Source organism: Phyllobacterium calauticae (genome assembly GCF_019991125.1).
In the GTDB taxonomy this organism is placed as follows: domain Bacteria; phylum Pseudomonadota; class Alphaproteobacteria; order Rhizobiales; family Rhizobiaceae; genus Phyllobacterium; species Phyllobacterium calauticae.
In genome coordinates this window covers 108,344-161,894 of sequence record NZ_JAGENB010000001.1, presented here as the reverse complement: position 1 = coordinate 161,894, position 53,551 = coordinate 108,344, and the positions used below count along the sequence as shown (strand labels likewise).

General features: G+C 60.2%; 62 protein-coding genes, 1 tRNA gene and 2 pseudogenes. 37 read left to right on the top strand and 28 right to left on the bottom strand.

Translation table 11 applies throughout. The features are described 5' to 3' along the window. The first annotated feature begins 280 nt into the window (after positions 1-280). Together J1W56_RS01000 and J1W56_RS26120 are read left to right on the top strand one after the other, a co-directional pair. Positions 281-664 (top strand): VOC family protein, encoded by a 384-nt coding sequence (locus J1W56_RS01000; protein WP_223611323.1) that lies wholly within the window; start codon positions 281-283, stop codon positions 662-664. A 304-nt stretch (positions 665-968) separates the two neighbouring features. Then, a pseudogene (locus tag J1W56_RS26120) lies at positions 969-1,097 on the top strand (BA14K family protein); the annotation flags it as partial. Positions 1,098-1,160: 63 nt separating this feature from the next. Here J1W56_RS26120 and J1W56_RS00990 read toward each other — a convergent pair. Beyond that, on the bottom strand, positions 1,161-1,604 hold the full coding sequence (locus tag J1W56_RS00990) for a MarR family winged helix-turn-helix transcriptional regulator (protein WP_223611321.1): 444 nt from the start codon (positions 1,602-1,604) through the stop codon (positions 1,161-1,163). 86 nt (positions 1,605-1,690) lie between these two features. Here J1W56_RS00990 and J1W56_RS00985 point away from each other — a divergent pair, with 86 nt between their 5' ends. Further along, the gene (locus J1W56_RS00985) at positions 1,691-2,086 is read left to right on the top strand and encodes an ester cyclase (RefSeq protein WP_223611320.1); all 396 of its coding nucleotides are present in this window, start codon (positions 1,691-1,693) and stop codon (positions 2,084-2,086) included. A 101-nt stretch (positions 2,087-2,187) separates the two neighbouring features. Here the strand turns inward: J1W56_RS00985 and J1W56_RS00980 are convergent. Continuing rightward, positions 2,188-2,279: transfer RNA gene (locus J1W56_RS00980), tRNA-Ser, on the bottom strand. A 107-nt stretch (positions 2,280-2,386) separates the two neighbouring features. Here J1W56_RS00980 and J1W56_RS00975 point away from each other — a divergent pair. After that, positions 2,387-2,968 (top strand): hypothetical protein, encoded by a 582-nt coding sequence (locus J1W56_RS00975; RefSeq protein WP_223611319.1) that lies wholly within the window; start codon positions 2,387-2,389, stop codon positions 2,966-2,968. Positions 2,969-3,173: 205 nt separating this feature from the next. On the opposite strand, the gene J1W56_RS00970 is transcribed toward J1W56_RS00975, so the two are convergent. Both J1W56_RS00970 and J1W56_RS00965 read right to left on the bottom strand, forming a co-directional pair. Beyond that, entirely contained in the window at positions 3,174-3,443 is a 270-nt protein-coding gene (locus J1W56_RS00970; RefSeq protein ID WP_223611318.1) for a hypothetical protein, read from the bottom strand. Between the two features lie 74 nt (positions 3,444-3,517). Then, positions 3,518-4,189 (bottom strand): class I SAM-dependent methyltransferase, encoded by a 672-nt coding sequence (locus J1W56_RS00965; protein WP_223611317.1) that lies wholly within the window; start codon positions 4,187-4,189, stop codon positions 3,518-3,520. A gap of 802 nt (positions 4,190-4,991) precedes the next feature. Between J1W56_RS00965 and J1W56_RS00960 the strand changes: the two genes are divergently transcribed. Further along, complete coding sequence (locus tag J1W56_RS00960; protein ID WP_223611316.1) at positions 4,992-5,660, top strand: hypothetical protein; 669 nt, start codon at positions 4,992-4,994, stop codon at positions 5,658-5,660. Between the two features lie 95 nt (positions 5,661-5,755). Here J1W56_RS00960 and J1W56_RS00955 read toward each other — a convergent pair. The 3 genes and pseudogenes from J1W56_RS00955 to J1W56_RS00945 all read right to left on the bottom strand — a co-directional run bounded on the left by J1W56_RS00955 (position 5,756) and on the right by J1W56_RS00945 (position 8,492). Beyond that, positions 5,756-6,681, bottom strand: a pseudogene (locus J1W56_RS00955) (tyrosine-type recombinase/integrase). Positions 6,682-7,010: 329 nt separating this feature from the next. Continuing rightward, positions 7,011-8,093, bottom strand: coding sequence for a porin (locus J1W56_RS00950; protein ID WP_223611315.1), 1,083 nt, complete (start codon positions 8,091-8,093; stop codon positions 7,011-7,013). Between the two features lie 69 nt (positions 8,094-8,162). Beyond that, a complete protein-coding gene (locus J1W56_RS00945; RefSeq protein WP_223611314.1) occupies positions 8,163-8,492 on the bottom strand; it encodes a DMT family transporter in 330 nt (109 codons plus the stop codon). Positions 8,493-8,897: 405 nt separating this feature from the next. On the opposite strand from J1W56_RS00945, the gene J1W56_RS00940 reads away from it, so the two are divergent. From J1W56_RS00940 to J1W56_RS00930, 3 genes are all read left to right on the top strand, one after another. Beyond that, positions 8,898-10,016 carry a porin gene (locus J1W56_RS00940; protein ID WP_223611313.1) on the top strand — a complete coding sequence of 373 codons (1,119 nt, stop codon included), beginning with the start codon at positions 8,898-8,900 and terminating at the stop codon, positions 10,014-10,016. A gap of 178 nt (positions 10,017-10,194) precedes the next feature. Further along, on the top strand, positions 10,195-10,860 hold the full coding sequence (locus tag J1W56_RS00935) for a BON domain-containing protein (protein WP_223611312.1): 666 nt from the start codon (positions 10,195-10,197) through the stop codon (positions 10,858-10,860). 174 nt (positions 10,861-11,034) lie between these two features. Then, positions 11,035-11,700, top strand: coding sequence for a hypothetical protein (locus J1W56_RS00930; RefSeq protein WP_223611311.1), 666 nt, complete (start codon positions 11,035-11,037; stop codon positions 11,698-11,700). Here J1W56_RS00930 and J1W56_RS00925 read toward each other — a convergent pair. Both J1W56_RS00925 and J1W56_RS00920 read right to left on the bottom strand, forming a co-directional pair. Next, positions 11,697-12,530: an alpha/beta fold hydrolase gene (locus J1W56_RS00925; RefSeq protein ID WP_404928002.1), complete on the bottom strand. Its 834-nt coding sequence runs from the start codon at positions 12,528-12,530 to the stop codon at positions 11,697-11,699. The genes J1W56_RS00930 and J1W56_RS00925 overlap by 4 nt on opposite strands. Before the next feature lie 89 nt (positions 12,531-12,619). Then, the gene (locus J1W56_RS00920) at positions 12,620-14,716 is read right to left on the bottom strand and encodes a lytic transglycosylase domain-containing protein (protein ID WP_223611309.1); all 2,097 of its coding nucleotides are present in this window, start codon (positions 14,714-14,716) and stop codon (positions 12,620-12,622) included. Between the two features lie 265 nt (positions 14,717-14,981). Between J1W56_RS00920 and dapA the strand changes: the two genes are divergently transcribed. Both dapA and smpB read left to right on the top strand, forming a co-directional pair. Further along, entirely contained in the window at positions 14,982-15,863 is an 882-nt protein-coding gene (gene dapA, locus J1W56_RS00915) for a 4-hydroxy-tetrahydrodipicolinate synthase (RefSeq protein ID WP_223611308.1), read from the top strand. A gap of 31 nt (positions 15,864-15,894) precedes the next feature. Continuing rightward, positions 15,895-16,383, top strand: a complete 489-nt coding sequence (smpB, locus tag J1W56_RS00910; protein ID WP_105735936.1) for an SsrA-binding protein SmpB — start codon at positions 15,895-15,897, stop codon at positions 16,381-16,383. A gap of 22 nt (positions 16,384-16,405) precedes the next feature. On the opposite strand, the gene J1W56_RS00905 is transcribed toward smpB, so the two are convergent. Then, positions 16,406-17,056 (bottom strand): uracil-DNA glycosylase, encoded by a 651-nt coding sequence (locus tag J1W56_RS00905; RefSeq protein ID WP_223611307.1) that lies wholly within the window; start codon positions 17,054-17,056, stop codon positions 16,406-16,408. A gap of 63 nt (positions 17,057-17,119) precedes the next feature. After that, positions 17,120-17,692, bottom strand: a complete 573-nt coding sequence (locus J1W56_RS00900) for a LabA-like NYN domain-containing protein (protein ID WP_223611306.1) — start codon at positions 17,690-17,692, stop codon at positions 17,120-17,122. A gap of 297 nt (positions 17,693-17,989) precedes the next feature. On the opposite strand from J1W56_RS00900, the gene rpoZ reads away from it, so the two are divergent. The 10 genes from rpoZ (at position 17,990) to J1W56_RS00850 (ending at position 26,269) form a co-directional block, all read left to right on the top strand. Then, complete coding sequence (rpoZ, locus tag J1W56_RS00895; RefSeq protein WP_223611305.1) at positions 17,990-18,394, top strand: DNA-directed RNA polymerase subunit omega; 405 nt, start codon at positions 17,990-17,992, stop codon at positions 18,392-18,394. A 152-nt stretch (positions 18,395-18,546) separates the two neighbouring features. Further along, positions 18,547-20,769 (top strand): RelA/SpoT family protein, encoded by a 2,223-nt coding sequence (locus J1W56_RS00890; protein ID WP_223611304.1) that lies wholly within the window; start codon positions 18,547-18,549, stop codon positions 20,767-20,769. Between the two features lie 10 nt (positions 20,770-20,779). Next, positions 20,780-21,358, top strand: coding sequence for an orotate phosphoribosyltransferase (gene pyrE, locus J1W56_RS00885; protein WP_223611303.1), 579 nt, complete (start codon positions 20,780-20,782; stop codon positions 21,356-21,358). 72 nt (positions 21,359-21,430) lie between these two features. Then, complete coding sequence (locus J1W56_RS00880; protein WP_223611302.1) at positions 21,431-21,991, top strand: DUF2062 domain-containing protein; 561 nt, start codon at positions 21,431-21,433, stop codon at positions 21,989-21,991. Beyond that, on the top strand, positions 21,988-22,392 hold the full coding sequence (acpS, locus tag J1W56_RS00875) for a holo-ACP synthase (RefSeq protein WP_223611301.1): 405 nt from the start codon (positions 21,988-21,990) through the stop codon (positions 22,390-22,392). The genes J1W56_RS00880 and acpS overlap by 4 nt, the downstream gene beginning before the upstream one ends. Positions 22,393-22,481: 89 nt before the next feature. Further along, positions 22,482-23,264 carry a signal peptidase I gene (lepB, locus tag J1W56_RS00870; protein ID WP_223611300.1) on the top strand — a complete coding sequence of 261 codons (783 nt, stop codon included), beginning with the start codon at positions 22,482-22,484 and terminating at the stop codon, positions 23,262-23,264. Between the two features lie 7 nt (positions 23,265-23,271). After that, complete coding sequence (gene rnc / locus J1W56_RS00865) at positions 23,272-23,985, top strand: ribonuclease III (RefSeq protein ID WP_223611299.1); 714 nt, start codon at positions 23,272-23,274, stop codon at positions 23,983-23,985. Further along, entirely contained in the window at positions 23,982-24,920 is a 939-nt protein-coding gene (era, locus tag J1W56_RS00860) for a GTPase Era (RefSeq protein WP_223611298.1), read from the top strand. The genes rnc and era overlap by 4 nt, the downstream gene beginning before the upstream one ends. 57 nt (positions 24,921-24,977) lie before the next feature. Further along, positions 24,978-25,754, top strand: a complete 777-nt coding sequence (recO, locus tag J1W56_RS00855; RefSeq protein WP_223611297.1) for a DNA repair protein RecO — start codon at positions 24,978-24,980, stop codon at positions 25,752-25,754. Further along, entirely contained in the window at positions 25,751-26,269 is a 519-nt protein-coding gene (locus J1W56_RS00850) for a PaaI family thioesterase (RefSeq protein ID WP_223611296.1), read from the top strand. The genes recO and J1W56_RS00850 overlap by 4 nt, the downstream gene beginning before the upstream one ends. A 33-nt stretch (positions 26,270-26,302) precedes the next feature. On the opposite strand, the gene J1W56_RS00845 is transcribed toward J1W56_RS00850, so the two are convergent. Further along, positions 26,303-26,593, bottom strand: coding sequence for a DUF1330 domain-containing protein (locus J1W56_RS00845; protein ID WP_223611295.1), 291 nt, complete (start codon positions 26,591-26,593; stop codon positions 26,303-26,305). Positions 26,594-26,659: 66 nt separating this feature from the next. Here J1W56_RS00845 and J1W56_RS00840 point away from each other — a divergent pair, with 66 nt between their 5' ends. From J1W56_RS00840 to J1W56_RS00820, 5 genes are all read left to right on the top strand, one after another. Beyond that, positions 26,660-27,172, top strand: a complete 513-nt coding sequence (locus J1W56_RS00840) for a MarR family winged helix-turn-helix transcriptional regulator (protein ID WP_223611294.1) — start codon at positions 26,660-26,662, stop codon at positions 27,170-27,172. Between the two features lie 287 nt (positions 27,173-27,459). Next, positions 27,460-28,863: a PTS galactitol transporter subunit IIC gene (locus J1W56_RS00835; RefSeq protein ID WP_223611293.1), complete on the top strand. Its 1,404-nt coding sequence runs from the start codon at positions 27,460-27,462 to the stop codon at positions 28,861-28,863. A gap of 24 nt (positions 28,864-28,887) precedes the next feature. After that, positions 28,888-29,349, top strand: a complete 462-nt coding sequence (locus J1W56_RS00830) for a PTS sugar transporter subunit IIA (RefSeq protein ID WP_223611292.1) — start codon at positions 28,888-28,890, stop codon at positions 29,347-29,349. Between the two features lie 27 nt (positions 29,350-29,376). Beyond that, the gene (locus J1W56_RS00825) at positions 29,377-29,664 is read left to right on the top strand and encodes a PTS sugar transporter subunit IIB (protein ID WP_223611291.1); all 288 of its coding nucleotides are present in this window, start codon (positions 29,377-29,379) and stop codon (positions 29,662-29,664) included. 138 nt (positions 29,665-29,802) lie between these two features. Next, the gene (locus J1W56_RS00820) at positions 29,803-30,981 is read left to right on the top strand and encodes a glycoside hydrolase family 5 protein (RefSeq protein WP_223611290.1); all 1,179 of its coding nucleotides are present in this window, start codon (positions 29,803-29,805) and stop codon (positions 30,979-30,981) included. A gap of 6 nt (positions 30,982-30,987) precedes the next feature. On the opposite strand, the gene J1W56_RS00815 is transcribed toward J1W56_RS00820, so the two are convergent. Further along, positions 30,988-32,220: an MFS transporter gene (locus J1W56_RS00815; protein WP_223611289.1), complete on the bottom strand. Its 1,233-nt coding sequence runs from the start codon at positions 32,218-32,220 to the stop codon at positions 30,988-30,990. Positions 32,221-32,361: 141 nt separating this feature from the next. Here J1W56_RS00815 and J1W56_RS00810 point away from each other — a divergent pair, with 141 nt between their 5' ends. From J1W56_RS00810 to panB, 6 genes are all read left to right on the top strand, one after another. Beyond that, positions 32,362-32,577, top strand: a complete 216-nt coding sequence (locus J1W56_RS00810; RefSeq protein WP_223611288.1) for a hypothetical protein — start codon at positions 32,362-32,364, stop codon at positions 32,575-32,577. Between the two features lie 285 nt (positions 32,578-32,862). After that, positions 32,863-33,936: a quinolinate synthase NadA gene (gene nadA, locus J1W56_RS00805; RefSeq protein ID WP_223611287.1), complete on the top strand. Its 1,074-nt coding sequence runs from the start codon at positions 32,863-32,865 to the stop codon at positions 33,934-33,936. Between the two features lie 43 nt (positions 33,937-33,979). Beyond that, positions 33,980-35,560 carry an L-aspartate oxidase gene (locus tag J1W56_RS00800; protein ID WP_223611286.1) on the top strand — a complete coding sequence of 527 codons (1,581 nt, stop codon included), beginning with the start codon at positions 33,980-33,982 and terminating at the stop codon, positions 35,558-35,560. Between the two features lie 25 nt (positions 35,561-35,585). After that, positions 35,586-36,470 (top strand): carboxylating nicotinate-nucleotide diphosphorylase, encoded by an 885-nt coding sequence (gene nadC / locus J1W56_RS00795; protein ID WP_223611285.1) that lies wholly within the window; start codon positions 35,586-35,588, stop codon positions 36,468-36,470. Then, on the top strand, positions 36,467-37,312 hold the full coding sequence (gene panC, locus J1W56_RS00790) for a pantoate--beta-alanine ligase (RefSeq protein WP_223611284.1): 846 nt from the start codon (positions 36,467-36,469) through the stop codon (positions 37,310-37,312). The genes nadC and panC overlap by 4 nt, the downstream gene beginning before the upstream one ends. Before the next feature lie 26 nt (positions 37,313-37,338). Beyond that, positions 37,339-38,154: a 3-methyl-2-oxobutanoate hydroxymethyltransferase gene (panB, locus tag J1W56_RS00785; protein ID WP_223611283.1), complete on the top strand. Its 816-nt coding sequence runs from the start codon at positions 37,339-37,341 to the stop codon at positions 38,152-38,154. A gap of 2 nt (positions 38,155-38,156) precedes the next feature. On the opposite strand, the gene J1W56_RS00780 is transcribed toward panB, so the two are convergent. The 6 genes from J1W56_RS00780 to ygfZ form a co-directional block, all read right to left on the bottom strand. After that, the gene (locus J1W56_RS00780) at positions 38,157-38,447 is read right to left on the bottom strand and encodes a HigA family addiction module antitoxin (RefSeq protein ID WP_223611282.1); all 291 of its coding nucleotides are present in this window, start codon (positions 38,445-38,447) and stop codon (positions 38,157-38,159) included. A 99-nt stretch (positions 38,448-38,546) separates the two neighbouring features. After that, complete coding sequence (locus J1W56_RS00775; RefSeq protein WP_223611281.1) at positions 38,547-39,053, bottom strand: cupin domain-containing protein; 507 nt, start codon at positions 39,051-39,053, stop codon at positions 38,547-38,549. 9 nt (positions 39,054-39,062) lie between these two features. Beyond that, positions 39,063-40,028 carry an NUDIX hydrolase gene (locus tag J1W56_RS00770; RefSeq protein ID WP_223611280.1) on the bottom strand — a complete coding sequence of 322 codons (966 nt, stop codon included), beginning with the start codon at positions 40,026-40,028 and terminating at the stop codon, positions 39,063-39,065. Next, positions 40,025-40,546, bottom strand: coding sequence for a tyrosine phosphatase family protein (locus tag J1W56_RS00765; protein WP_223611279.1), 522 nt, complete (start codon positions 40,544-40,546; stop codon positions 40,025-40,027). Before J1W56_RS00765 ends, J1W56_RS00770 begins: the two co-directional genes overlap by 4 nt. A gap of 9 nt (positions 40,547-40,555) precedes the next feature. After that, positions 40,556-41,191, bottom strand: coding sequence for an HD domain-containing protein (locus J1W56_RS00760; RefSeq protein ID WP_223611278.1), 636 nt, complete (start codon positions 41,189-41,191; stop codon positions 40,556-40,558). A 12-nt stretch (positions 41,192-41,203) separates the two neighbouring features. Next, positions 41,204-42,055, bottom strand: coding sequence for a CAF17-like 4Fe-4S cluster assembly/insertion protein YgfZ (gene ygfZ, locus J1W56_RS00755; protein WP_223611277.1), 852 nt, complete (start codon positions 42,053-42,055; stop codon positions 41,204-41,206). A 76-nt stretch (positions 42,056-42,131) separates the two neighbouring features. Between ygfZ and J1W56_RS00750 the strand changes: the two genes are divergently transcribed. After that, positions 42,132-43,469, top strand: coding sequence for a dihydroorotase (locus tag J1W56_RS00750; protein ID WP_223611276.1), 1,338 nt, complete (start codon positions 42,132-42,134; stop codon positions 43,467-43,469). Here the strand turns inward: J1W56_RS00750 and J1W56_RS00745 are convergent. Further along, positions 43,457-44,245, bottom strand: coding sequence for a PhzF family phenazine biosynthesis protein (locus tag J1W56_RS00745; RefSeq protein WP_223611275.1), 789 nt, complete (start codon positions 44,243-44,245; stop codon positions 43,457-43,459). The two genes, J1W56_RS00750 and J1W56_RS00745, sit on opposite strands and share 13 nt — an antisense overlap. Positions 44,246-44,417: 172 nt before the next feature. Here J1W56_RS00745 and J1W56_RS00740 point away from each other — a divergent pair, with 172 nt between their 5' ends. Beyond that, complete coding sequence (locus J1W56_RS00740) at positions 44,418-45,077, top strand: DsbA family protein (RefSeq protein WP_223611274.1); 660 nt, start codon at positions 44,418-44,420, stop codon at positions 45,075-45,077. A 32-nt stretch (positions 45,078-45,109) separates the two neighbouring features. Here the strand turns inward: J1W56_RS00740 and J1W56_RS00735 are convergent, their stop codons facing one another. The 3 genes from J1W56_RS00735 to J1W56_RS00725 form a co-directional block, all read right to left on the bottom strand. Continuing rightward, the gene (locus J1W56_RS00735) at positions 45,110-45,907 is read right to left on the bottom strand and encodes a sigma-70 family RNA polymerase sigma factor (RefSeq protein WP_319025518.1); all 798 of its coding nucleotides are present in this window, start codon (positions 45,905-45,907) and stop codon (positions 45,110-45,112) included. A 55-nt stretch (positions 45,908-45,962) separates the two neighbouring features. Continuing rightward, positions 45,963-46,415, bottom strand: coding sequence for a carboxymuconolactone decarboxylase family protein (locus J1W56_RS00730; RefSeq protein ID WP_223611272.1), 453 nt, complete (start codon positions 46,413-46,415; stop codon positions 45,963-45,965). 207 nt (positions 46,416-46,622) lie between these two features. After that, entirely contained in the window at positions 46,623-46,877 is a 255-nt protein-coding gene (locus J1W56_RS00725; protein WP_223611271.1) for a hypothetical protein, read from the bottom strand. 97 nt (positions 46,878-46,974) lie between these two features. Between J1W56_RS00725 and J1W56_RS00720 the strand changes: the two genes are divergently transcribed. After that, on the top strand, positions 46,975-47,754 hold the full coding sequence (locus J1W56_RS00720) for an AraC family transcriptional regulator (RefSeq protein ID WP_223611270.1): 780 nt from the start codon (positions 46,975-46,977) through the stop codon (positions 47,752-47,754). Here J1W56_RS00720 and J1W56_RS00715 read toward each other — a convergent pair. The 4 genes from J1W56_RS00715 to J1W56_RS00700 all read right to left on the bottom strand — a co-directional run bounded on the left by J1W56_RS00715 (position 47,751) and on the right by J1W56_RS00700 (position 49,859). Continuing rightward, on the bottom strand, positions 47,751-48,590 hold the full coding sequence (locus J1W56_RS00715) for a hypothetical protein (protein ID WP_223611269.1): 840 nt from the start codon (positions 48,588-48,590) through the stop codon (positions 47,751-47,753). The genes J1W56_RS00720 and J1W56_RS00715 overlap by 4 nt on opposite strands. Positions 48,591-48,612: 22 nt before the next feature. Continuing rightward, positions 48,613-48,870, bottom strand: a complete 258-nt coding sequence (locus J1W56_RS00710) for a hypothetical protein (protein ID WP_105736147.1) — start codon at positions 48,868-48,870, stop codon at positions 48,613-48,615. A 103-nt stretch (positions 48,871-48,973) separates the two neighbouring features. Further along, positions 48,974-49,396 (bottom strand): TIGR02301 family protein, encoded by a 423-nt coding sequence (locus J1W56_RS00705; protein ID WP_374042756.1) that lies wholly within the window; start codon positions 49,394-49,396, stop codon positions 48,974-48,976. Positions 49,397-49,427: 31 nt separating this feature from the next. Further along, positions 49,428-49,859 carry an NUDIX hydrolase gene (locus J1W56_RS00700; protein ID WP_223611268.1) on the bottom strand — a complete coding sequence of 144 codons (432 nt, stop codon included), beginning with the start codon at positions 49,857-49,859 and terminating at the stop codon, positions 49,428-49,430. A 125-nt stretch (positions 49,860-49,984) separates the two neighbouring features. Here J1W56_RS00700 and J1W56_RS00695 point away from each other — a divergent pair, with 125 nt between their 5' ends. Together J1W56_RS00695 and J1W56_RS00690 are read left to right on the top strand one after the other, a co-directional pair. After that, positions 49,985-50,749 (top strand): SOS response-associated peptidase, encoded by a 765-nt coding sequence (locus J1W56_RS00695; protein WP_223611267.1) that lies wholly within the window; start codon positions 49,985-49,987, stop codon positions 50,747-50,749. 41 nt (positions 50,750-50,790) lie between these two features. Further along, complete coding sequence (locus tag J1W56_RS00690) at positions 50,791-51,405, top strand: LysE/ArgO family amino acid transporter (RefSeq protein ID WP_223611266.1); 615 nt, start codon at positions 50,791-50,793, stop codon at positions 51,403-51,405. Here the strand turns inward: J1W56_RS00690 and J1W56_RS00685 are convergent. Beyond that, complete coding sequence (locus J1W56_RS00685) at positions 51,382-51,546, bottom strand: hypothetical protein (protein ID WP_223611265.1); 165 nt, start codon at positions 51,544-51,546, stop codon at positions 51,382-51,384. The genes J1W56_RS00690 and J1W56_RS00685 overlap by 24 nt on opposite strands. A gap of 385 nt (positions 51,547-51,931) precedes the next feature. Between J1W56_RS00685 and cysS the strand changes: the two genes are divergently transcribed. After that, positions 51,932-53,389, top strand: coding sequence for a cysteine--tRNA ligase (gene cysS / locus J1W56_RS00680; RefSeq protein ID WP_223611264.1), 1,458 nt, complete (start codon positions 51,932-51,934; stop codon positions 53,387-53,389). Positions 53,390-53,551 lie beyond the last annotated feature (162 nt).

Below are 53,551 nucleotides of genomic sequence, written 5' to 3'. Positions count from 1 at the left end.
GGTTTTAAACAGTATGAATTTCAGCATCAGTCTGCCTGGAAATTTTCGAAGCTATGCCCGGAATATAAGGGAACATCGACGCCGCCGATATCGACAATGAGCGGCAGCAATCGGCAATCCAATATGTCTGCGACATCGCCGACGAGCGTCTGGTTGTCATTAAAGCTTTGCTCGACGGGGCGAACACGAACGCTGCTTAAAGTGGAAGCTGGACCGTTGCCACAGCATTCCTCCTCGGATATCCCGATGAAAACCTATCCCGCAGAAGAGACCAGCCCCCATGCACGCGACATCCCACCCCATTGCCGCGGTTCTGGTTCATGTCGGCGATGTTGAAGCGGGGCTCGCATGGTATCAGCGCGCGTTTCCTGAGGCTGTCCGCACGCGGCTCGACGAATTTGATTTCGACTTCCTGCAGCTCGGCTCCGTCTGCCTTGAAATCGTGCCTGCAGACGCGCAGGTGGGGTCAGGGCCTTTCGGCTCCGTCGTCTATTGGGCGGTGGACGATTTTGACGCCGCTCTGGCGCATGTGGAAAAACTGGGCGCCACGCTCTATCGCGGGCCGCTGGCGATACAGGATGGCCTTGTCATGTGCCAGGTTCGTGATCCCTGGGGCAACTGCATCGGTTTGCGGGGTCCCCGGCCTGCGGCGATATCCGGATAAGGCGCGCTGCGGGCGAGGTGAACGCAATACCGTTCATACTCTGTTCATCCTTGAAGGCGCACCTATCCCCGGTATGAATCGATAGGAGTGACGAATGAAAAATCTTGTTTCGCTGTTTACTGCCGGCTTGCTGGCGGTTCTTGTTGGATTGACTTCGGTCGTTTCTTCGAATGCGGCACCGGTATCGGCCCAGAAGGCGCCGGTTGTATCCAATGTCGAGCAGGTGCAGTACGTTGAGCGGCGCCGCCACGACAATCGCCGTTGGGATCGCCGCGATGACCGTCGCTGGGATCGCCGTGATGATCACCGCCGCCCGCACTACAACAATCGCGGCTACCGTCCCGGCTACTGGAAGAATCATCGCGGCTACCGTGAACATCGCCGCGGCTATCGCCGTCACAGCGATGGCTACTGGTATCCGCTGGGTGTCTTCCGTCTCTGATTCCCATCAGAACGCTTGAATGCAGAAAGGGCGGCTCGCGAGAGCCGCCTTTTTCTATGGCCGGCTGCTCTCCAGTGCCGCGCCGAGAGTGGCCAGCAGATCCCTCGACGCGGCGATGTCCTCAAGCCGCATCCCGGCGGACAGCGCATTCACCCATTCGGCCTGGCGCCGCATCAGCGCCTCATAGGACGCAGTCCCCTGAGACGTCGGGCCGAGCAGGCTGGCGCGGCGGTGCCGCGGGTTCGGGCCGTAGGCCGCAAGCCCGTCATGCACCAGCTCATCGGCCAGGCGCTGCACGCTCTGGCGCGTCTGGGCGAGGTGGCGGGCGACATCCGCCACGGTTGCGGCCTCCTGAACGATCGCGCCCATGACCTGCCAGCGCGCGGCGGTCAATCCGAACGGCGCGCTCAGGCGGTTGCCGGCCTCGGTCAGGCGGCCGGCGGTTTGCAGGATGTCCCAGACGAGCCGGCTCAATTCTTCGCCCTGAGGGGTGCGCATGCTGATCTCCCGAATTTCCAGTGACATATTGACAGCATGTTGTCAAAATGCAAAATTGACAACACATTGTCAAATTGAGGTATAGCATGACCCCGTCTGAACTTGTCAAAGGCCTGTATGAGGATTGTCTCAATCCGCGCCTGCTCGAGCGGCTTCCGGAGTATCTGTCGGAGGGTTTCGTCGGCGCCGGCGGCGAGCAGGGGCCGCAAGGCTTCCGGCAGACCGTCGAACGGATGATCACGGCGTTTCCCGGCCTGCGGTTTGAGCTGGAAGACCTGTTTGCGGCGGGAGACAGGGTATGCGTGCGCTGGCGCTTCGAGGCGGCGCATCTGGGGCCGCTGTCGGGTATCGCGCCCACCGGCAAGACCGCGGTTCAGCAGGGAATCGCCATCTATCAGGCGCAGGATGGCAAGCTGACGCGGGCATGGCTGCAGGTCGACCGCCTGGGTGTCCTGCAGCAGATCGGGGCGGTAACGCTCTGACGGAAAGGGGCGTGCCAGACAGACCGGGACATGCACGGCAACCGGCGGTGTCTGAGTGCCTGCACTGGGGGATAACGGTCTTGGAGGGCAAGGGTGGAAAATGGCGGAGAGGAAGGGATTCGAACCCTCGAGACCGTTTAACGGGCCTACTCCCTTAGCAGGGGAGCGCCTTCGACCACTCGGCCACCTCTCCAAGGACGCTGACTAAAGAGGAAACCCTTTGTTGGCAAGGCCTTTGTGTAAGTTTTCTGATTTTTCTATTTTGCAGTTCCGTGCCGTGGAAAACGGAACGAAGCGGTAATGGTTCGACACAAACGGCACAAAATTGGCACAAGCAAATCACCGTTTGTTCTTGCGGGTATTGCCGGAAAATACCCGGTTTACCACCTCCCGGTCGGCATCTCCTTGGACATAGGTGTCGAGAAGCAGCCTCCGGCTTTTGGAGCCGCCCAAATTCGTGGCTGGTCAGTTTTGGCGGCCCGAATCCTTGATGGCTTTGTTATGCGGCTTCGCAATCGAATGCCTGCTGGCATACCCAAACACGAGACGCGGATGTCGATCACTGATGCTGGCAAGATCGGCCATCGAATGCGGCTCAGTGATCTCGTAACCAGACAGGACCGCGACCTACTTGCTGTATTTCTCGCAGATATTCTTCCTATGAGGATCTCCGTATTCCTCACAATTATAGCCGCACTGATAATCGCCACGGCCATTGACTTGGATTTCGTTCATCTTCTCTTTCGCAGAATCCAGGCAGTACGACACAGACGTGAAATGCGGCGTTACGACAAATTTTGTTCGGTCGGTTCGATCCGGGTAAACAATGGCAGACCACCCGGCAGGGCGATCATCACAACCAGCCAGCAAGAGAAGAGCTAGGAATAGTAGAATTCTCAATATAGCGTTTCCAGTTCCTGTTGATCTTCATTGAGAATTTAACCGTCGTTCATTTATGTTCTGGGTCCGGGGAGCCGTCAAAGTTTTTCTCATCCTCTAAAGCATTTCTTCCATGCGGATGGGACCTTGGAAGACACGCCGCGAGCTTTCGCCGGAGCAGGGGGCAACAAGAGGGTCTGGAAGGTTTTTACAGAAAACCAAACTGCCGGCACTTGCTGAGAAAACTTTTCACCGGCTCGGCGTTCATCGCCGGGTCACGTGCAAAATTCTCGCAGACGGTGCGAACCTTCTCGGTTTCTCCCTCTTTTGCTCCGGCGGCGTCATAAAATGCGTTCTCGGCATCCCGCATTGGCTGCGCTTGTTCTTTCTGCTCCCTGTGTGCTGCGTTGTACGTCGCCGCATAAAAAGCACCTCCGGCGACAAGCGCGATACAAGCAGCAATAGTCAGGTACTTCATTCCTCGCCCTTTGTTCTCCCGCATCCCGGTGCAGCCTATCCGATCCGGGAATGGCGCGCCATGCGCGATACGGATCAGGCATGGGCGACCCAGCCCCGAAAGCTGAAAGCCGCATAAAACAGCTCGACGCGCGCAAAACCGGCCTCGATCAGGATCGCTTCGTCCTGCTCGGGCGCAAGAATGTGGGTTTTCGTGTCGACAGCCCGCTGCATGTTCGCAGCCTTTTCAGGATCAAGCCCGGCCGCGACCGCAAAGGCGGCGTAGCGCGATAGCCATGTCGCACGCGCGCCGTCGCCTTGCGGGATGCTGAGATGGGCGGTGACAAAAGGCGCGCCGGGCTTGAGGCGGCGCCTGACTTCGGCTGCCGTACGCCGCCGCTCATCCATATCCATGAAATGCTGGGTCAGCAGGCACGTCGCCGCATCGTAGGGGCCGTCAGGCGCATCGCCGATATAGCCCTGCTGCAGCCGCGCCCGCGCCGCCAGCGGCCCCAGTGTCCGTTCGGCCAGATGAAGCATCTCGGCGGACGGATCGATGCCGTCAAAAATCCAGCCCGGATGGGCCTGCGCGAACATCTTCAATTCCAGCCCGCCGCCAGCGCCAAGAACCAGCACCCGGGCGTCGTCAGGGGCACGTTCGGCCAGCAGAAGCGTGGTCATGCGCTGCATGGCATCAAAGCCGGGCACGAAACGGGTCGGGTCTTCGGCATAGCGCGCCACGGCCTGCGGATCGGAAAATGGGGTCATCGCGCTTGCGCCTCCAGCGGGTATGGCATCGGTTTGTACATCCGCCGGGCAGGGACTGTGCCCGACAACCGGTTTGCAAATTTCATGATACTTTATATGTTACGTGATATGGAGAAATCAAGACCTGGAGCCTTGCTGCCGGCGGTCGGCACCGTCGCTCTGCCGATGCACCGGCGGAAACCGCTTTGTCCGTTGACGGCCAGCCACTGGCTGCGTCAGTGCCTGCGCATCGTTCCGATGCCTGAGGGATAAAGTGCGGCGCAGCACAGCCCATGTATTATCGGACGAGTGGAATAATTTTTTCTTGGCGGTTTTACGGACACAGGCACGCAATTCTTGCCTGTATCTTGTTTTGCCCTCTTGTCTTGTGATTTTTTTTGAGAGACGTAATATATACGCTGATTCACGGTGATTTTGAACATGTCGAGGTTGGGTATACTTGACCGAGGCTGTTGCAAAGCCGGAAATGAGGCCCGGCAGGGGGGGATCATCGGGGGATGAATTGCCGAGCCTCACGTTGCCCGAAGGTGACAACGTGCGCTTGATACCATCAGAAGCTGAGGGGGAGATTATCCCAACCTGAGGCGAAACTGAGGGAATCACAGCGATGAGTCAAAAGGCCTCAACCCGGCGCCATGCGCCGGGTTGAGGCTGTTTCCGGGGCGGCAGACACGGCCAAACCATTCAAGCCCCACGCATTTTCAAGAACAAAATGCCTATGTTTAATTTTGTGTTTCTTCTTCCCGCGTTTTTTGTATCGTGTGCGCCAGACTCGTCTTATTCAGGAACCATGAGGGCAGAGATGAAATCTTGGCGTTCGGTTGGTGTTGGAGCGCTGGTCAGCGCGGCAGTTCTCGGGTTTTCTTCCGGTCAGGCAATGGCCGCCAGAAGGGCCCATCCCTTCATATATTTTGCCACCACGGATCCTTTCCTGCAGCCCGGAGAGGCGCCGACGCGCAATGATGTCACGCTGCTGGGCGGACCGTTCGCACGCGATACCGCGGGCAGCGCCATCCATCTCTTCAATGTGGACTACACCAAGAATTATCTAGTCGGCGTCACCTATGGGCGCGATGTCTACAATCTCGGATCAGGATTTCAGCTTGGCGGCGTTGTCGGCGTCGCGTTGCGGTTCGGTGAGGACGACGACACATCGGGCGAGATCTGGACCGGCGTCCGGCTGCGCCACCAGGGCCTCGTTATCGGCAATGTGGTGATCTCCCCGGCATTCACGGCCGGCTTCAGCGCGGTGACCGGCGAGACCCAGATCGAGAAGGAACGCGAACTGCGCTATAATGGCGATGCTTCCTTCCTTGGCTTTCTCGGGCCGGAACTTTCATTTCGCTGGGGCGGGGCGCCCAACCTTGAAGTGACGTGGCAATTGCATCACCGCTCCGGTGCCGGCGAAACCTTCGGCAATATGGGGGAAGGTTCAAACGCCAATACGATCGGTATCCGTTATCGCTTCTGAGGCCGTTCGCCGATCGGGCGCGGTGCAGGGTGCGAACACTCTAGCTTTCCACCGCATGGGACAGTCGCGAATATCCGGCTTTTCCGCGCCGGTCGTCAATTCTGCTCCAGCACGACAACGCAGGGATCAAGATCATGCGTTGCCAGATGCGCGTACCGCATGGTCATCTGCAACGTCTGGTGGCCGAGCCAGATTTGCACGCGCCTGATATCGATGCCGCCGCGCACCAGCCGCGATGCGCAGGTATGGCGCAAAATATGCGGCACGACCTGATCGTCTGTCCCCAATCCGACCTCGGCCTTGGCTTCATTCCAGATGGCACGGAAGCGCGGCTGATCGTGCATGGCAAACGGACCCTTCAAGCGCCGCGTGGAATCTGGGTGACGTCATGGGCGCGCCGGGTCAAAGGCACCGTCCGGCTGCGCCCGGATTTTGTCAGCCAGAAGGTCGCGCGGCTTCCCTGCAGATCGTTCCAGTTCAACCCGATCGCCTCGCCGAGCCGGCACCCCGTATCGACGAGAAAGATGCTCAAACGATAGCTGTCTTCGCATTTGGCGCGAATGGCCGAGAACAGGCGGGCCTCTTCCTCAAGTTCGAGAAAGCGAATCCGGCCCTGTCTTTCCTTTTGCCGCCGAAACTCGGGCAGGCTGTAAATATCGCCCATCTTGTAAGCTTTCCGAAGCAATTTGCTCAAAGCAGCCATTTTGCGGTTGATGGTTGCATTGCTGTTGCCGCGCTCGCGGAGCGTGCCGATCACCGAATCGAGCATGTCCTGGGTGAAGACACTGAACCGGTTGCCGGCCAGAATCTCGCTGGTCTCGCCCAGGAAGGATTTGACATTGCCCTTGTGCGAACCGTCGTCCCAGAGAATCCCGATATAGCGCGCTGTCAGCTCATCCAGTGAATGGTCCCTGACCACGCGATTGCCGGTACGGTCCGCCGCCGCGTAGGTGACGTTGTACTGAAATCGAACCGGGAAGTCCGTGTCTGCCTGTTTGGCACCCATCGATGAAATTGTCATAGGGATCACGCTCTAAATCAGAAAAATATGCATAAATGAAATATGCAACGAGTTGTAATCGTCTTTCTGAAAAGCACAATCGGGTGGGTAATAGCACTTTAGGATGATACTATCCCGTTCGAGGAAGCCTTGCACAGCACCCTCAACAGTCCGTTCCCAGCGATATTGCCTCGACATTTCCAAATCTCCTCGGTCCGCGACCGCTTTGCTTTCCTTTCCTGCTAAATGTCTGTGCGCCGTGCTGACGGGCGCTGAAAATGGATTGGTGAAAATGAATTTGGGAAAATCCAGCGCCGGTAAATTCCGGCGCTGGGTCGTGAGTCATGGCATCAGAAATTGCGCTGGAAGCGAAGGAACCCGCCAAACGCGTCATCGCTTCCATTGTTGGCCAGGGATTTGGCCTTACGGGCACCATCGAACTTGGTGTAGTTGAGTTCAGGCGTGATGGTGAAGCCGGGAACCAGTTCGTAGGCGACATTGAGTGCGCCTGCGTAGGTGCCTTCGGATTCGTAAGCCAACTGTGCGTTGACGGTGGCCTTGTCCGAAACCTTGGCGGACAGACCGCCCCAGATAGCCCAGTCGCCTTCCCAGTTGCCAAACCAGTTGCGCTGTGCCAGGCGAACATTGCTGTCCCAATTGGACTGATACCCGCCCAAAATGAAGAGAGAGACAGCATCTGTGACTGTTAGATCCAAACGCAGCTTGCCAGCCCATTCCTCGATCTTGGCATCGTAGCCGATAACGCCTGAAATCCCGCCCCAAGCCTGCGCGAATTTTGCGCCGGCAAGAACATGCGGTGTGTAATCCTTGATGCGGTAATCGTAGTTGGCAATGTAATTGGCATCCTGCGTGCTGCCCTGTTCCGCAGCAATGATCGCCGAGAAGCCATTGCCGCCGGTTAATGTGTAGCTGATCTGGTTGGATGTGCCCGACTGGTAGTTGATCACATCATCGTTGATGACGTTGCCAGCTCCGCTGGTCCACGTACCGAAGATTTCATCCGATACGCCGACACGAAAACCGCCGAGCTCGATATAGGCTTGGGGAAGTGAAGTGCTGTCGCTGCCGTCCGCATAGTTGAACCGCGTTTCAGCATAGGAGCGCAACGTGCCGAGTTCGGTGTCCGAGCGGGCATCGAAGCGGATGGTGGCGCGGGATTTCAGTTTCCAGGTGCCGATTTTGCCGCCACTATAGACTTTATCGCCGCCCTGCGCATCGAACCGCACATAGCCGCTGACTTTCAGGCATGTCTCGGTTCCGGGGATGTAGAAGAAGCCCTTGCCGTATGCGTCGCAAACGCGAACATATTCGACAGCTTCCGGTTCGGCGACGACAACTGCATCGGCAGCGCGTGCGCCAGTGACTGCAACGAGGGTTGCAGCGGAGCCGAGTAGAAGGCTCTTGATGTTCATTTCTGACCTCCAGTCAAAGTTTGACGGAAGGCCAGGCGATTCAACGGATTTTTGCCGGCAGGAAAGGCTCTAGTGTCCCACGGTTCCCGAGAACAGGTTGACGATGAGAACACCGGCGATAATCAGCGAAAGGCCGATGATTGCCGGCATGTCGAGCGGCTGCTTGAACCAGAACCAGCCGATGGCCGCGATGAGCACGATCCCGGCGCCGGACCAGATGGCATAAACGATCCCGACGGGCATCGTCTTGACCAGTATGGACAGGAAATAGAAAGCCGCCGCATAACCGGCCAAACAGATCAGCGACGGCCAAAGCTTTGTAAAACCATCCGCTTGCTTGAGCGCCGACGTGGCCGCCACCTCGAAAATTATGGCTACAAAGAGATAGAAATAAGTCATGGCAAACCACCTGTCAGAATCAGTACGTGCCGCATTTGATTCGATGCATACACTGCAAATATGCCGGTGATGCATGCCCGATTTCGAGTCAAAACACCGTTCCGTTTCCGCCATCGATGCAGAGAAATTGATGAAAATCCGGTTACCTATATTAATGAGTGGTAAAGATTTCGCCGGGGTCGCGACGTTTTCGTGTCATTTGTGCAACAGGGATAAGGCATAGAGGGGCCGCGAGGTGTGGATGCCGACATTCATGGTTGAAACCCCCGAGAGGGCGAGTATGTTCGGTCGCAGAGGAACGGCGTTGATCGCATTTCTTCTAGGACTTAGGGGATGGGGACAAGGTTGTCCTTCAGCCAAATTGGAATGCCCAGACCCATTTTTAACTTTGACTGGAGGTCAGAAATGAACATCAAGAGCCTTCTACTCGGCTCCGCTGCAGCCCTCGTTGCAGTAACTGGCGCACGCGCTGCCGATGCAGTTGTCGTCGCTGAGCCAGAAGCTGTCGAATATGTTCGCGTTTGCGATGCATACGGCAAGGGCTTCTTCTACATTCCCGGAACCGAGACCTGCCTGAAGATCGGCGGCTATCTGCGTTACGACGCCAAGGGCGGCGACAACGTATACACCGGCGGCCACGTCAACCAGGGCAGCGATCCTAACGGCGACGGCACATACGACAAGCTGACACGTGCAACGATCCGCTTTGACGCCCGTTCGGAAACCGAACTCGGCACACTGCGTTCGTACATTGAAACACGTTTCAACTATAGGAACGGTTCCAACGCCAGCTCCATTCCTCAGGCATTCATCGAACTCGGTGGTTTCCGCGTTGGTGTTGCTGACGAACTGTTCGGTTCGTGGACCGGTTATGCCGGCGACGTCATCAACGACGACGTGATCAACTATCAGTCAGGCACGTCCAACCAGATCAGCTACACATTCACAGCTGGCAACGGTTTCTCGGCGATCATCGCTGCTGAACAGGGCGAATCCGAATCCGACAACGATGGCTTGTCGCACGACTACCGCATCAATGACTACATGCCACACGTAATTGGTGGTGTGAAGTATGAGCAGGGTTGGGGCGGCATCTCGGCTGTTGCTGGTTATGACTCGGTTATCGAAGAATGGGCCGGTAAGGTTCGTTTGGACGTCAAGATCACCGATGCTGTCAAGGCATTCGTCATGGGTGGCTATCAGTCCAACTTCGACGACAACTACACGACCGGTCACACACGCAGCCTGAACTGGTTCGGCCGCTGGGAAGGCGACTGGGCTGTTTGGGGTGGTCTGTCCGCCAAGGTTTCGGATAAGGCAACTGTCAATGCACAGGTTGCATACGAATCCGAAGGCACCGTTGCTGGTACTTTGAACGTTGCTTACGAGCTCGTTCCTGGCTTCACGATCACGCCAGAAATCAGCTACACCAAGTTCGATGGTCATCGTAAGGATGCATCGATTGCCAACGGCGGCAACGACGATGCATTCGGTGGCATGATCCGCTTCCAGCGCAACTTCTAATCCTTAACAGGATTGAGTTCATAAGACCCGGCAGCGCAAGCTGCCGGGTTTTTCTTTGTGGCGCGCGCGGCCAGTTTTCCGGCGTTCGCCGTTTGCCACGGGGCGCCGTGTTGATATTCCCACCGACATCGGGCAAGACAGCATTCTGTTCGATTGCCGTAAGGGGAAAATGCCATCCATGCACATTGTGAAAAGCTGGTTCTGGCCTGGTCTGATTACCGTTGCGTGTTTGACAACGCTTGCCGGCTGGTTCCTTGCCGAGCCGATGGACCGCCAACTGACGGAGACCGTCGCTGCCGCATTGGAAACGGATAACAGCTGGGCCAGCATCGAGGTGGACGGGCGCGATCTGACCCTCAAGGGGGTGGCGCCGTCGGCCGAAGCCCTCGCATCGGCGCTGAAAATCGCTGAAACCACCGATGGCATTCGCGTGGTCGAGAACGCAGCAACGCTTTTACCCCTGGTCGATCCCTTCAGTTTCGTGGTGACCAAGTCGGATCAGGGCATCCTCTTGTCGGGCAATGTCCCCTATGGCGATACGCGTGCCAAGCTTCTGGCTGCGGCTGAAAATGCCATGCCGGGCATTGAAATCCTGGATGAAATGGCCGTCGCGCGCGGCGCGCCGCAGGGATTTGTCGAGCTTGCCAATTTCGCGCTGAAACAGGCATCGCAGCTGATCAGCGGTGAGGTCCGGCTTGCCGGGGAGACCTACAGCATCACCGGAACAGCCGCGAATGCTGCGGATTATGAGTCCGTCACCAACGCATTGAAGACACAACTTCCGGGTAATGGTAGGGTGGGCGAGGTGAAGCTGGCGCCGCCGCCGGCCGGCAATAACGGGTGACTTCCCGGCGGGAATGCTGATCCAGTGCAATCAACGGGAGCGCGGACAATCATGTATCTCATCACGAAGCTATGGCTCTTTCTGTTGGTGGCCGCTCTTATCGGTTTCTATGTCGGCTGGTCGACCCAGGGCGGCAAGCGCAACTGATCTGTGTTGAAACTGGGGTAACGAGCTGTGGTCATTTTTCTTCTTCAGGCGCTTTTGCTCATTTCAGCCGCGTTCATTATCGGCGCCATTTTGGGTCATCTTTTCAAAAGGTTCTCTCCGAAAACCGATTCTGTTTCTCAGGAGTCGACGCGCGCCGCTGACGCCCGTCTCGCCGCCGCAACGCATGTGCCGGTCACGCCTGCCAATGACGATGTGAGCAAGCCGCTGTCCGGTCCGGCAATGGTGCCGCCGGCCGAGCCGGTTCCGGCGATGGCTTCCCCCGTGGGCCAGCGATCAAAGACGAAGGCTCCGGCCCAAAAGACCGTGGCAAAGACTGCAGGCAGCCGGGCGGTCAGGGTATCTCAAGACGACACGCACCGCCCCGCGCTGTTGAAAAACGCGCGGCGGGGCAAGCCGGACCGCCTGTCGGACATCGAGGGGATCGGCACTGTGATCCAGTCGGAGCTGCATACGCTCGGCGTGTTTCACTTTGACCAGATTGCGGGTTGGGATGTGGATCAGGCTGCGTGGGTGAGCCGTGCGATTGGCTTCCCCGGCCGTGCCCATCGTGAAAACTGGATGAAACAGGCTGCCGATATGATCAGGCAGGCAGGGGACGTCCCCGCCAAGGCAAAGACTGCGGCCAAGGCCAAGCCCAAGGCGGCACCCAAGAAGCCTGCAAAGAGCGGCTAGTCCGCGCGCAAATCAACGCCTGCGCAAAACGCGGCGATCAGCTCGGGCATGCGGCCTGTCTCCAGCAGCGGCGCATGGCCCTGACCCGCGACGTTGAACACCTGCAGCGCGCTATGCCGCCGCGCCATCTCGTCAACGGTTTCCTGCGCCAGCAAAGTGGTGTTTTCGCCCCGGATCAGCAGCAGCGGCAGGTCTTTCATCAGCTCGAACTGGCCCCACAGATCCGGCAGCTTTTGCGAATAGTCGATGTTCTCCATCGTCTTGCGGAGATTGGGGTCGTAATCCGGGCGGATCGCACCGTTGTCTTCGCGGTAGATCATCCGGGCAAAACGCTGCCAGTCGTCCTGGGTCAGGGCAGGGAAGGCTGCTCCATGCACTGACCGCTGCAACTCTGCCGCGTCATTCCAGTCGCCGGGCTGGCGCGCACCATTGAGATAGGCACTGATCTGCTGCAGGCCTTCGACCGTTATCTCCGGCCCGATATCATTGAGAATGACGCCGGCGAGAAGCTGTGGCGCGATGGCTGCCAGAATATGCGTGATCAGCCCGCCGCGGGATGTGCCGAGGAAAATCGCCCGGTCGATCTGCAGATGGGCAAGGCCGGCGATGACATCGCCCGCTTCCATCCCGATATTGTAGTGCGACCAGTCTGGATCATAGGCCGACAATCCGCGTCCGCGGTAATCGACGCTGACCACCGGGCGCGGCGTCTGCGGGTGCTGCGACAATGACAATGCGAGATCGTGAAAGTCGCGGCTGTTGCGGGTCAGCCCGGGCAGGCAGACGACCGGCAGGTTGTCGCTTTTGTGCTCGGGCTGGTAAAGCCTCATATGGAGATGCAGGCCATCGGGGGCGTCGAAATGAATGTCGCGAAATAAATCGGCCAATCCGCAATCCTGTTGTTGAGTGTAGAGCCCGGCTAACGCTGCAGCCGTCCGGCGGTCAGATCGCTCTCGATCTGGGCCTTGCCATAGAGCCGCGATTTGTAGACCTCGTAGTTCTCCATGACGCGCTGTACGTAATTGCGGGTTTCCGTGTAGGGAATGCGCTCGATCCAGTCGACGACCTCGTCGACCGATTTGCCGCGCGGATCACCGTAGCGCGAAACCCACTCATTGGCACGGTTGGGCCCGGCATTGTATCCGGCAAAGGTCAGGACGTAGGAACCGTCGAATTTGGCGATCTGTTCGCCGAGGAAGCGTGCGCCCAGGGTGGCGTTATAGGCGGCATCGCCGGTAAGCCGGTCCTTGGAATAGGAAATTCCGGCGCGCTTGGCGACGTCCTTGGCTGTGCCGGGCAGCAACTGCAGCAGGCCGCGCGCGCCGGCGCTCGAAACGGCGCTGGCGTTGAACTCGCTCTCCTGCCGGGCGATGGCATAGGCAAGGGCAGCCCCGGAACCGGAAATATTGGCATTGCCGGGGATGGCGCCGATGGGATGTGACAGGGCGCCGACATCGATGCCGCGCTGCGCCGCAATCTTGCCGACACGCAAGGCGACGAAGTGATTGCTCGTGCGTTCCGCCATGACCGCCAGCAATGCCAGTTCGCCGGGACTGTCGAGTTCCTGGCTCAGGCTGGCGTACAGAATGGCGGCGCGCTGCGCATAGCCGGTGTCTTCCAGGCGCTGGATGGCGCGCACGGCTTCGCGCTGGGCAAAACGGGCGCGATCCGCATCGCTCGGGCGCGGATAGGGCAGTTGCAGGCTCGCCTGTCCGAGCTTGGCGGCGGCCAACTGGCCGTAGAATGTCGTGCCAAACCGCGCCGCACGGCTGTAATAGTCACGCGCATTGCCGCCCGCGCCCGCTTCGGCGGAACGGCCCAGCCAGTAGTAGGCGCGCGAGGCGGACATGGGCCGCGACGAAATCTCGGCGATACGGGCGAAATGGCGCTGCGCCGTCTGCGGGTCCTTGAGCGCCCGCAGGGCATACCAGCCCGCATGGAATTCCGCCTCGGCGGCGACGGACGGGGTTTCGGCGCTGTGCATGGCCGCGATCTTGTAGGCGCGCGTGGCATCGCCGATATCCAGCAGCTCACGTGACAGCACGCGCCGTTCCACCCACCAGGCGTCCGGGTCGATCAGCGATGCCGCATCGCGCGGCGCGGTGGCCAGCACATCGGCCGCTTCCTTGAAGCGTTCCTGGCGGCGCAGATACTGCGCCTTGGCAAAGATGTAGGCCGGGTTCGATTGCCAGGAGCCGGTGACGGCCGCCAGTTTCTGCGCCGCATCCGGCGATTTCTGCAGAACCGCGGCAAAGGCCTGATAGAGCACGTCGGCATTGGCAAGCTTGGCGACGCGGCCGGCGGATTTCGCCTTGCCTTCGTAAAGCATGGTCAGCATGCGCACCAGATGGTCTTCGCGCGGAATGACCTGCGCAAATTCCTTCAGGATCGCCGTTTCCTGCGCATCGTCCAGCTTCTTGGTGCGCCAGAAGGGGCCGAGAACCTGACGGGCACGGGCGGTGTTGCCGGTGGCCACAAACGCGCGGGCCAGGATGATGGTGCCTTCGGCCGTCTGTGGCGGGGTGCCGCCAAAGGCATTGATCACCGTTGCCGCCGGCGGGTTCTCCTTGAACAGCGCCCGTTCCGAATTGTTGCGGAAGGTCGCCATGCCAGGCCAGCCCGGCAGTTCCGCTGCCGCATGGGCGATTTCCGAGCTGGGAACACCCGGCGCATTCGACAGGCCGATGGCCCAGGTCAGGATATGACGGTCCAGCGCGTCGGCCGGCAGTCCGTTGCGGATGCCGAGAGCCTGCTGCACGTCGCCGCCCGACAGGGCATCGAGGCCGCTTTTGAGGCTGCCTGCAATGGCCGACGGTTTCGACGGCTGGGCGATTCCCGCCGTGGTCACCGGATCGGGCTTGGCCATGATCTGTGCGGCGGGGCTGATCCGTGTCTGGGTGGGGGCAAACGGTTTGAGAGTTGGAATGGGCGGCGTTGAATTTTGCGCAAACGAAGCCGTCGTCACCAGCAGCGATGACGCGAGAAGAACATGACGCAAAACAGAAGTTCTCAGCATTCAGGCAACCAATTTAATCGAAAGGATCACGCGCAGCCCCGGATCCAGAACTGTTGGATCAGATAATAGTGGCGGACGTGTGAAGGCAATCTTAACGAAAGGTTAGCATGGTCCGTTGGTTCTACGCAAAACATCAATTGTATTGCTGTTTTTCATCAAGGAAATCATCTTGCCCGGCGAAGGTTGCACGACTATGGTGCGCCACCTCCTGGTTGGCGCCATGCTGGCCCGGCCTTGATCTAACGTTGTTTTCTTGGAGTTCACCATGCTGAAAGGCTCAATCACCGCTCTCGTCACGCCATTCGACCAAAACGGGTCGTTTGACGAGAAAGCCTTTCGCGCATTCCTGGCTTGGCAGCTCGCCGAGGGCACCAATGGTTTCGTGCCTGTCGGCACGACGGGCGAATCGCCGACGCTGTCCCATGCCGAGCACAAGCGCGTGGTCGAAGTCTGCATTGAGGAAGCCAAGGGCAAGGTGCCGGTGATTGCCGGTGCGGGCTCCAACAACACACGCGAAGCCATCGAGCTGGCGCAGCATGCCGAAAAGGCCGGGGCGGACGCGATTCTCGTCGTCACGCCCTATTACAACAAGCCGAACCAGCGCGGCCTCTATGCCCATTACAAGGCCGTGGCCGAATCCGTCTCGCTGCCGATCATCATCTACAACATTCCCGGCCGGTCGATCATCGACATGACCCCGGAGACGATGGGTCAGCTGGCGCATGACTTCAAGAACATTGCCGGCGTGAAGGATGCGACAGGCAAGATCGAGCGCGTTTCGGAACAGCGCATCACCTGCGGTCTGGATTTCATCCAGCTGTCCGGCGAGGACGCGACGGCGCTCGGCTTCAACGCCCATGGCGGTGTCGGCTGCATCTCCGTCACCTCGAATGTCGCGCCGCGCCTGTGTGCCGAATTCCAGGCTGCGACCCTGCGGGGCGACTTCACAGCGGCGCTCGCCATTCAGGACCGCCTGATGCCGCTGCACAAGGCGCTGTTTATCGAACCAAACCCGACGGGCCCGAAATATGCCCTGGCCAAGCTCGGCAAGATGAACAATTCGGTGCGTTCCCCGCTCGTCCCGATTGAAGCGGCTACCGCCGAACGTATCGATCAGGCGATGAAACATGCGGGTTTGATCAACTGACAATTCAGTTGCAAAGCATTATATAGGCCTCATGAACAAGCCCAAAGCTGCCAAAAAACCCATTACGGTTCGCAAGGTCATTGCCGAGAACCGCAGAGCGCGTTTCAATTTCGAGATTCTCGACACGATGGAGGCTGGCATTGTGTTGCAGGGCACGGAAGTCAAATCCCTGCGCAACAACCAGTCCAACATTGCCGAAAGTTATGCGAGCCTCGAGAACGGTGAGTTCTGGCTGATCAATTCCTATATTCCGGAATATCTGCAGGCCAACCGCTTCAACCACGCGCCGCGCCGCCACCGCAAGCTGCTGGTCAGCAAGCGTGAAATGGCACGGCTGGCACAATCGGTGGACCGCGAAGGCATGACCGTCGTGCCGCTGAAACTTTATTTCAACGATCAGGGCAGGGCGAAGCTCGAACTTGCCGTTGCCCGCGGCAAGAAACTGCACGACAAGCGCGAGACGGAAAAGCAGCGCGACTGGAACCGTGAGAAGTCACGGCTGCTGCGCGACCGCGGCTGATTGCTTTGGGTACTTTGTACCCTTAAACCGAAGCATCCAGATGGCCGCGCACGGCGGCGAAGACGCTCTTGAACATGGGTTCGGTCAGGCGTCCGGTGTTCGTGTTGTAGCGCGAACAATGATAGCTGGAAAAAATGCGGATATCGCCGATATCGGACTGTCCGCCATGGCTGAACGGAAATTTCGCCACCGGCTGCTTCAGCGACCGTATCGTCGACTGGTGCGCGATGGTGCCAAGGGTCACGATGGCGCGCAGGTTGCGGAACTGCTGGATGGTCGGCGTCAGAAACCGCCGGCAATTGTTGATCTCGCCGCCGACAGGTTTGTTTTCCGGCGGAACACAGCGAACGGCGTTGACGATCGCCGCATCGAGCAGTTCCAGGCCGTCATCAGGCCGGGCGGCGAATGTGCCGCGGGAAAAGCCGAATTCTGCCAGCGTGCCGTAAAGCAAATCCCCCGCATAGTCGCCGGTGAACGGGCGGCCCGTCCTGTTGGCGCCGCGCAGGCCGGGTGCCAGCCCGATAATGAGCAGCTGAACCGACTCAATCCCACCCGCAGGCAGGAAGGCGGGCACCGGCGCGTTGTGCCACGCCGGTTCTTTCACGCGCCATCCGGCGATGAAGTCATGCAGTCGCGGGCAGATCGGGCAATCGGGGGAAGGTTCGACACTCATAGGGCGCTAAAAAGCACAATGCCGCATGGTTTTCCATGCGGCATTTCCGAATTTGTCGGCAAATCAGTAGTCGACCTGTTCTTCTTCGACACGGCGCGGTGCGCGTTCGGATGCCTCGCGGCCGATTTCGGTGCGCAGCGATGTCAGGTCGATGAAATGATCCGCCTGACGGCGCAGTTCGTCCGATATCATTGGCGGCTGGGTCGAAAGTGTCGAGACGACGCTGACCTTGCGGCCCTTGCGCTGCAAGGCTTCCACCAGGGAGCGGAAATCGCCATCGCCGGAGAAGATAACAAAATGGTCCACCGTGTCCGTCAACTGCATGGCGTCGACAGCAAGTTCAATGTCCATATTGCCCTTGATCTTACGGCGGCCGGCAGAATCGGTAAATTCTTTTGCAGGTTTCGTAACAACCTTATATCCGTTGTAGTCCAGCCAATCGATCAGTGGGCGTATCGATGAGTATTCCTGATCTTCTACAAGCGCTGTATAGTAATACGCGCGAAGCAAATAGCCTCTTTTCTGGAAAGCTGTAAGAAGTTTGCGATAGTCAATATCAAATCCCAGTACCTTTGAGGCTGCGTAGAGATTTGCACCATCGATAAACAAAACGATCTTTTCACGTGGATCAAACATAATAAGGTTCCATTTCAAAAAGGTGAGCTTCAATTTCAAATCAGCTAGAAGGTAATAAAGCTCGATCTGATCTTATACGAAAGTAGCATATTTACTACGTCGGGTTCGGTGAAAAGCCAATAGCTGGGCGGAAAATTTGTCCGAATTTTGGATGGAGCCGCTCAATCTATGGTGATTGTTTTTTACTGTTAAACAGCCCGCGTCGAACCTGTTGACGGCTTTTGCTTGTTTTTTCCGTGTAACCGCGTTATGTCCCGCTTAATCCGCTAATTCAGTTAAAAATGAAAGGGGCAGTTCATGGCCCGCGTCACTGTTGAAGATTGCGTTGACAAGGTCGAAAACCGGTTTGAACTGGTTTTGCTCGCCAGTCACCGCGCGCGCCTGATTTCACAGGGTGCAGCGATCACCATCGATCGCGACAATGATAAGAATCCGGTTGTTGCCCTGCGCGAAATCGCAGAGGAAACGCTTTCGCCGGGCGACCTCAAGGAAGATCTGATCCATTCGCTGCAGAAGCATGTGGAAGTCGATGAGCCGGAAGCCGTTGCTGTGGTACCGCAGGTCACCTCCGGCGACAGCGAAGGCAACGAGATTGCCGAGATCGAGGCAGACGACAATGTTTCCTTCGATAGCATGTCGGAAGAGGAATTGCTGGCCGGTATCGAAGGTCTGGTAGCTCCGGAAAAAAGCGACGACTATTAATCAAATGTCGCGCTTTCAGCGCGACTGATTGCCGGTTCAGGCTATCGTGATGCGTCGCAGTCTTTCTGCGGCGCATTATTTTTGCGTCTTGGTAACGCAATTACCATATATCGCTCGATAATTTAGAGTTTTGGGTTTGGAGGCTTCCGTCCATGATGCGTCAGTATGAGCTTGTCGAGCGTGTTCAGCGTTACAAGCCTGACGTCAATGAGGCGCTTCTCAACAAAGCCTATGTCTATGCCATGCAGAAGCATGGTCACCAGAAACGTGCATCGGGCGATCCGTATTTTTCCCATCCGCTCGAAGTGGCCGCGATCCTCACCGACATGCATCTGGACGAGGCGACGATCGCCATTGCCCTGCTGCATGACACCATCGAGGATACCTCGGCGACCCGGCAGGAAATCGACACGCTGTTCGGGCCCGACATCGGCAAGCTTGTCGAGGGCCTGACCAAGCTGAAGAAGCTGGACCTCGTCTCGAAAAAGGCCGTGCAGGCGGAAAACCTGCGCAAGCTGCTTCTCGCCATTTCCGACGATGTGCGGGTGCTGCTGGTCAAGCTCGCCGACCGCCTGCACAATATGCGCACGCTGCATCACGTGCCGCCGGACAAGCGTTTGCGCATTTCCGAGGAAACCATGGATATCTATGCGCCGCTCGCCGGGCGCATGGGCATGCAGGATATGCGCGAGGAACTGGAAGGGCTGGCCTTCCGCTACATCAATCCCGAAGCTTTCAATGCCGTGACCAACCGGCTCGCCGAGCTGATGGAAAAGAACCGCAGCACGCTGACGCAGATCGAAACCGATCTTTCCAGCCTGTTCGAAAAGCGCGGCATCAAGGCCAGTGTCAAAAGCCGGCAGAAGAAGGCCTGGTCGGTGTTCCGCAAGATGGAAAGCAAGGGGCTCTCCTTCGAACAGCTCTCCGATATCTTCGGCTTCCGCGTCGTCGTCGATACCGTCGCCGATTGCTACAACGCGCTTGGCATCATCCATACCACGTGGTCGATGGTGCCAGGCCGCTTCAAGGATTATATCTCGACCCCCAAGCAGAACGACTACCGGTCGATCCACACCACCATCGTCGGTCCGTCGCGCCAGCGTGTCGAACTGCAGATCCGCACCCGCGAAATGAACGACATTGCCGAATACGGCGTGGCCGCCCACTCGATCTACAAGGATCGCGGCAGCGCGCAGAACCCGCATGTCATTTCGACGGAAACCAACGCCTATGCCTGGTTGCGCCAGACCATCGAAGCCCTGGCGGAAGGCGACAATCCGGAAGAGTTTCTCGAACACACCAAGCTGGAGCTGTTTCAGGACCAGGTTTTCTGCTTCACACCGAAGGGCCGGCTCATCGCCCTGCCGCGCGGGGCAACGCCGATCGATTTCGCGTATGCGGTGCACACCAATATCGGCGACAGCTGCGTCGGCGCCAAGGTCAATGGCCGCATCATGCCGCTGATGACCGAATTGCATAATGGCGATGAGGTCGAGATTATCCGCTCCAAGGCGCAGACACCGCCGGCCGCCTGGGAATCGGTGGTCGTCACCGGCAAGGCGCGCGCTGCCATCCGCCGTGCCACGCGCATTGCGGTGCGCAAGCAGTATTCCGGCCTCGGCACGCAGATTCTCGAGCGGGCTTTCGAGCGGGCCGGGAAAGTCTATTCGCGCGATGAACTGAAGAAGGGCCTGCCGCGCCTGGCGCGCAAGGAGATCGACGATGTTCTGGCCGCCGTCGGGCGGGGTGAATTGCCGTCCTCCGATGTCATGAAGGCAGTCTATCCGGAATATCAGGACTCCAAGCCCAAGCCGACGCAGAGCGAACGCGAGGAAGGCTGGGTCAATTTCCGCAACACGTCGGGCATGATCTTCAAGATGCCGGAAGGCAGCGACGGCGCGACGGGATGGGAGCCGGGCGGCCCGCATGCCCTGCCGATCCGCGGGGCAAGCCCCGACATGCCCGTACACTTCTCGCCGGAGGGCGCGGTGCCGGGCGACCGCATCGTCGGCATTCTCCAGCCCGGTTCGGGCATGACCATCTACCCGATCCAGTCATCGGCGCTGATGGCCTATGACGATCAGCCGGAGCGCTGGATCGACGTGCGCTGGGATATCGACGAAAGCAGGCGCGACCGGTTCCCGGCCCGCATCAACATTTCGGCGATCAATGCGCCGGGTTCCCTGGCGGAGATCGCCCAGATCATTGCGGCCAACGAAACCAATATTCACAATCTCTCCATGGTCCGCACGGCGCCTGACTTTACGCAGATGATCGTCGACCTGGAGGTCTGGGATCTGAAACATCTCAACCGGATCCTGTCGAAACTCAAGGAAAGCAAGTGCGTCAGCGACGCACAGCGCGTGAACGGATAGAGGGGCACACATGAATACGGATGAAGTTCTGCAGGTATTTCGCGAAGCAGGGGCAGTCCTCGAAGGGCATTTTATCCTGACATCGGGCTTGCGCAGCCCGACATTCCTGCAAAAGGCCCGCGTGTTCATGCACGCCGACAAGACCGAGCGCGTATGCCGTGCGCTGGCCGACAAGATCAGGAATGCCGGTCTTGGCCCGATCGACTACGTGGTCGGACCGGCCATCGGCGGCATCATCCCGGCCTATGAAACATCGCGCCATCTCGGCGTCCCGGCCATCTGGGTCGAACGCGAGAACGGTGTGTTCCGCCTGCGCCGTTTTGAAATTGCCAAGGGTGCGCGCGTCGTCATCGTCGAAGATATCGTGTCGACGGGCTTGTCGATCCGCGAGACGGTCACCACCTTGCAGGAACTGGGCGCCGAGGTTCTGGCCGCTGCCTGCATTATCGATCGCTCCGCCGGCAAGACAGATGTCGGCGTGCCGCTGATTGCGCTGGCGGAATATGAGGTCCCGGCCTATCCTGCGGACCAATTACCGCCTGAGCTTGCCGCAATTCCGCCCGTTAAGCCTGGTAGTCGTAATATTTGATTAACCAAAAGACGTGAGCGCTTGAGCCAGTTGCGCACTCGCTGGCTCCGGCGTCGAGGGACTTGAATACCAATGCTCTTCAAACGGCGTATCAAACCGGGCTTCCGTGAACGGATGCGTACTGCACTGTGGCCGCGCCGCTCGGTCGGTCGGTCGCTGCGCTATTTCGGCAAGCGTGTTCTGCGGCTGCGGGCGACCCCGCACGCCATTGCGGCAGGGCTTGCCGCCGGCATTTTTTCCTCGTTCATTCCCATTCTCGGCGTGCACATCGCCGTGGCGCTGGCGATTGCCTGGATCATCGGCGGCAACATCGCCGCCGCCATCCTTGGCACGACGCTCGGCAATCCGCTGTTCCTGCCGTTTATCTGGGGCGCGACGCTGGAGGCCGGACGGTTCATCCTGAGCGGCGGTCCCAGCGACGAGCCTTTCCCGCACCACCTCGGCCATATGCTGCGGCATCTGGATTTCGCCGAATTGTGGGGCCCGATCGTCAAGCCGATGCTGATCGGTGCGATCCCCCTCGGTTTCATCGCCGCCCTTGTGGTCTATTTCCCGACCCGCTGGATCGTTGCCAGCTTCCAGCACCGCCGCAAGGCCGGTTATGCGCTGGAAAAGGTGGCCGAACCCACATGATCATCGGGATCGGCAGTGACCTGATTGATATAAGACGGATTGAAAAGACATTGGAGCGGCATGGCCAGCGCTTCATCGATCGCGTCTACACGCCGGTCGAGCAGGCCCGCTCCGAACGGCGCAAGCTGCGCGCCGCCTCCTATGCCAAGCGTTTTGCGGCCAAGGAGGCCTGCGCCAAGGCGCTCGGGACGGGGTTGTCCGAGGGTGTTTTCTGGCGCGACATGGGGGTGATCAACCTTCCGAGCGGCGCGCCGACGATGCGGCTGACCAATGGTGCCGCCCGTCGGCTTGAGGCGATTCTGCCCGCCGGACATACCGCACACATCCACGTGACGATCACCGACGATTTTCCGCTTGCGCAAGCATTCGTGATTATCGAAGCGCTGAAAATCGTGGAATAGCCGCAATCAAACGCCATTGAGCAGAGCTATGTAGCATTGCTCCCTGCAGATTCAGCGGTTAAGAGGGTGCAGCTTAGAAATTTGGAGATATGACGAGCGTGAGCGACAAATCTGTTGTGAAAAAATCTGGCGGTCTTGGCGAGACGATCAGCGTTGTCGTGCAGGCCCTGCTGCTCGCTCTGGTGATCCGGACCGTGCTGTTCCAGCCGTTCAACATTCCGTCCGGTTCGATGCGTCCGACCCTGCTCGAGGGTGATTATCTCTTCGTTTCGAAATTCTCCTACGGCTTCTCGAAATTCTCCATTCCCTTTGCGCCGAACCTGTTTTCCGGGCGCATCTGGGCCAGCGAGCCGCAGCGCGGCGACATTGCCGTGTTCCGCAAGCCCAACGATACATCGCTGGATTTCATCAAGCGCGTGGTCGGCCTTCCCGGTGACCGCGTGCAGATGCGTGGCGGCGTGCTTTACCTCAACGACGTGGCCGTGCCGCGCGTCAAGGTTGGCCAGATCAACAATCCCGATGTCACCGAAGTCAACCGCCCCGTGGATGTCTACCGCGAAACGCTGCCGAACGGCGTGACCTACGACACGCTTGATTTGACCCCCAACGGTCTCGGCGACGACACGCGCGAATTCGTTGTGCCAGCCGGCCACTATTTCATGATGGGTGACAATCGCGACAATTCCGCCGACAGCCGCTTTGACGTCGGCTACGTGCCCTTCGAAAACTTCATCGGCCGTGCCAACATCATCTTCTTCTCCATTGCCGGCAAGGCAAGCCCGCTGGAACTGTGGCGCTGGCCGTCGGAGCTGCGCTTTGACCGTCTGCTTCACAGCGTGAACGGAACCTCTTTCACCCCGAAGAGCCAATGAGCCGCCTATGACCCTGTCCGCTGACGCCGTTCGCAGACTGGAGGAGCAGACGAGCCATACATTTCGCGATCTCGCCCGCCTGGAGCGCGCGCTGACCCATGCCAGTGCCCGCCAGTCGGTCGGATCGGATTACGAACGGCTCGAATTCCTCGGCGATCGCGTTCTCGGGCTGGTCATTGCCGAAATGCTCTTCCGCGCCTATCCGACTGCGAGCGAAGGGGAATTGTCGCTGCGCCTGAACTCGCTGGTCAATGCCGATACCTGCGCTGCGGTGGCCGATGAAATCGGCCTGCATGAATTCATCCGCACCGGTTCCGATGTGAAGGGATTGGCGGACAAGCGGCTGAAAAGCCTGCGTGCCGACGTGGTGGAATCGCTGATCGCAACGATTTATCTGGACGGCGGGCTGGAAGCGGCGCAACCTTTCATCCAGCGGTATTGGGATGCCCGCTCGCGCGAGATCAACTCGGCGCAGCGCGATCCCAAGACGGAATTGCAGGAATGGGCACACCAGCAGGATGGTGCCCAGCCCATATACAGCGTGGTCGAGCGCACCGGCCCGGACCACGATCCACAGTTTACGGTGAAGGTAGAGGTGAAGGGCTTTGCGCCAGCCACCGGCATGGGGCGCTCCAAGCGCATTGCCGAGCAGGAAGCGGCCGTTGCCCTGCTTTACCGGGAAGGCGTCCGTCAGAAGACGCAGGAAGAAGGACAGACATGACCGAACAGGATGCAACGCCGGAAACGGCCCAGCCCGAAGGCCCGACGCGTTCGGGCTTCATCGCCTTGATCGGCGCGCCGAATGCCGGCAAGTCGACGCTGGTCAACCAGCTGGTCGGCAGCAAGGTTTCGATCGTCACCCACAAGGTCCAGACCACGCGCGCGCTGGTGCGCGGCATCGTCATTCACGACCGCACGCAGATGGTGTTGGTCGATACGCCCGGTATTTTCAAGCCCAAGCGCCGGCTCGACCGCGCCATGGTGACGACAGCCTGGGGCGGCGCCAAGGATGCCGACCTCATTCTGGTGCTGATCGACGTGGAAGAGGGCATCAACGAAGAGGCGGAAGCCATTCTGAGCAGCCTGCACGAGAAGAAGCGCAAGGTCATTCTCGTCCTCAACAAGGTCGACCGCATCGAAGCGCCGAAACTCCTGGAACTGGCGCAGCGCGCCAACGAGAAGGTGAATTTCGACAAGACGTTCATGATATCGGCCCTGAAGGGCTATGGCTGCAAGGATCTGTTGAAGTACCTCGCGGACAACCTGCCGGAAGGTCCGTGGTATTACCCGGAAGACCAGATTTCCGACATGCCGATGCGCATGCTGGCGGCGGAAATCACCCGGGAAAAGCTTTACCTGCGCCTGCACAACGAATTGCCATACTCGTCGACCATCGAGACCGAAAGCTGGGAGGAGAAGCCGGATGGTTCCGTCCGCATCCAGCAGGTGATCTATGTCGAGCGCGACAGCCAGAAGAAGATCGTGCTCGGCCACGAGGGGCAGGCGATCAAGGCCATCGGCCAGTCCGCCCGCAAGGAACTGATGGAAATCCTCGAACAGAAGGTCCATCTGTTCCTGTTCGTCAAGGTGCGTGACAATTGGGGCAATGATCCCGAGCGCTACCGCGAAATGGGCCTTGAATTCCCGCACAGTTAGCGCGAGTCTCGCCGTCCGGGAAACAGAATACGGCCAATAGGGCCGGAAAAGGCCCTCATGGAATGGCGGGATGAAGGAATCATACTCGGAACGAGGCGGCACGGGGAAACCAGTGCGATCCTCGAACTGATGACGCGCGCGCATGGCCGCCATATGGGGCTGGTGCGCGGCGGCCGCTCCCGCCGCATGCAGCCGCTGCTGCAGCCGGGCAACCGGGTGGATGTGATCTGGCGCGCGCGCATTGACGAGCATCTCGGCATGATGCAGGTCGAGCCGGTATCCTTTGCCGCCGCCCGGCTGATCGAACAGCCTGTCGGCCTCTATGCACTGCAGCTGGCTGCCGCGCATCTGCGCCTCCTGCCGGAGCGTGATCCGCATCAGGGGCTTTTCGAGACGCTTGCCATCATCCTCGAACATTGCGACGACCCGCTGATCTCGGGTGAATTGCTGCTGCGCTTCGAGGTGATGATGCTGGAGGAGCTGGGTTTCGGGCTCGACCTGAAACGCTGCGCGGCGACGGGCAGCGGCGACAACCTTGCCTATGTCTCGCCGAAATCCGGCCGGGCTGTATCGCGCGATGCCGGTGCGCCCTGGGCCGACAAGCTTCTGGTGATGCCGCCATTCATGATCAGTTCGAAGGTGCGGGCGGCGTCGCTCGCGGAACTGACGGATGCTTTCCGTCTGACCAGTTTCTTCTTCACCCGCCATGTCTGGGAACCGCGGGCGCTGAAGGCGCCGGAGTCGCGCGACGGATTTTTGACGGCGGTATCGCGATCGATATCAAGGACGGCAGGGCAGGGCCAGGCTGCGCAGGAAAGGTCAACACAATCATGAGTTCAGATACCATGCCTGCCATCGCGTTTCCCGGTGGCATCGGTACGCTGCCGCTTGCCGATCTGGCAAAGCGCAGCGGTCTCGACGTCCTGCAGGCGATGCTGCGTGGGGAGTATCCCGCCCCGCCCATCGCCAAAACCCTGTCTTTCACCCTGCATGAGGTCGAACTGAACCGGGTTGTCTTCAAGGGTATCCCGGCGCAGGAGCATCTCAATCCGTTGGGCGGTATCCATGGTGGCTGGGTCGCCACGCTGATGGATTCGGCGCTCGCCTGCTGTGTGATGACGACCCTGAAGCCCGGTGAAGCCTACACCACGGTGGAATTCAAGGTGAACCTGGTTCGGCCACTGTCAATCGATACCGGCCCGGTCTTCTGCGAGGGCAAGCTTGTGCATCGCGGCCGCACGCTGGCGACCTCGGAAGCCTTCCTGCGCGATGCCAACGGCAAGCTGCTGGCCCACGGCACCGAGACGTGCGCGATTTTCCCGCTTGAAAGTTTCATGCGCGGCGGCTGAGACTTTTGACGTCGGCAGCTTCACAGGCAGCCGTCAGCCCGCATCGACGACAAACATGCGTGCTTCCTGCGCCGCGTCGCGCTCAACCTTGATCGGCGCGTACTCCGATGACTGATAAAAGGCCAGCGCGTCGGCCAGGGTCGCGAATTCGAAGATGCCTGCCATGGGCAATGGCTCCACGTCCCCTTCCAGCATCTGAGCCACCGGTCCGAAGTGGAGGATGCGGCCTCCTGCTGCCTGCAGCGCCGCCTGAAAGCGCGGTGCCAGCGCTGCTTGCCTGGCGGGGTCTTTTATACGCAGATTGACGTGGACATAGGCCGTCATTACAGTGCTCCTCGATAATACTGCATATACAGTATTATATGAGTTGGAGCGTGTCGAGACCTGCAAATGACTGAGGCTTCTGATCTGTATCGGCGCGTCGAAACCGAGTGCCCGGCCTTCCAGGCCCGGGTCACCGCAAGGGCGCTCACGCGCTACTACAATGCCTGCTTTCGGCCGTTGGGGATCACCGCAGAGCAGTTCAGCCTTCTGGTGGGGATTGGCGGTAGCCACGAACCAACGCTCGCCGAGCTGGCGGCGCGCGCCGGGGTCGACGCCACCACCCTCAGCCGCAGCGTCAAGAGCCTCGAGCGGAGGGATCTTGTGCGAGGCCATGGGGGGCGGGGCCGGGCCGGCAAACGCCTGGTGCTTACCGACGGAGGGCGCCGGCTGATGCACGAGTCCATGGCCGCCTGGGAGTGCGCCCGGCTCCGTTTGGCTGAGGCTCTTGGCGAGGAGGCATCGCGTGTTGCGGGGAGTGTCATGTCCCAGCTTGCAGCCGCCGCGCAGGCGGCGGCCTTGGCTGTCTCACCGGCCGATTCGTCAGATGATGCCGAGCGCGGGACCCTCGCCACCCGATAACACCGCATTGGCAGCCGGGTACCAGCCGCCTCATTCAATTCACGTGAGGCGCATCTTGAACGCGCATTTTCGGGGTTTGCCGGCCTGAATGGCCAAGCTTTTACCCAGTCCGTGAAAATCTGCCCAGGAACTGGGAAATTGCAGCGAAATCGCCGCGCACAAGTGTGAATTTCGGTCGAATTTTCGGAAAATCCGCTAGTTTTTCCCGCATATCCTGTCAAACATTGGCGCGACGCAAAAACAGCGTTTGGGGTATCGCAGCCGACAGGGTTGCTGGGGAGGTTTAAATGGACAGTTTCTTGGCGGGCCTGAAGGCTGCCGTCGACACGATGGGGCCGACAGTCCTCTTGCCGATCGTTATTTTCATCATTGCCGTGGTGCTTGGCGCCAAGGTGGGGCGCGCGTTCCGTGCAGCCGTCACCATCGGCGTTGCCTTTATCGGTATCAATCTGGTGCTCGGGCTGATGCTGACGTCGATTGGCGATGTCGCCAAGGCGATCGTCACCAATACCGGCATTCAGCGCGATATCGTCGATGTAGGCTGGCCGTCGGCCGCTGCCATCGCCTTCGGATCGTCCGTCGGCCTGTGGGTGATCCCCATCGGCATCGCCGTGAATATCGTGCTGCTGCTGACGCGCATGACCCGCACGCTGAACGTCGACGTGTGGAATTTCTGGCACTTTGCCTTCATCGGCTCGCTCGCCGTCGCCGCCACCGACAGCCTGGCCTACGGCCTGATCGTCGCGGCGCTGATGGTCGCACTCTGCCTGCTCTTTGCCGACTGGTCGGCCAAGGCCGTACAGCAGTTCTATGGCATTCCCGGCATTTCCGTGCCGCATCTGGCCTCAGCGCAGATCCTGCCGATTGCCATCGTCTTGAATTGGATCATCGACCGGATTCCCGGCATCAACAAGATCGAGATCAACACCGAAACTTTCGAAAAGCGCTTCGGCGTCTTTGGCGAGCCGGTCATTCTCGGCCTGATCATCGGTCTCGTGCTCGGCGTGATCGCCTACTACAACGCCGGGGATTTCGGCGTGGTTCTCAGCAAGGTGCTGCAGACCGGCATGACCTTGGCCGCCGTGATGCTGCTGCTGCCGCGCATGGTCAAGATATTGATGGAAGGGCTTCTGCCGGTTTCCGATGCGGCGCAGGCTTTCGTCAAGAAGCGGACGGGCGACAGGGAATTGCTGGTCGGGCTTGATTCGGCAATTCTGATCGGCCATCCCGCGGCGATTTCCTCGTCGCTGATCCTGGTGCCGATTGCCATCATCCTCTCGGTGATCCTGCCGGGCAACCGCGTCATTCTTTTTGCCGATCTGGCGGTTATTCCGTTCATCGTCGCCATGACAGCGCCGCTGTTGAAGGGGAATGTCTTCCGCATGGTCATTGTCGGCACCTTCACGCTGGCTGTCGGCTTCTACGTCGCCAATGCGCTGGCACCGCTGTTCACCAGCGCCGCCCAGTCGTCCGGCTTCAAGATGCCGGCCAATGCGGTGCAGATCACCAGCGTCGTCGACGGGTTCCTGTGGGTGTCCTATGCGGTGATCGCTGCGATCCGCGGTCTCGGCGCGGCGGGTCTTGGTGTCATTGCCATCGTCATCGCCGGTGCCTTCTGGGCCTATCACCGCAACACCGCTGCATGGGAACGTGCCGCCGGTGCCGATGAAAACGCCGACAAGACTGCCTGACAAGACGTATACTGGAGTAAGTGAATGGCGAAAGCCCTGATGAACTATCTCGATCCCGGGGCGATTATCCTTGGGGTCGAGGCCGGGAACGATCAGGACGTGATCCGGATTCTTTCCGATCGTTTGCACAGCCTGGGTTATGTGAAGCCGAGCTTTGCCGCAGCGGTGCTTGCCCGCGAGGCGGCGCTGCCCACCGGCTTGCCGCTGGGGTTGGACAACAATGTTGCCATTCCCCATACGGACCCGGAACATGTGCTGAAACCGGGCCTCGCCATGGCGACGCTGTGCAGGCCGGTGGCCTTTTGCAATATGGAGGACCCGGAGGAAAAACTGCAGGTCAGCGTGGTTTTTCTGATGGCCCTCAACGACAAGGACCAGCAGATCGAAATGCTGCAGGAAATCGCCTTGACCATTCAGTCGGCGGACACGATCTCCGCCCTGATGCGATCCACCACTGTTGACGATGTGACCCGGCTTTTGGCCTGATGCGCCATCCGGGATGAAGAGGGACCAATGACCAAACAAAAGACTGTACTTTTCGCCTGCGGAACCGGTATCGCGACGTCGACCGTCGTCGCTCACGCGGTGGAGGACGCGCTGAAGGAACGCGGCATTACGTTCAATTCACGCCAATGCAAGGCAACCGAGGTGGCCGGGCAGATCGACGACGTCGACCTTGTCGTCTCCACCACCCAGTTGCCGAAGGACCTTGGCAAGCCGGTGATCACGACGCTGGCCTTCCTCACCGGCATCGGCAAGGCCGAGGCGCTCGACAAGATCGAGGCTGTTCTGCGCGCCTGATTCCGGCTGAAATCATCGCCGCTTGATCCTGTCAGGCGGCGGTTGCCGTTTATGGCCATCTTGCCGTACAGAATTGGGCCAATTCTTGCCTCAGTGCCCGGTCAATGGTCGGCCAGACCACTGATCCCCGGAGTGCCCATGCGTATCGCGACGACCCTGTTTCTCTGCCTCGGAATGACCTGTGCGGCCAATGCCGCCGATCTCATCACCTTTTGGGATACGCCGCAGCATGGCGGCAACAGTTTCAATCGCTTGCCGCCGGACCAGGCCTATTTCGACGCCTTGAAAAAATATGGCGCGAGCTGGGTGCGGCTCTCCTACGACAAGTGGAAGCCGGCCAGACGGGATTTTCTCATCGGCGATGCCGATCATTACGAAGGCATTCCCGCAGCCGATCTTGCCGCGCTGAAGGCAACCCTCGACCGCGCGGACAAGGCCGGCCTCAAGGTCGTCATCACGCCGCTGTCCCTGCCGTCCATGCGCTGGTCGCAGAACAACAACGGCAAGTTCGATGACCGGCTCTGGCAGGACAAGGCAAAATGGCAGGAAGCCGCTCAGTTCTGGCGGGATCTGGCGACCGCCCTGAAGGATCATCCGGCCATTGCGGCCTACAACATCATCAACGAGCCCGCGCCCGAGAAGATGGGCGGTATTGCCGAGCACGCCAGCGCTGCAGATATGCAGGCATGGTACGGCAAGCAGAAGGGCGGCTCGCGCGATCTGATCGCCTTCTACAACACGGTGATCGCCGAAATCCGCAAGGTCGATCCCGCAACGCCTGTCATGGCGGATGCCGGGTGGTATGCGGCTGCCGATGCCTTCAGCTACTGGCCGACACCGCTCGATGACACGAAGGTCGTTTACAGCTTCCACATGTACGAGCCCTACGAAGCGACGAGCGCGCCGAATATCAAGCGGAAAAAGCCCTATGCCTATCCCGGCGAGGTTCCCTATGCCGGATCGACGGTGACATGGAATGCGCAGAAAGTTGCCGATTACCTCGCCAAGCCGGTCGACTGGGCAAAAGCGCATCATATCCCGCTCAACCGGCTGGTTGCAGGTGAATATGGCTGCATGCGTATGCTTGCGGGTTGCAAGGCCTATCTCGAGGATGTGTTGACCGTGCTCGACAAAGACAGGCTGCACTGGGCTTTTTACAGTTTCCGTGAGGACAGCTGGGACGGCATGGACTACGAGCTCGGATCGGAAAAGGTCAACTGGAAGTACTGGGAAGCCATTGATGCGAACGAACCAGATCCGGTCAAGCGCAAGGCCACGCCGGAGTTCGAACCCATCCGCAAACGTCTTCAGCCGTAACGCGGTCTATTCGGCCGGTTGCAGGGCGGGGCGGTCCGCCTGGCGCTCTTCAATCGGCCAATGTACGATGGCGGCGAAAATCCCCAGGACGACACTCAGCCACCACACAGGGTTGTAGTTGCCGAAGTGATCGTAGAGATAGCCGCCCAGCCAGACGCCGAGGAATGAACCGACCTGGTGCGAAAAGAACACGATACCGCCGAGCATGCCGAGATAGCGCGTGCCGAACATGATAGCGACCAGCGCATTGGTCGGCGGCACGGTTGAAAGCCACATCAGCCCCATCACGATGGCAAATACCACGACGGATGCGCCGGTCTGCGGCAGCAGCAGGAACGCCGCCACCAGCACCGAGCGGCCGATATAGAGATAGGCGAGGAATTTCGGCTTGGAGTAACGCTGGCTGATGACGCCGGATGCCAGCGAACCGATCACGTTGAAAAAGCCGATCAGGGCCAGCGCCAGCACCGCATATTTGGCATCGATGCCGATATCGCTGATATAGGCGGGAAAATGCGCGGTGATGAACGCCAGCTGGAAGCCGCAGACGAAAAAGCCTGTCGTCAGCAGCACATAACTCCTGTGGCCGAGCGCTTCGCGCAGGGCTTCGCCCATGGATTGCTTGTACTGTGCCTCGCTCACGCGCCCGCTGGTGGAATTGCCGCGCAGCGGGATGGCGAGAAGCGGCACGATCAGCATGGCGATGCCGAGATAGACCAGCGCATCGGACCAGCCGAAACGCTCGATCAGCGCGAGACTGAGCGGCGAAAACACGAACATGCCGGCGGAACCCGCTGCGGTGCCGAGGCCGAAGACGAAGGTGCGTTTTTCGGCCGAAACATTGCGGGCAAACGCGGAAAGGATCGTTCCAAAGGAACCGGAGGCGATGCCGAGGCCGACGAGCAGGCCGCCGCCGATATAGAGCATGCCGGGTGAGGAAGCCCATGCCATCAGGATCAGCCCGGCGCTGTAGAGGATCGCCGACATCAGCAGGACCCGCCATGTGCCGAACTTGTCGGCGATGGCGCCGAAGAAGGGCTGGCCGATACCCCAGAACAGATTCTGCAGGGCGATGGCCATGCCGAATGTGGTGCGGTCCCAGCCCTTGTCATGCAGCAGCGGCAACTGGAAAAGACCCATGGCAGAGCGTGGGCCGAATGTCATGACCGCGATGAGACAACCGGCGGTGATGATCAGCCACGGTAAGCCCGCGGGCTTTGCTGCGCGCGATTGAATCATGGTCTCTCCCCTTAAATCCAGAAGAGAATTATCCTATTTGTACTCTCAATCAATTGAATAGATGTGAATTGGCACATCAACGCAATTGATACGTTATGGGTCCTTCCGTTCCCGCCGCACATACAGACAAAGGTTTTCCCGATGCGATTTCTTCTGCCACTTCTGGCTTTGGCCACCATTACCCTGGCCGGTTGCGCCAATTCGGGCCGGGTCAGCCCGCTGGTCTTTTGCGACCGGCCAACGGATATCAACGCGAAAATATTCACCGATTGCTCGCCGCGCCTGGGTGGCGACAGCCCGGCCAAACGCGACCGGCAGGACCGCAACTATTACCGCCACCGGGGAACCACGTACTAACCCTCTGAAATAAATCGGGGAAATGCCCTCAAGCCGGGCGTTTCCATCGGCTCGCACGTCATGCCTGACACAGGGAAAACCCGCGCCGGATTGTCTTCGGCGCCTTCATTCCTCCCGCAATCTTTAGCCGATTGTTGAAAATCTGCCCCTTGAAGCCGTGGAAATATTGGCCTATGTATTCAGCGACGGCCTTGCCGTTTTTCTTTTGATCACAAATATGCTCATATTGAGTATAAATGATCGGCAGCAGGCAATCTGAGGAGGTTGCCCTTGGAGGAAAAGACGATGACCAGCACTGCGCGCACCGTAAATGGCCCTATCGCCGGCCCATCCGCAGCGGAGCGTTTCGGCGTTCTCAACATGCCGGACCTGTCTTTCACCCCGGAAGTGGCGGCGGAAACCGAACACCTCTACCAGCGGGTTGCGCATCATATTCCCCGCATCGAATGGCCGGTTTACGCGCCCTATGTGGCGGCGATCAACCGGGTGAAGAAGCAGCGCAATGCCGTCATTCTCGCGCATAATTACCAGACGCCGGAAATTTTCCATTGCGTCGCCGATATTGTCGGCGACTCCCTGCAGCTGGCCCGCGAAGCCACGCGTGTCGACGCGGAAATCATCGTCCAGTGCGGCGTGCATTTCATGGCCGAGACCTCGAAACTGCTGAACCCGCAGAAAACCGTTCTCATTCCGGATATGCGAGCCGGCTGCTCGCTGGCTGAATCCATCACCGGCGCCGATGTCCGCCTGCTGCGGGAAACCTATCCGGGCGTGCCGATCGTCACCTATGTCAACACCTCGGCCGAGGTGAAGGCGGAAAGCGATATCTGCTGCACCTCGGCCAATGCCGTTCAGGTGGTCGAGAGCTTTGGCGTTGACCGGGTTCTGTGCATTCCCGACGAATTCCTGGCGCAGAACGTCGCCGCCCAGACGGATGTCAAGATCCTCACCTGGAAGGGCCATTGCGAAGTGCATGAGCGCTTCACCGCCGATGAGCTTCTGGCTTACAGGGTTGCCGACCCGGATATCCAGATCATTGCCCATCCGGAATGCCCGCCGGAAGTCGTGGCCATCGCCGATTATACCGGCTCCACCAGCGGCATGATCAATTACGTGAAGGACCGCAAGCCTGCAAAGGTGCTTCTCGTCACGGAATGCTCGATGGCGTCGAACATCGAGTCGGAGGTGCCCGAGGTGAAGTTCATCAAGCCGTGCAACCTGTGCCCGCACATGAAGCGCATCACGTTGCCGAACATTCTGGAAAGCCTCGTCTACATGCGTGAGGAAATTCACGTCGATCCGCTGGTTGCCGAACGTGCCCGTCTTGCCGTCGAGCGCATGGTGAACCTCAAGAACTGACCTTCAACCCAACGGCCCGGCTGGGCAACAGGGGGTAATTCCGATGAGCGTACCATTCTCCAAGGCCCCGGCGCCGGTTGAGCCGGTGATCATTATCGGCGGCGGTCTGGCCGGCCTGTTTTGCGCGCTGAAACTGGCGCCGCGTCCCGTAACCATTCTCGCGGCCGCACCCATCGGCCGCGGTGCTTCCTCGGCCTGGGCGCAGGCGGGCATAGCCGCCGCCGTCTCCGAGGGCGATACGACGGACAAGCATGTGGCCGACACGATGGCCGCCGGCGACGGCATCGTGGACGAAAGCATTGCACGGCTGATGGCAATGGAAGCCGCTGCCCGCGTGCACGACCTGCTTGGCTATGGCGTGCCGTTCGACCGCGATCTGGAAGGCAAGCTGCAGGTGTCGCGCGAGGCGGCCCATTCGGAAAGCCGCATTGTCCGCGTGCGCGGCGACATGGCGGGCCGCGCCATCATGCAGGCGCTGGTGCACACCGTCGAGAACACCCCGTCCATCCGCGTGATGGAAGGCTATGTGGTGGAAGACATCACCACGGAAAAAGGCGCTGTGACCGGGGTGATTGCCCGCGCCGACGCGGGCCGGGGCGAAAGGCTGCAGCTGGCTTCGCGCTCCGTCGTCATCGCCACGGGCGGCATCGGTCATCTCTATGCGGTCACCACCAACCCGTCCGAGGCGCGCGGCGAGGGCATCGGCATGGCCGCCCGTGCGGGTGCCATGATGGCCGATATGGAGTTCGTGCAGTTTCACCCGACGGCGCTCGATGTGCACAAGGACCCGGCGCCGCTGGCAACCGAAGCATTGCGCGGCCATGGCGCGACACTGATCAACCGCGATGGCGAGCGTTTCATGCTGAAAATCGACAGCGATGGCGAACTTGCCCCGCGCGATGTGGTGGCGCGCGGCATCTATGCCGAAGTCATGGCGGGGCGGGGCGCCTGGCTCGACTGCACCACGGCGGTCGGCGCGGCGTTCCCCGAGGAGTTTCCGACGGTGTACCGCTATTGCCGCGATGCCGGCATCGATCCCGTGACCCAGCCCATCCCCGTTATTCCCGCCGCCCACTATTTCATGGGCGGTATCCTCACCGATGCCGACGGGCACACCTCGATTGACGGCTTGTGGGCCTGCGGCGAATGCACCTCCACGGGTGCCCACGGCGCCAACCGCCTCGCATCCAATTCGCTGTTGGAGGCAGTCGTGTTCTCTGCCCGCATCGCCGCCAAAATCGGCAGGGACGGCGTGAAGCCGGTCGATAACTGGTCTGCCGGATCGGTCGACCGCGATGACCTGCAGAGCGAAGGCGACAGTCCCGCCATGGCGACGCTGCGCAAAACCATGAGCGCCAGCTTCGGGGTGATCCGCAATGGCGAGGACATGCTCGCCGGGCTGAAGGCCATTCTCGCCCTTGAACGGACCAACCGCGATCCGGCATTCCGCAATGTGCTGGCCACCGCCAAGCTGGTGGCGGTCAGTGCCTTGCGCCGCGAGGAAAGCCGCGGCGGCCATTTCCGCACCGATTTTCCCGAAAAACGCCGGGAATGGCAGCACCGGACATTCCTGACACTGGACGATGCGCAGGCCTATGTCGGCGACATGATGGAACGCGCCTAGGCGCAGGCGGAGAAAGCAGATGAATATGTCTCAAAAAGCAACCGTAGCGCAGAAGGCGTTTCCCCCATCATTGCCGGGACTGCTGATCGACGACGCCGTGCGCGCCGCCCTGCTCGAAGATCTCGGGCGCGCCGGTGATCTCACCACCAATGCCACGCTTCCCGAGGAGGCGACCGCCAAGGCTGTTCTGTCCAGCCGCGAGGCCGGCGTGATCTGCGGCATGGAATTTGCCCGCAAGGCCTTCATCCTGATCAATCCTGACGTGACATTCACCGCCCTGGTCAAGGACGGCGTGCGGGTGAAACCCGGCGACATCATCGCCATTGTCGAAGGCAATGCCCGCGCCATCCTGTCGGCCGAGCGCGTGGCGCTCAATTTCCTCATGCATCTGAGCGGAATCTCCAGCTATACCGCCCGCTTTGCCGACCTGATCGCCCATACCCATGCCAGGGTGTGCGACACGCGCAAGACCATCCCCGGCATGCGGACTTTCGCCAAATATGCGGTGAAGTGCGGCGGCGGTTCCAACCACCGCTTCGGCCTTGATGACGCGATCCTGATCAAGGACAACCACATTGCCGTTGCGGGCGGTGTCGCCAAGGCCATTCTGGCGGCGCGGGCCTATGCCGGACATCTCGTCAAGATCGAGGTGGAGGTGGATGGCCTTGATCAGTTCGATGAGGCATTGTCCGTCAATGCCGATGTGATTCTTCTTGATAATATGGGGCCGGAACTGCTTGAAAAGGCAGTGAAAATAAACGCAGGCCGCGCCAGGCTTGAAGCATCGGGCAATATTGCGTTTGATACGATCAAGGCCATCGCAGAAACCGGCGTCGACTACATCTCGACCTCTAAGATCACCATGGCAGCGCCAACGCTGGATATCGGACTGGACATAGAACTGAAATGAAAGTCATCGCCACCATCGCCGAGCTGCGCGCCGCCCTCAAGGCGGAACGATTGAAGGGTAAAAGCATCGGTCTCGTGCCGACCATGGGCTATCTGCATATCGGCCACATGACGCTGGTGCGTCACGCGCGCGCCGCCTGCGATGTGACGGCTGTGTCCATCTTCGTCAATCCGACCCAGTTCGGGCCCAACGAGGACCTGTCCAGCTATCCCCGGGACATGGCCGGTGATCTCGCCAAGCTGAAAGCTGAAGGCGTCGATTATGTCTTCACGCCGGAGGTGGCCGAAATCTACCGGACGGGCGCCCACACCATCGTTGAAAATCCGGTTCTCTCGCGCATTCTGATCGGCAAGATCAGGCCCGGCCATTTCCGTGGCGTCAGCACGGTGGTGACGAAACTGTTCAACATCGTGCAGCCGGACCACGCCTTCTTCGGCGAGAAGGATTATCAGCAACTGACGATCATCCGCCGCATGGTCGCCGATCTCGACATGCCCATCGTCATCACCGGCGTGGCAACGGTGCGCGAAGCGGATGGCGTCGCCTGCTCCTCGCGCAATGCCATGCTGACGCCGGAACATCGCAAGGCGGCGGCGATCCTGCCGCGCTCGCTCGATCTTGCCGATGCAATGGTGGCAAAAGGGCAGCGTTCGGTGGCGGCCATCCGCAATGCGGTGCGCACGATGCTGGAAACGGAAAAGCAGGGCGACGTCGAAGCTGTCGATATCCGCGACGCCCAGACGCTCGATCCTGTCTCGGGTAAATTCAAACAGCCCGTGGTCATCCTGCTCACGGTGCGCTTCGGCAAGGTGCGGCTGATCGACCAGCGCGTGATCGGCTGACAACAACGCGAGGGGAGCGCATCCAGATGAGCCAGGAAATCGTCATTCGCCGGGTTACGGCGCCGGAAATCCGTGCACGCAAGGGCGGCGAACCCATCGTGGCGCTGACCTCCTATCACGCCAACACGGCCCGCATCGTCGACAATCACGCCGATATTCTCCTCGTCGGCGACAGTCTCGGCATGGTGCTCTACGCTATGGACTCCACGCTCGGCGTGTCGCTCGACATGATGATCATGCACGGCAAGGCTGTCGTGCGTGGCTCAAAACGCGGCATGGTCGTCGTCGACATGCCCTTCGGCAGTTACGAGGAAAGCCCCGCTGCGGCGTTCCGCAATGCGGCACGGGTGATGCAGGAAACCGGCTGCGGCGCCATCAAGATCGAAGGCGGCGTTCGCATGGCCGAGACCATCCGTTTTCTCACCGAACGCGGCATTCCGGTGATGGCGCATATCGGCCTGACGCCGCAGTCGATCAACACGCTCGGCGGCTTCAAGACGCAAGGGCGCGACACGGCGCTGTGGCCGCTGATCAAGGCGGATGCCAAGGCGGTCAGCGATGCCGGTGCGTTTTCGGTGGTGCTCGAAGGCATCGTCGAGCCGCTCGCCGCCGAGATTTCCCGGGAAATCCCCATTCCGACCATCGGCATCGGCGGGTCGAAAGAATGCGACGGGCAGATTCTCGTGCTGGAAGACATGCTGGGTTACAACCCCAAGCCGCCCAAATTCGTCAAAGTTTACGGTACGGTCGGCGCCGGCATCGACGCGGCGGTAAAGGCCTATGCGGATGATGTCCGCTCACGGGCATTTCCAGGTGATGAGAACGTATATCTCCTGAAGTAAGGTTATGCAGCGCGGATCGTCGGAATTTTGCTGACGTCAACTTCGCGCTCCGCATGCCAGGCGTCATATGCTGCCTGCATCCGCAGCCATACCGCTGCACCATCGCCGAAAGCCTTGCCAAGGCGCGCCGCCACGGCAGGGGACACCGGCTTGCGCCCATCGATAATGTCATAGAAATGTTGGCGCGATATTCCCAGAAGCCGGGCAATCTCCGCCTTGGTCTTTCCGGTTGCCGGAATGATGTCATCAAGCAGCGTGCCGGGATGAAACGGGCAACGATTTGGATGAGGCACGGTGTCGATCAAAGCTCCTTAGGTATCTTTAACCTTTGAAAGTCTGTCTGGATCGAGCCAATCAGTCAATTCTACGTTGGTAGGATATGACGCTGGCGCTTACCCCTTCCGCTCCATATCCGCGCCCTGCCAATATTCCATCGTGGCCGACTTGTCATAGCCTTCGCCGGTCAGGCGGACGCTGACCCGGCCGGTTTCCGGATAGACGATGACGTCATGCGGGTTCTTCTCGCCGATGATGAGGAAGCGGCAAGGCTCGTTGCTGTGGTTGTAGAAGGAATGCCCGGCCTTCTGGCCGGCGGGAAAACAGACGTAATCGCCGGTTTTGACCCGATAGGTCTTGCCGCCGAGCTTCAGGGTCATTTCACCCGCCACGATCAGCGCCTGTTCCTCCTCCAGCATGTGATAATGGTTGAGGCTGGACTCCATGCCAGGCGCCAGCTCCTCCATCGCAACGCCGACATGGCTGGCACCGCCGAAGGCAGAGAGATAGCGGAAACGCGAGCCGTAACGGCTGCCTTCCGACCAGTCCTGCCACGGCACGCTTTCCACGGCGAACGGTTCCGAAATGCCTTCGGCGTTCACGGCACTGGGTTTGTCGGTCATATCCCCTCCCTATCCGCGCCCGCCGACCCGCAGGCCCGCGACGCTGCGCTCCTCCAGCACATTGTGCCGGAACCGGTAAAGCGCAGCGGGGCGGCCGCGCGCCTGTGTCTGTTCGGCCCCGGTCGGCTCGACCAGTTCCGTCCCTTCCACCAGACGGCGGAAATTCTGCTTGTGCAGGTGGCGGCCGGAAATGGCCTCCACGGTTTCCTGCAGGGCGGTGAGCGTGAAGGTCGGCGGCATCAGCTCGAAAACCACGGGCCGGTACTTCAGCTTGGCGCGCAGGCGTGAAATCGCCGTCGCCAGAATGCGGCGGTGATCGAAACTCATGGGCAGGCCGAGATTGCCTGTCAGGGCAGGCGGGTCGGCGCGCCCGTCGCGCACGGCCTCGGTGACGAGACCCGCCTCGTAGAGCAGTTCATAGCGCTCCAGCACGCGTTCCTCGTCCCAGGCGATGCCCTCGTCGCCGAAGGCCAACCGGAACCGGCTCAGGCGCGCATGCGAGTTGCCCTGTTCGGCCCACTGGCACAGCGCCGGGCGAATGGTGTCATCGATCATGGCGGGCTTGCCGCCGCGCCAGTCCTCCCACGGCAGGAACGAATACCAGCTGCGCCAGCGTGCGCCGGATTTGCGCAGGGCTTCCCGGTTGTCATCGGTGATCCGGGTCAGTGCGAGATAACCGACGGAGACGATGTGCAGGTCACGGTCCTCGGCCGTCTTGTGCCGCCCGCGGTCGCCGAATGTGTAGAGCTGCTCGACATAGCCGAGGCGCAAGGGGGTCTGCTCCGCCACCCATTCGCGCAGGCCTGTCTCGAATGTGCGGTGGGCCAGCGGATTGAACGGTCCGAACGGCAGCTCGTCGCGCTGCGCATCGTCGCTGGCCGGTGTCGTCAGGATCAGCGGATCGTTGTCAGCAACCGCGGCGATGGCGGCGCTCAGGTTGATTTCGACGGCGTTGGGCGCACCGGTGGTTGTCATGGCTGGACCGCGAGCGGCAGGATGAAGGGGGTGCCTTCAAATGCGTCCTCGCCGCGCCCGATCGCCTTGATCGCATCGACCATGCGCCCCTTGCGGCCAAGGATGTCGTCGCCGAGGGCAACCAGCCTGCTGTTGGGCGTGGCGGAAGGCGCGTTCCGGCGCAGGGTCTGGGCGAGCCAGACCTCGTCAAGCGCGGGGTTGAGCGCCAGCGCGGTGATATAGGCCCCGGCCGTTGAGCGCGAGATACCCGCATAGCAATGCACGAGCAGCGGTGTCTGGCGATCCCAGTTCTGGCCGAAGGCGATCAGGCTATGCACGTGCTCGGCACCCGGCGGCGTCATGCCGTCAGCCGGTTCGACAATATCGTTGAAGCCGAGAAACAGGTGGCGTGCTTCGGCGATTTCAGCGGGCCGTTCAACCGGGGTGCCCATGTTGATCAGGGTCACCATGTCCCGTGCGCCGGACCGTGTTGCCGTTTCGGCAAGCCGGGAAAGGGGAGTGACGATGATATGCGGCATGGCTGGCCTCTATGTCTTGCTGGCGCGATGTGATTCCAATACAGCAAAACGCTGCAAAAAGGCATTCTGCGCATTCTGGGTGGCCATGGCCGTCAAGTCGAGACATTGCGGGTCGATTCCGCGCGGCCGCCCGAAGAAACGCACGGCCTCCTTCTCGGCAAAACCGGCAAGCCGCGTCGCCTCGAAATAGGCGGCGACGGCATCGGCGCGTTTGATCAGGCCGCGCAGACTTTGCGATATGCTTGGCGGCAGGGAAAAGCGCAGGTGGATGGCCTGCTGCAGGCGCAGCTCGACGCTCTTGTAATCGCCGCCCACCACCGCCTTGAACGGTGAGATCATGTCGCCGATCACATATTCCGGTGCATCGTGCAAAAGTGCCGCCAGCCGGTGCTCGGTGCTGGCGTCGGGAACGATCAGGCCGAAGATGTGCTCGACCAGCAGGGAATGCTGCGCCACCGAATAGGCATGGTCGCCGACGGTCTGGCCGTTCCAGCGCGCCACACGTGACAGACCCTGTGCAATATCCTCGATTTCAATGTCGAGCGGCGAGGGGTCAAGCAGATCCAGCCTGCGGCCGGACAGCATGCGCTGCCAAGCCCGCGTTTCGTTGGTCTGCTTGGTTTTGGCTGCTGCCGGTTTCGGCATGGATTCTCCCGCTCAGGCCCCTTCGGTCGTCACGGGAAATGTAAAGCGGTGTTCGGGCGGAATGGCAAGGGTAAGAACCGCATCTCCTGACAGGATCGGCGTGCCCGCATCCATGGCGTCCTTGACACGGTCGATGCGCACCAGCGCCAGCCCGGCATTGCCGACGACGCTGCCGAGCGTGCCGAGCTCGCGCCCGTTCGCAGTGATGGCCGTACCCGTTTCAGGCAGGGCGGCATCGCCCGAGGCAATGAGAATGCGTCGGCGCGCCGTGCCGCGGTGCTGCATGCGCGAGACCACCTCCTGGCCGATGAAGCAGCCTTTCTTGAAGGACACACCGGAGGTCTGGTCGAGATTGACATCATGCGGGAACGCATCGCCAAGCGCATAGTCAAAGGGTGCTTCCGCCACGCCGTGGGCAATGCGCAGCGCCATCCATTGCGATTCATCCGCCGTCGGCGCGGTTTCCCCGCCATACTGGCGGCGGACATTCAAGGCATCGGGAAAGCGGCGGTCGTGCTGGCTTGAATCATCACCTGAAGTGCCTGACTCATTTTGCCATGAAACCCGGATAACCGATTCAGGCCGCAGGGTAATTTGCGCCTTGGCACGCAGCTTGTAGAGCGTCAGCCTTTTCTGGAGATCGGCGACCGAGGTGTGCAGCGTATCGAGTACGAGACCTTCCGCTGACCGCGAGACAAGGAACTCGAACAGGATTTTGCCCTGCGGGCTCAGCAGCGCGCCGGGTTTGAGATCGCCTTTACTGAGGGTGTCGAGATCGGTGGTGATCAGGTTCTGCAGGAACTTTTCCGCATCGTCTCCGGTTATGTCGAGAATCGCTCTGCCGCTTAAGTTTGCCGATGGCATCATATCACCCTTGCCTTTGCTGTCCCCGTTACGTAAGCCGCAAGGGAAGGGTTCGCAAGGCAGGAATGGAAAGCAGATGGCTCAGACGTTCGATACGATTTTCAGAAGCGGAATGGTTGTCAATCAGGATGGTGTCGGATTGCGCGACATCGGCATCACCGATGGCCGCATTGCCGCCATCGGCAATCTCGGCAGTGCCTCTGCCGGCGAGGTGATCGATGCGACCGGCCTGCACATTCTGCCCGGCGTTGTCGACAGCCAGGTGCATTTCCGCGAACCCGGCCTCGAGCACAAGGAAGATCTGGAAAGCGGTTCGCGCTCGGCCGTCCTCGGCGGTGTCACTGCCGTCTTCGAAATGCCCAATACCAAGCCTCTGACCACTTCGGCGGAAACGCTGGAAGACAAGGTGCGGCGCGGCAATCACCGCATGCATTGCGATTTCGCCTTCTGGGTTGGCGGCACGCGCGACAATGCGAAAGACGTGGCCGAACTGGAACGTCTGCCCGGCGCCGCGGGCATCAAGGTGTTCATGGGTTCGTCCACCGGCGATCTTCTGGTCGAGGATGACGAAGGCGTGGCTTCCATTCTGCGCAACACCCGCCGCCGCGCCGCCTTCCACTCCGAGGACGAGTTCCGCCTGCGCGAACGCGAGAGCTATCGCATTGCCGGCGATCCCGCCTCGCACCCGGTGTGGCGCGATGAAATCGCCGCGCTCCAGTGCACCGAGCGGCTTGTGCGCATCGCCCGCCAAACCGGCGCGCGCATCCATGTCCTGCATATTTCCACGGCGGAAGAAATCGATTTCCTCGCCGGGCACAGGGATGTGGCCAGCTGTGAGGCCACCCCGCACCATCTGACCCTCGATGCCAGCCAGTATGCCACGCTGGGAACGCTCATCCAGATGAACCCGCCGGTGCGCGATGCGCGCCACCGCGACGGCATCTGGAAGGGTATCGGGCAGGGCATTGTCGACGTGCTCGGTTCCGACCATGCGCCGCACACGCTGGAAGAAAAGTCAAAACCCTATCCGGCATCGCCGTCGGGCATGACCGGCGTGCAGACGCTGGTGCCGATCATGCTGGATCATGTCAATGCCGGGCGCCTGTCGATTGAACGCTTTGTCGACCTGAGCTCGCACGGCCCCAACCGCCTCTTCGGCATGGCGCGCAAGGGCCGCATCGCCGTCGGTTATGACGCGGATCTGACCGTCGTCGACATGAAGCGGCGCGAAACCATCACCAATGCGCAGGTCGGCTCCAAAGCCGGCTGGACACCCTATGACGGCAGGATCGTCACCGGCTGGCCTGTCGGCACCATCGTGCGCGGCATCAAGGTCATGTGGGACGGCGAAATCGTCACGCCGTCGCAGGGCGAGCCGGTACTGTTTGGCGAGGCGCTCGGTCAGGGCAGGTAAATCTGTGCCTTCATGAAGGTGACCGCCGATCCTGAAATGAGAACGCGGTCGCCTTTCAGCTCGCACAGGAGGTGCCCGCCGCGGCTGGAGCGCTGGAAGGCGGAAAGGTTCGGCTTGCCCAGCTTCTGCGCCCAGTAGGGCACCAGCGTCGCGTGAATGGAGCCTGTGACCGGATCTTCCGGAATGCCGGCGAGCGGCGCAAAGTAGCGCGAGACGAAATCGTGCATATCTCCCTTTGCCGTGATCACAAGGCTTAAGGGATCGAGTTTCAGGATTGCGGGCAGATCGGGCACGAAATCCAGAACCGCCTGTTCATCGGCAAGCTCGACGAACATATTCTCGAAATTGCGGAAAGCCTTGACCTCGCCCGTGCCGGAGATGGCCCTCAACGGCGCTGGAATTTCGGTCAGGATCTCAGGCGGAAAACTCGGAAAATCAAGCTGGTAGCCGTCATTGCTGCGATCGACGCGCAATGTGCCGACCTGCGTCTCAAACACCAGCTGGCCGTCAATGCCCAGCTCATGCGCGAGCACGTGCGAGGTTGCCAGCGTGGCGTGGCCGCAGAACGGCGCCTCGTGCACCGGGGTGAACCAGCGCAGGTCCCATCCCCTGCCGTTGGGCCGCACGAATGCCGTCTCCGCCAGATTGTTCTCGGCGGCAATGTTCTGCATGATTGCCTCGGGCAGCCAGTCGTCCAGCACCAGAACAGCGGCCGGATTGCCGCGGAAAAGCGCGCTGGTGAAGGCATCGACCTGATACATCGTGAATTCTGGCATGGGATGATTCCGTGGGGTGAGAGGTGAACCCCATGGTGAGCGCAGCTTTCCGGCCGGTCAACTCGCAAATGATCAACGGGTATTTGCTCCGGCAAACGATACTCCATGAAAAAGTCACGGATGCTGATGTAGACAGGTGCCTGCTTTAAATGCTGATTGAGAGAGAATTCCAATGCCAAACCGCCGTGATACCTTGCTGATGTCTGCTGCCGCCGCCATTTCCATGGTTATCCCGGCGATGGCTGCCGGTGAAGCCGTGCCGGAACCCGTCGGCACGGTGGATGTGGCGAAACTCATGCAGTCGGGGCCGCTGGACGACATGATCCTCGGCAATGTCGATGCGCCCGTGACCATCGTTGAATACGCTTCCATGGCCTGCTCGCATTGCGCGGATTTCACCGCGCAGACGCTGCCCGTCATCAAACAGAAATACATCAGCACCGGCAAGGCGAAGCTCATCTTTCGCGAATTGCCGCTGGAGCCGCGCTCCACGGGCATTTTCATGCTGGCGCGCTGCGTGACCAAGGAGCGCTATTATCCCTTCATCGAAACGCTGTTCGGGCATCAGCGGCAGTGGATCGAGACCAGGGATATCATGGGCTATCTGCAGCAGACGTCCAAGCTGGCGGGGCTGTCGGAACAGGAATTCAAATCCTGCCTGGCCGACCAGGCACTCCTTAACAAGGTGAACGCCGTCCGGGAACGTGCACTGAAGGAGTTCGGCGTCACCGGCACGCCGACATTCTTCGTCAACGGCAGGAAATATGTCGGCGCGCTTTCGGTGGCCCAGATGTCGGCGATCATCGACAGCGCGTTGAAAACCGCGCGATAAGGCGCGCAGGGGATCGCCCCTGCTGCCGCAGATCAATTGGCGACGGCGATACGGCCCAGCTTCTCCGGGTTGCGCACGATGTAGATCGCCTTGATCTTTCCGTCCTCGATTGCGAGGGCGGTGGTCTGGAGCAGGCCGTCGGCTTCGCGGGTGACATAGCCGGGAAGGCCATCGATCAGCCCCTGACGCAACAGTGGCGGTTTGCGGTATTCGGCGTGGCGCGCAATACCGGCAAAGAAACGCGACACCTTGTCCTGTGTATAGACGGGATTGATCGCCGAAGGACGAATGCCGCCGCCATCGGTGTAGAGCGTGACATCCTCGGCGAGCAGCGCCTGCAGGGCCTGCATGTCGCCGCTGCGCGAAGCATTGAAGAAGGCCGTCGCAATAGTCCTGCCATGCGTGTCGGACACGGGAAAACGCGGTTTTGCCTGCTGCACATGGGTACGGGCGCGGCTGGCAAGCTGGCGGCAGGTTGCCGGATCGCGGCCGATGGCTTCCGATACCTGATTGAAATCCTGGCCGAACACATCATGCAGCAGGAAGGCCGCGCGTTCGAGCGGCGACAGCCGTTCCAGCGCCATCATCAGGGTGAGGGTGATATCATTGTCGGTTTCCTCCTCGCTGGGGTCGAAGATCGGCTCGGGCAGCCAGCTTCCCACATAGGTCTCCCGCCGCACGCGCGCCGATTTCAGATGATCGAGGCAAAGCCGCGATATGGTGCGCACAAGGAAGGCTTCCGCGCTGCGCACCTGCGACCGGTCGGCCTGGTGCCAGCGGATGAAACCTTCCTGCACGATGTCTTCCGCCTCCGCGACTGAACCAAGCATGCGGTAGGCAATGCGGATCAGCCGGGGCCGGAGGCGGTTGAATGTTTCCGTTGCGTCAGGCTGCACGGGCTTTGTCTGCCGGATGGACGGAGCGGAAGCCGATGGAAATCCGGTTCCAGGCGTTGATGGTCACGATCAGCATGGTCAGTTTGACGATCTCCTCTTCGGTGAACTGCGCCTTGAGGGGCTCAAAGTCGCGGTCGTCCGCATGGGTTTGCGCAACCAGTGTCAGTGCCTCGGTCCAACCGAGCGCGGCGCGCTCACGGTCGCTATAAAGCGGCGATTCCCGCCAGGCATCAAGCAGCACGAGGCGCTGCACCGTCTCACCATGCTTGATCGCATCCTTCGAATGCATGTCGAGGCAGTAGGCGCAGCCATTGACCTGCGAGGCGCGCATCTTGACCAGTTCGATCAGGCTGTGTTCGAGGCCGCTTTTGACAACGGCGTCCTCCATGTCAAGCATTGGCTTCATGATGGCGTAGCTATAGGGAATCAATCGGGCTTTCATCAGTCATCTCCTTGTCCGGCATTGCGTTGCCTGCAGACAAGACGAGATGGAAAGGCCGGATGTGACATGCCCCGCAAATTTTTCGGATTGTTTTTCAGCCGAGCGGAAAAGCCTGCGGCACAAGGATGCGGTGCTTGCGCTGCTGTCCTGGTCGGCACGCAGATAGACAAGCGGAAATTCCTTGAGATCAATGAGCATCGTTGTCTCCTACAGGTGCATGGCGACGAATTCCCTGAGTTTGGGATCGCGGATCGATAAGAAGTCAAACAGACCCAATGCAACCAGTGCGGGCAGCGCATCGAGAATGTCCTGTTCGGTCACCTCCCGCTCCTCGGCGGTTGCGCCAGGTTTCAGCCAGAGCCGTGCGTTGATGAGGAAGGCGCCGACCGTCCCCTTGCGCACGGCAACGTCGTTGACCTCTACCTGGTTGATATTGTCGGGCAAAATGTCCTGGGCACGCATCGTCGTCTCCTTGGCAAAAAATCATGCGCGCAAACTAGCCACGACACATTGGCGCTGCTATCGTATCCGTGCCAATGAATACGGCGTTGAGGCCAAAATGAGCTATTTCATCACCCCGGAACAAGCCATGTCGTCCGATGGCCCGATCATCATTGCGGGCAAGCAGGAGAGGAGTGTTCCACGGTTCGTTGCTGTCCACGCCCATGCGCGTGGCCAGTTGCTGGGGGCGAGCACCGGTCTGTTGACGATTGGAACGGAAGCGGGGCAATGGGTCGTTCCCGCCATCCACGCGGTGTGGATACCGCCGCATCACAAGCATTCGCTGCAGTCGCATGGGGCCTATTTCGGCTGGAGTGTCTACGTGGCGGAGCCGGAATGCGCGATGCTCCCCGCCATTCCCTGCACCCTGCGCAGTTCCGGACTGCTGCGCGAGGCGGTCAGTCGGGCGGCTGGCTGGAAGGGCGAGGTGCTTGATCAGGGACAGGAGCGGATTGCGCGCGTCATTCTCGATGAGATCGCCAGCCTGCCGCATGAGGATCTCGGGCTGCCGATGCCGGCGGATGCGCGGCTGGTGCGTATCGCCCATGCCTTTACCGGCAATCTGCTCGACGAGCGAAAAGCCGAGGATTGGGCCGACTGGGCGGGTATTCCCGCCCGGACGATGACGCGCAAATTCGTGGTTGAAACGGGTTTCACCTTTACCGAATGGCGCCAGCGCGCCCGGCTGATGCGGGCACTGGAATTGCTGGCAGCGGGGCAGGCGGTCACATCAGTCGCGCTTGATGTCGGTTACAACAATATCAGCGCATTCATTGCCATGTTCCGGCGCGTGTTCGGGGTCACGCCCACGCGCTATTTCGCCAATGGTCCGGTTTAGTCGCCGTTGACGAAGAAGCGCCAGCGGCCCTTCGGCGTAATGCCGAGGCGGTAGAACACATAGGTGCCGAACTGCTTCATCTCGTCATAATCCCCGGCGGTGACGATCTGGAAGAGCTCCACGCGCTGCTTGGCATCGAGCTTGTCGAGCGGGTAGGCGAAGAAATACGGCCAGACGTAGAGCTCATCAGGCGTTCCGGCATCCAGATGGACGTAGCCTGAATTGAGGATATCGATGGCGATGGCGAGGATTTCCTGCCCATCCGTGTCGCCGGCAAGGCTCTTCAGATAGGCAATCGGGTCGCCGTCGGTATCGGCGAGCGACAGCATCGTCATGTCGTCGCCCGAGCCGATCAGCGGCCGCAGGGATTCCAGCGAACCGGTCTTGGCTGCGGCAATGATAAGCTCGCGCATTTTCTGCACCGGGAAGGGCAGTTTGGTGACGTCGTATTCCACGTGCGGCGGCGGGGAGCCTTCCGGCACGTTCGGCAGGGCCGGATTGCTGCGCGGCGCACCAGCCGCATCGTTTTCCTTGGCAGCGGGTGCCTCGGGCGCCTTCTTTTCCTGCGCTGCGGCAGGGGCGGCCGGCTTTTCCGGTGTTGTCGTGGCGGGTTTGGTTTCGGAAGCGGCAGGCGGAGCGGCCGGTGCCTTCTCGTCCGGCTTTGCCGGAGCCGTTTCAGCGGCCTTCGGCAATTCTTCCTTCTTGATCTCGCTGAGCGCCAGCTGCACGGGCTTGTCCAGTGCAGCGGCATAGGCAGGAACAGCGCAGGCGCAAAGGACTGCCGCTAGAAAACCTGTTCTGGCGATCACGGAAGCGGAAGCGAGCTTGTCGAGCATGCAGGATCACCCGGTCGTTGAATTATTGCAGGACGCGATTCGAAGAGAATTCACCCGCAGAAATACGTTCGCGCAGCACCTCGAGCAAGGCCAGCGCGGACACTTCGCCGTTATCCCTGATCAATTCGGTCAGCGCGGTCGCAAATGCAGCTTCGGCCATGATCTCGGGCTCGATACCTTCAAGAGTGCCATCTGCCCAGACTTCATTCTGATATTCGATCGCAACCAGCTTTTTTTCTTCTGCAACCAACTTATCGAGGTCCGCCGATGTCATGTTCATGATTATACCATCCTTGGCCGAAGCCAATTCTTAAACTGCCGCTAAACAATACCATACGTTTTGCTTAAAATGCGGTCCTTTGGCTTCAACAGTTAAAGCCTGGTTAATTTCCATAGCCCGATATGATCTCCGAAGAAAGCCTTTCTCCTTCGGTCTGGTAGCGGTCAATCGCCGCAATCGCCTGGCTCGTGCACGCCGTATAGGTCTCGGTAAACGTCCGGTAGCCGCGGTTGAAACTGGCCACCAGCCGTGCCCGGCGGGCAGGGTCCGGATTCTCCGCCGCCAGCAGCGAATCCATCCGGTCGCGCCACTGGCTGCTTTTTTCGCCGCAGATGTTGCGCAGCGAATGAATGGAGCCGAGAATTTCCGCCAGCCGGATCAGCTTTGTTTCATACAACGGGTCCACCGCGTGGGCGGGACCCGCGCTGACGATCGCCAACAGAAATGCTGATATCAATGCTCTGCGGCGCACGTCTTGACCCTGTGGCGGTGGAATCCCCTGCAGACGGTTGTGGCCGGAAAGCAAGGCGTCTTCAAGGCGCAATGCGGCAATACCCTCAACTTTTGAAGGTTCGCGCCAGAGCGTGGGCCATGTCGAGCACGCTGGCGGTGACATCGAAGCCGGCCATTTCCTCGACTTTCAGCCAGTGGACCGCCGCCGCGTCGTCGGCGGCAATGGCCTCGCCCCGGGGATCATGCGCCAGGAAAACCGCGAGGCGATAGGGCCGGGGGGCGGGGAATTCCGGGGTCGAATAATCGAAGACAACCGTGTCGAGATAGGACACCTCCGTCGCGCGGATGCCGGTTTCTTCGAACAGTTCGCGGATGGCGGCGGTATCAGGCGCTTCTCCCTCTTCGCGCCGCCCGCCGGGGAAGGCCAGCCAGCCCTTGGCGGGTTCGCGCCCGCGCTCCACCAGGAGGAAAGCCTCGTTGCGGATACAGACGGCTGAAACGCCGTCAACATCGGGGGAAAGCGGAATCTGTGCCATATGTCAGGGGTATGTCGCGGCTGGGGCTTTGACAAGAGCATCGTGCAACATCCCGCAAACTCCACCTTGACCCGGCATCGAAAAACCGGATGATCGCCACTCCAATTCAAATAGGCTCTCATTGCATGTGCGGACGTTTTGCCCTCCTCGGAACCCCGGAAGAGATCGAAGCCCTGATGGGGCTGATGGATGTCGAAGCCTTTCCGGCCCGCTACAATATCGCGCCGACACAGCCGGTGCTGATGATCGTCTCGGGCGAAACGCCGCCGCCCGGCAGCAACCGCCCCGACCGGCGGGCGCTGCTGGTGCGCTGGGGGTTCATTCCCGGCTGGGTCAAGGACACCGCCGATTATCCGCTGATGATCAATGCCCGTTCGGAAACCGCCATCGACAAGGCATCGTTCAAAACAGCCATGCGGCATCGCCGTGCGCTCATTCCCGCTTCGGGCTTTTACGAATGGCGCCGCGACGGCAAGAACAAGTCGCAGGCCTTCTGGATCCGTCCGAAACACGGCGGCGTCATCGCCTTTGCCGGCCTGTATGAGCCATGGGCCAATGCGGAAGGCTCGGAAATGGACACGGGCGCGATCCTGACCACCAGCGCCAATGAAACGCTGCGCCCCATCCATGACCGCATGCCCGTCGTCATCGAACCCAAGGATTTCAGCCGCTGGCTCGACTGCAAGACCCAGGAGCCGCGCCATGTCGCCGATCTGCTGAAACCGGCCCAGCCGGACTTTTTCGAGGCGATACCGGTGTCCGACAAGGTCAACAAGGTTGCCAATATGGGCCCGGACATTCAGGAACGGGTGGTCGAAGGGGCTTTTGAGGTCAAAAAACCGCTGCGGCAGAAGCCGCCCGAGTCCGACGATCAGATGAAGCTGTTCTGACCGTCCATCCGAGCCTCCCATTCAGATTTCAGGATTTTCCCATGTTTTCCGCCGCTTTGTCCGGTTTCCTTCTCGGTGCCTCGTTGATCATCGCCATCGGCGCGCAGAATGCCTTCATTCTGCGCCAGGGGCTTTTGCAGGAGCATGTTTTCATCCTGTCCCTGATCTGTGCGCTGTCCGATGCGCTGCTGATCACCGCCGGTGTTGCCGGTCTCGGCACGCTGATTGCCCAGTCCCCCAAGCTGATTTCTATGGTCACGCTTGGCGGCGCGGCGTTCCTGTTCTGGTATGCATCGGTGGCGTTTCGCCGGGCGCTCAAGCCGGAGGCCATGCAGGCGGCGCGCTCGGGCGGGGGCTCGCTGCAGGCGGCCATTGCCACGGTTCTGGCGCTGACCTTCCTCAATCCGCATGTCTATCTGGATACGGTGGTTCTGCTGGGCGGCCTGTCGGCGCGTTTTGAAGGCGCCAACCGCGCGGCCTATGGCGCCGGAGCTGCGGTCGCCTCGTTCGTCTGGTTTTTTGGTCTCGGCTATGGCGCTAGACTGCTGCAGCCGGTTTTTGCCAAGCCGGCCGCATGGCGTGTCCTGGACGTCCTGATCGGCCTTGTCATGGCCGGGATCGCCCTCAGTCTGTTAGTCCGTTTCCTGCACGGTTGAAACGATCAGCAGCGGCCGCTGGCGCGGCTTGGTCAAAACGGCGGCCTGAACGGCAGCCGGGCCAATCGCACGGTATTGTGCGGCCAGATGATCGGCGAAAACGGTGTCGCGGGCTTTGGCCGCTACGGAAGTGTTGGTCATGGGTCCGGTCCTGTGTCGCGGGGACAATTCCCCTCTGTTCTGGGGTGCAGGAATCCCGGTCAATTCCGCCGGAAAAAAGGCACATTCCGGGAGGATTTTGGGCTTTCCGGTTAATTTGAATTAACCAGTTCAAACCCGATAAATTTGCCACACCCGGCCGCTGGCAAGTTGCGCTTGACCTTGCGCCCCGGCTCAATCATAAATGCAATCATGAAAACGTCGTCCGTAACGATTATTACCTGTCGGATTATTATCAGCTAGCGCTTCGCTGGCCCCGGCCGTTTTCGTCTCAAAATTCGCTCCAAAGATGTGAAACGCACCGGTCGCCAGACCAGCGCCGTGATATGCGTTTTTACCGTTGCAACCCGAATTTGAGATCAAAGACATGCCGCAGACCCTGAGCCTCTACAACACGCTCACCCGCACGAAGGAAGACTTCGTGCCGATCGATCCGAAAAACGTGCGCATGTATGTCTGCGGTCCGACCGTCTACGACTATGCCCATATCGGCAATGCCCGCCCGGTGATCGTCTTTGACGTTCTGTTCCGGCTGCTGCGTCATCTCCATGGCGAGGCGCAGGTGACCTATGTGCGCAACATCACCGACGTGGATGACAAGATCAACGCCCGTGCGGCGCGCGATTATCCCGGCCTGCCGCTCAACGAGGCGATCCGGATTGTCACCGACAAGACCAATGCGCAGTTTCAGGCCGATGTGAAGGCGCTGGGCAATCTCGAGCCGTCGGACCAGCCGCGCGCCACGGATTACATCCGGGAAATGGTCGCAATGATCGACCGGCTCGTCGAGCGGGGCGTCGCCTACGTTGCCGACGGCCATGTGCTGTTTTCGCCCTCCGCGATGAATGCCCGCAAGGGCCCGCGCTACGGGCTGCTCGCCCGCCGCTCGTCCGATGACATGCTCGCCGGCGCCCGCGTTGACGTGGCGTCCTACAAGCGCGACGAGATGGACTTTGTCCTGTGGAAGCCGTCGAAGGTGGATGAACCGGGCTGGCCGTCGCCGGCGGGCATCGAAGGGCTTGGCCGCCCCGGCTGGCACATCGAGTGCTCCGCCATGGCGATGGCCAAGCTGCTCGAGCCCTTCGGCGGCGGGCTTGCCTGCGACGATCCGATGAAGAACGTCTTTGATATCCATGCCGGCGGCATCGATCTGGTGTTCCCGCACCATGAGAACGAGATCGCCCAGTCGTGCTGCGCGCTGGGGACCGAGCGCATGGCCAATATCTGGATGCACAACGGTTTCCTGCAGGTCGAAGGCCAGAAAATGGCCAAGAGCGCCGGTAATTTCTTCACGATCAACGAGCTGCTGCAAACGACAGTCTTTGGTGAGCGCAAGTGGCCGGGCGCGGTGCTGCGTCTGGCCATGCTGATGACCAATTACCGCGAGCCTATTGATTTCACCGTCAAGCGGCTTGAGGAAGCGGAGAACATCCTGCTCAAGGCGCGCGAATATGTCGGCGATGCGCCTGTCGGCACGATCCCGGATGATGCGATCACCATCCTGTCGGACGATCTGGCGACGCCAAGCCTGATCAACTGGCTGGCATCGATCCGCAAGTCCGGCTCGGTCAGCCCGTCGGATTACCACGCGGCATTTGCCCTGCTCGGTGTTGATGTGGCGGGACAAACGGCCGCCAGCCTGTCCGACGCTTTCAAGGTGGAGCTCGATGCCAAGATCAACGAGCGGTTGTCTCTGCTTGCGGCGAAAAGCTTTGCCGAGGCTGATCGCATCCGCAATGAGCTGTTGGAACAGGGCATTCAGCTGAAGGACGGCAAGGACCCGCAGACCGGTGAGCGCGTGACAACCTGGGAGGTGAAGCGGTGACATTGGCGCTGTTTCACCCCCCTCTGTCCTGCCGGACATCTCCCCCAAAAGGGGGGAGATCAGCTTTCATGGCTGCCGTCGTACAATCTGAGAGTTTGAACATTGTGGGTAAACACCGATGTCGATGTGATCTCCCCCCTTGTGGGGGAGATGTCCGGCAGG

Bases quoted from the DNA above. Each gene is read 5' to 3' on its own strand.
- J1W56_RS00825 (WP_223611291.1), top strand. From the start codon at position 29,377: ATGACCAAACAAAAGACTGTACTTTTCGCCTGCGGAACCGGTATCGCG.
- smpB (WP_105735936.1), top strand. From the start codon at position 15,895: ATGAACAAGCCCAAAGCTGCCAAAAAACCCATTACGGTTCGCAAGGTC.
- J1W56_RS00750 (WP_223611276.1), top strand. From the start codon at position 42,132: ATGGCTCAGACGTTCGATACGATTTTCAGAAGCGGAATGGTTGTCAAT.
- recO (WP_223611297.1), top strand. From the start codon at position 24,978: ATGGAATGGCGGGATGAAGGAATCATACTCGGAACGAGGCGGCACGGG.
- J1W56_RS00745 (WP_223611275.1), bottom strand. From the start codon at position 44,245: ATGCCAGAATTCACGATGTATCAGGTCGATGCCTTCACCAGCGCGCTT.
- J1W56_RS00815 (WP_223611289.1), bottom strand. From the start codon at position 32,220: ATGATTCAATCGCGCGCAGCAAAGCCCGCGGGCTTACCGTGGCTGATC.
- J1W56_RS00685 (WP_223611265.1), bottom strand. From the start codon at position 51,546: ATGACCAACACTTCCGTAGCGGCCAAAGCCCGCGACACCGTTTTCGCC.
- J1W56_RS00960 (WP_223611316.1), top strand. From the start codon at position 4,992: ATGAAATCTTGGCGTTCGGTTGGTGTTGGAGCGCTGGTCAGCGCGGCA.
- J1W56_RS00945 (WP_223611314.1), bottom strand. From the start codon at position 8,492: ATGACTTATTTCTATCTCTTTGTAGCCATAATTTTCGAGGTGGCGGCC.
- J1W56_RS00840 (WP_223611294.1), top strand. From the start codon at position 26,660: ATGACTGAGGCTTCTGATCTGTATCGGCGCGTCGAAACCGAGTGCCCG.
- nadA (WP_223611287.1), top strand. From the start codon at position 32,863: ATGACCAGCACTGCGCGCACCGTAAATGGCCCTATCGCCGGCCCATCC.
- J1W56_RS00720 (WP_223611270.1), top strand. From the start codon at position 46,975: ATGAGCTATTTCATCACCCCGGAACAAGCCATGTCGTCCGATGGCCCG.
- J1W56_RS00710 (WP_105736147.1), bottom strand. From the start codon at position 48,870: ATGAACATGACATCGGCGGACCTCGATAAGTTGGTTGCAGAAGAAAAA.
- J1W56_RS00690 (WP_223611266.1), top strand. From the start codon at position 50,791: ATGTTTTCCGCCGCTTTGTCCGGTTTCCTTCTCGGTGCCTCGTTGATC.
- J1W56_RS00905 (WP_223611307.1), bottom strand. From the start codon at position 17,056: ATGAGTGTCGAACCTTCCCCCGATTGCCCGATCTGCCCGCGACTGCAT.
- cysS (WP_223611264.1), top strand. From the start codon at position 51,932: ATGCCGCAGACCCTGAGCCTCTACAACACGCTCACCCGCACGAAGGAA.
- J1W56_RS00935 (WP_223611312.1), top strand. From the start codon at position 10,195: ATGCACATTGTGAAAAGCTGGTTCTGGCCTGGTCTGATTACCGTTGCG.
- J1W56_RS00835 (WP_223611293.1), top strand. From the start codon at position 27,460: ATGGACAGTTTCTTGGCGGGCCTGAAGGCTGCCGTCGACACGATGGGG.
- J1W56_RS00900 (WP_223611306.1), bottom strand. From the start codon at position 17,692: ATGTTTGATCCACGTGAAAAGATCGTTTTGTTTATCGATGGTGCAAAT.
- J1W56_RS00770 (WP_223611280.1), bottom strand. From the start codon at position 40,028: ATGACAACCACCGGTGCGCCCAACGCCGTCGAAATCAACCTGAGCGCC.
- J1W56_RS00725 (WP_223611271.1), bottom strand. From the start codon at position 46,877: ATGCGTGCCCAGGACATTTTGCCCGACAATATCAACCAGGTAGAGGTC.
- J1W56_RS00925 (WP_404928002.1), bottom strand. From the start codon at position 12,530: ATGAGGCTTTACCAGCCCGAGCACAAAAGCGACAACCTGCCGGTCGTC.
- J1W56_RS00845 (WP_223611295.1), bottom strand. From the start codon at position 26,593: ATGACGGCCTATGTCCACGTCAATCTGCGTATAAAAGACCCCGCCAGG.
- J1W56_RS00760 (WP_223611278.1), bottom strand. From the start codon at position 41,191: ATGCCGAAACCGGCAGCAGCCAAAACCAAGCAGACCAACGAAACGCGG.
- rpoZ (WP_223611305.1), top strand. From the start codon at position 17,990: ATGGCCCGCGTCACTGTTGAAGATTGCGTTGACAAGGTCGAAAACCGG.
- panC (WP_223611284.1), top strand. From the start codon at position 36,467: ATGAAAGTCATCGCCACCATCGCCGAGCTGCGCGCCGCCCTCAAGGCG.
- J1W56_RS00990 (WP_223611321.1), bottom strand. From the start codon at position 1,604: ATGCGCACCCCTCAGGGCGAAGAATTGAGCCGGCTCGTCTGGGACATC.
- J1W56_RS00740 (WP_223611274.1), top strand. From the start codon at position 44,418: ATGCCAAACCGCCGTGATACCTTGCTGATGTCTGCTGCCGCCGCCATT.
- dapA (WP_223611308.1), top strand. From the start codon at position 14,982: ATGCTGAAAGGCTCAATCACCGCTCTCGTCACGCCATTCGACCAAAAC.
- J1W56_RS00765 (WP_223611279.1), bottom strand. From the start codon at position 40,546: ATGCCGCATATCATCGTCACTCCCCTTTCCCGGCTTGCCGAAACGGCA.
- J1W56_RS00830 (WP_223611292.1), top strand. From the start codon at position 28,888: ATGGCGAAAGCCCTGATGAACTATCTCGATCCCGGGGCGATTATCCTT.
- acpS (WP_223611301.1), top strand. From the start codon at position 21,988: ATGATCATCGGGATCGGCAGTGACCTGATTGATATAAGACGGATTGAA.
- J1W56_RS00970 (WP_223611318.1), bottom strand. From the start codon at position 3,443: ATGAAGTACCTGACTATTGCTGCTTGTATCGCGCTTGTCGCCGGAGGT.
- J1W56_RS00800 (WP_223611286.1), top strand. From the start codon at position 33,980: ATGAGCGTACCATTCTCCAAGGCCCCGGCGCCGGTTGAGCCGGTGATC.
- J1W56_RS00695 (WP_223611267.1), top strand. From the start codon at position 49,985: ATGTGCGGACGTTTTGCCCTCCTCGGAACCCCGGAAGAGATCGAAGCC.
- J1W56_RS00965 (WP_223611317.1), bottom strand. From the start codon at position 4,189: ATGACCCCATTTTCCGATCCGCAGGCCGTGGCGCGCTATGCCGAAGAC.
- J1W56_RS00810 (WP_223611288.1), top strand. From the start codon at position 32,362: ATGCGATTTCTTCTGCCACTTCTGGCTTTGGCCACCATTACCCTGGCC.
- J1W56_RS00880 (WP_223611302.1), top strand. From the start codon at position 21,431: ATGCTCTTCAAACGGCGTATCAAACCGGGCTTCCGTGAACGGATGCGT.
- J1W56_RS00700 (WP_223611268.1), bottom strand. From the start codon at position 49,859: ATGGCACAGATTCCGCTTTCCCCCGATGTTGACGGCGTTTCAGCCGTC.
- J1W56_RS00975 (WP_223611319.1), top strand. From the start codon at position 2,387: ATGGTTCGACACAAACGGCACAAAATTGGCACAAGCAAATCACCGTTT.
- J1W56_RS00820 (WP_223611290.1), top strand. From the start codon at position 29,803: ATGCGTATCGCGACGACCCTGTTTCTCTGCCTCGGAATGACCTGTGCG.
- J1W56_RS00890 (WP_223611304.1), top strand. From the start codon at position 18,547: ATGATGCGTCAGTATGAGCTTGTCGAGCGTGTTCAGCGTTACAAGCCT.
- pyrE (WP_223611303.1), top strand. From the start codon at position 20,780: ATGAATACGGATGAAGTTCTGCAGGTATTTCGCGAAGCAGGGGCAGTC.
- J1W56_RS00715 (WP_223611269.1), bottom strand. From the start codon at position 48,590: ATGCTCGACAAGCTCGCTTCCGCTTCCGTGATCGCCAGAACAGGTTTT.
- J1W56_RS00775 (WP_223611281.1), bottom strand. From the start codon at position 39,053: ATGACCGACAAACCCAGTGCCGTGAACGCCGAAGGCATTTCGGAACCG.
- ygfZ (WP_223611277.1), bottom strand. From the start codon at position 42,055: ATGCCATCGGCAAACTTAAGCGGCAGAGCGATTCTCGACATAACCGGA.
- nadC (WP_223611285.1), top strand. From the start codon at position 35,586: ATGTCTCAAAAAGCAACCGTAGCGCAGAAGGCGTTTCCCCCATCATTG.
- J1W56_RS00985 (WP_223611320.1), top strand. From the start codon at position 1,691: ATGACCCCGTCTGAACTTGTCAAAGGCCTGTATGAGGATTGTCTCAAT.
- J1W56_RS00730 (WP_223611272.1), bottom strand. From the start codon at position 46,415: ATGAAAGCCCGATTGATTCCCTATAGCTACGCCATCATGAAGCCAATG.
- rnc (WP_223611299.1), top strand. From the start codon at position 23,272: ATGACCCTGTCCGCTGACGCCGTTCGCAGACTGGAGGAGCAGACGAGC.
- lepB (WP_223611300.1), top strand. From the start codon at position 22,482: ATGACGAGCGTGAGCGACAAATCTGTTGTGAAAAAATCTGGCGGTCTT.
- era (WP_223611298.1), top strand. From the start codon at position 23,982: ATGACCGAACAGGATGCAACGCCGGAAACGGCCCAGCCCGAAGGCCCG.
- J1W56_RS01000 (WP_223611323.1), top strand. From the start codon at position 281: ATGCACGCGACATCCCACCCCATTGCCGCGGTTCTGGTTCATGTCGGC.
- J1W56_RS00940 (WP_223611313.1), top strand. From the start codon at position 8,898: ATGAACATCAAGAGCCTTCTACTCGGCTCCGCTGCAGCCCTCGTTGCA.
- J1W56_RS00850 (WP_223611296.1), top strand. From the start codon at position 25,751: ATGAGTTCAGATACCATGCCTGCCATCGCGTTTCCCGGTGGCATCGGT.
- J1W56_RS00950 (WP_223611315.1), bottom strand. From the start codon at position 8,093: ATGAACATCAAGAGCCTTCTACTCGGCTCCGCTGCAACCCTCGTTGCA.
- J1W56_RS00735 (WP_319025518.1), bottom strand. From the start codon at position 45,907: ATGCTTGGTTCAGTCGCGGAGGCGGAAGACATCGTGCAGGAAGGTTTC.
- panB (WP_223611283.1), top strand. From the start codon at position 37,339: ATGAGCCAGGAAATCGTCATTCGCCGGGTTACGGCGCCGGAAATCCGT.
- J1W56_RS00920 (WP_223611309.1), bottom strand. From the start codon at position 14,716: ATGCTGAGAACTTCTGTTTTGCGTCATGTTCTTCTCGCGTCATCGCTG.